This is a genomic window from Flavobacterium sp. F52 (assembly GCF_000278705.1).
Taxonomy (GTDB): domain Bacteria; phylum Bacteroidota; class Bacteroidia; order Flavobacteriales; family Flavobacteriaceae; genus Flavobacterium; species Flavobacterium anhuiense.
The window spans coordinates 173015-223271 of sequence record NZ_AKZQ01000042.1 but is presented as its reverse complement, the minus strand read 5'-3'; the positions used below and the strand labels follow the sequence as shown (position 1 = coordinate 223271).

39 protein-coding genes (1 of these 39 only partly in view) are annotated in these 50257 nt (G+C 35.5%); 21 read left to right on the top strand and 18 right to left on the bottom strand.

What is annotated here, in order from left to right:
• Positions 1-208 precede the first annotated feature (208 nt).
• The 10 genes from FF52_RS22595 to ctlX all read left to right on the top strand — a co-directional run bounded on the left by FF52_RS22595 (position 209) and on the right by ctlX (position 13661).
• Positions 209-892 carry an SDR family NAD(P)-dependent oxidoreductase gene (locus FF52_RS22595; protein ID WP_008469235.1) on the top strand — a complete coding sequence of 228 codons (684 nt, stop codon included), beginning with the start codon at positions 209-211 and terminating at the stop codon, positions 890-892.
• Positions 893-901: 9 nt separating this feature from the next.
• Positions 902-2317, top strand: a complete 1416-nt coding sequence (locus FF52_RS22590; RefSeq protein ID WP_008469234.1) for an SDR family oxidoreductase — start codon at positions 902-904, stop codon at positions 2315-2317.
• A 575-nt stretch (positions 2318-2892) separates the two neighbouring features.
• A complete protein-coding gene (locus tag FF52_RS22585; protein WP_008469233.1) occupies positions 2893-5895 on the top strand; it encodes a SusC/RagA family TonB-linked outer membrane protein in 3003 nt (1000 codons plus the stop codon).
• 11 nt (positions 5896-5906) lie between these two features.
• The gene (locus tag FF52_RS22580) at positions 5907-7256 is read left to right on the top strand and encodes a RagB/SusD family nutrient uptake outer membrane protein (protein ID WP_035692245.1); all 1350 of its coding nucleotides are present in this window, start codon (positions 5907-5909) and stop codon (positions 7254-7256) included.
• 93 nt (positions 7257-7349) lie between these two features.
• Positions 7350-8300 carry an isoaspartyl peptidase/L-asparaginase family protein gene (locus FF52_RS22575; RefSeq protein WP_008469231.1) on the top strand — a complete coding sequence of 317 codons (951 nt, stop codon included), beginning with the start codon at positions 7350-7352 and terminating at the stop codon, positions 8298-8300.
• 15 nt (positions 8301-8315) lie between these two features.
• Complete coding sequence (locus tag FF52_RS22570; RefSeq protein WP_008469229.1) at positions 8316-9176, top strand: cyanophycinase; 861 nt, start codon at positions 8316-8318, stop codon at positions 9174-9176.
• Between the two features lie 5 nt (positions 9177-9181).
• The gene (locus FF52_RS22565) at positions 9182-10570 is read left to right on the top strand and encodes a YfcC family protein (RefSeq protein WP_008469228.1); all 1389 of its coding nucleotides are present in this window, start codon (positions 9182-9184) and stop codon (positions 10568-10570) included.
• 12 nt (positions 10571-10582) lie between these two features.
• The gene (locus FF52_RS22560) at positions 10583-11635 is read left to right on the top strand and encodes a cyanophycinase (RefSeq protein WP_008469227.1); all 1053 of its coding nucleotides are present in this window, start codon (positions 10583-10585) and stop codon (positions 11633-11635) included.
• 88 nt (positions 11636-11723) lie between these two features.
• The gene (locus tag FF52_RS22555) at positions 11724-12638 is read left to right on the top strand and encodes a dimethylarginine dimethylaminohydrolase family protein (RefSeq protein ID WP_008469226.1); all 915 of its coding nucleotides are present in this window, start codon (positions 11724-11726) and stop codon (positions 12636-12638) included.
• A 75-nt stretch (positions 12639-12713) separates the two neighbouring features.
• A complete protein-coding gene (ctlX, locus tag FF52_RS22550) occupies positions 12714-13661 on the top strand; it encodes a citrulline utilization hydrolase CtlX (RefSeq protein WP_008469225.1) in 948 nt (315 codons plus the stop codon).
• Between the two features lie 216 nt (positions 13662-13877).
• Here ctlX and FF52_RS23280 read toward each other — a convergent pair whose 3' ends face one another.
• Positions 13878-15800 (bottom strand): RICIN domain-containing protein, encoded by a 1923-nt coding sequence (locus tag FF52_RS23280; protein WP_008469224.1) that lies wholly within the window; start codon positions 15798-15800, stop codon positions 13878-13880.
• Between the two features lie 503 nt (positions 15801-16303).
• On the opposite strand from FF52_RS23280, the gene FF52_RS22540 reads away from it, so the two are divergent.
• Both FF52_RS22540 and FF52_RS22535 read left to right on the top strand, forming a co-directional pair.
• Complete coding sequence (locus FF52_RS22540) at positions 16304-17605, top strand: sensor histidine kinase (RefSeq protein WP_035692274.1); 1302 nt, start codon at positions 16304-16306, stop codon at positions 17603-17605.
• A gap of 4 nt (positions 17606-17609) precedes the next feature.
• Positions 17610-18038 carry a response regulator gene (locus tag FF52_RS22535; RefSeq protein ID WP_008469222.1) on the top strand — a complete coding sequence of 143 codons (429 nt, stop codon included), beginning with the start codon at positions 17610-17612 and terminating at the stop codon, positions 18036-18038.
• A gap of 107 nt (positions 18039-18145) precedes the next feature.
• Here FF52_RS22535 and chrA read toward each other — a convergent pair whose 3' ends face one another.
• The 11 genes from chrA to FF52_RS22480 form a co-directional block, all read right to left on the bottom strand.
• A complete protein-coding gene (chrA, locus tag FF52_RS22530; RefSeq protein ID WP_008469220.1) occupies positions 18146-19276 on the bottom strand; it encodes a chromate efflux transporter in 1131 nt (376 codons plus the stop codon).
• Positions 19266-19700, bottom strand: coding sequence for a DoxX family protein (locus tag FF52_RS22525; protein WP_035692241.1), 435 nt, complete (start codon positions 19698-19700; stop codon positions 19266-19268). The genes chrA and FF52_RS22525 overlap by 11 nt, the downstream gene beginning before the upstream one ends.
• 269 nt (positions 19701-19969) lie before the next feature.
• A complete protein-coding gene (locus FF52_RS22520; RefSeq protein WP_008469218.1) occupies positions 19970-21145 on the bottom strand; it encodes a chromate transporter in 1176 nt (391 codons plus the stop codon).
• Positions 21146-21156: 11 nt separating this feature from the next.
• Positions 21157-21654: a hypothetical protein gene (locus FF52_RS22515; RefSeq protein WP_008469217.1), complete on the bottom strand. Its 498-nt coding sequence runs from the start codon at positions 21652-21654 to the stop codon at positions 21157-21159.
• A 281-nt stretch (positions 21655-21935) separates the two neighbouring features.
• Complete coding sequence (locus FF52_RS22510; RefSeq protein WP_008469216.1) at positions 21936-22514, bottom strand: DUF4833 domain-containing protein; 579 nt, start codon at positions 22512-22514, stop codon at positions 21936-21938.
• Positions 22515-22537: 23 nt separating this feature from the next.
• Entirely contained in the window at positions 22538-22963 is a 426-nt protein-coding gene (locus FF52_RS22505; protein WP_008469215.1) for a GtrA family protein, read from the bottom strand.
• Position 22964: 1 nt separating this feature from the next.
• On the bottom strand, positions 22965-23651 hold the full coding sequence (locus FF52_RS22500; RefSeq protein WP_008469214.1) for a CDP-alcohol phosphatidyltransferase family protein: 687 nt from the start codon (positions 23649-23651) through the stop codon (positions 22965-22967).
• A gap of 153 nt (positions 23652-23804) precedes the next feature.
• Entirely contained in the window at positions 23805-24611 is an 807-nt protein-coding gene (locus FF52_RS22495; RefSeq protein WP_008469212.1) for a phytanoyl-CoA dioxygenase family protein, read from the bottom strand.
• Positions 24612-24840: 229 nt separating this feature from the next.
• Positions 24841-25629: an SDR family NAD(P)-dependent oxidoreductase gene (locus FF52_RS22490; protein ID WP_008469210.1), complete on the bottom strand. Its 789-nt coding sequence runs from the start codon at positions 25627-25629 to the stop codon at positions 24841-24843.
• A 280-nt stretch (positions 25630-25909) separates the two neighbouring features.
• The gene (locus FF52_RS22485; RefSeq protein WP_008469208.1) at positions 25910-27340 is read right to left on the bottom strand and encodes a hypothetical protein; all 1431 of its coding nucleotides are present in this window, start codon (positions 27338-27340) and stop codon (positions 25910-25912) included.
• A gap of 23 nt (positions 27341-27363) precedes the next feature.
• Positions 27364-31947, bottom strand: coding sequence for a molybdopterin cofactor-binding domain-containing protein (locus FF52_RS22480; protein ID WP_008469207.1), 4584 nt, complete (start codon positions 31945-31947; stop codon positions 27364-27366).
• Between the two features lie 532 nt (positions 31948-32479).
• Between FF52_RS22480 and FF52_RS23705 the strand changes: the two genes are divergently transcribed.
• From FF52_RS23705 to FF52_RS22455, 5 genes are all read left to right on the top strand, one after another.
• Positions 32480-32647 (top strand): hypothetical protein, encoded by a 168-nt coding sequence (locus tag FF52_RS23705; RefSeq protein WP_008469206.1) that lies wholly within the window; start codon positions 32480-32482, stop codon positions 32645-32647.
• On the top strand, positions 32616-33179 hold the full coding sequence (locus FF52_RS22475; RefSeq protein ID WP_236940355.1) for a PRC-barrel domain-containing protein: 564 nt from the start codon (positions 32616-32618) through the stop codon (positions 33177-33179). Before FF52_RS23705 ends, FF52_RS22475 begins: the two co-directional genes overlap by 32 nt.
• A 236-nt stretch (positions 33180-33415) precedes the next feature.
• Positions 33416-34066 (top strand): outer membrane beta-barrel protein, encoded by a 651-nt coding sequence (locus FF52_RS22470; protein WP_008469204.1) that lies wholly within the window; start codon positions 33416-33418, stop codon positions 34064-34066.
• 301 nt (positions 34067-34367) lie between these two features.
• On the top strand, positions 34368-35792 hold the full coding sequence (locus FF52_RS22460; RefSeq protein WP_008469201.1) for an amino acid permease: 1425 nt from the start codon (positions 34368-34370) through the stop codon (positions 35790-35792).
• 116 nt (positions 35793-35908) lie between these two features.
• The gene (locus tag FF52_RS22455) at positions 35909-36628 is read left to right on the top strand and encodes a hypothetical protein (RefSeq protein ID WP_008469200.1); all 720 of its coding nucleotides are present in this window, start codon (positions 35909-35911) and stop codon (positions 36626-36628) included.
• A gap of 93 nt (positions 36629-36721) precedes the next feature.
• On the opposite strand, the gene FF52_RS22450 is transcribed toward FF52_RS22455, so the two are convergent.
• The 6 genes from FF52_RS22450 to FF52_RS22425 form a co-directional block, all read right to left on the bottom strand.
• The gene (locus FF52_RS22450) at positions 36722-38668 is read right to left on the bottom strand and encodes a RagB/SusD family nutrient uptake outer membrane protein (protein WP_237718570.1); all 1947 of its coding nucleotides are present in this window, start codon (positions 38666-38668) and stop codon (positions 36722-36724) included.
• 71 nt (positions 38669-38739) lie between these two features.
• Entirely contained in the window at positions 38740-42108 is a 3369-nt protein-coding gene (locus FF52_RS22445; RefSeq protein WP_008469198.1) for a SusC/RagA family TonB-linked outer membrane protein, read from the bottom strand.
• 337 nt (positions 42109-42445) lie between these two features.
• A complete protein-coding gene (locus FF52_RS22440) occupies positions 42446-43438 on the bottom strand; it encodes a hypothetical protein (RefSeq protein ID WP_008469197.1) in 993 nt (330 codons plus the stop codon).
• A gap of 10 nt (positions 43439-43448) precedes the next feature.
• On the bottom strand, positions 43449-43742 hold the full coding sequence (locus FF52_RS22435) for a hypothetical protein (protein WP_008469196.1): 294 nt from the start codon (positions 43740-43742) through the stop codon (positions 43449-43451).
• Between the two features lie 35 nt (positions 43743-43777).
• Positions 43778-44440, bottom strand: a complete 663-nt coding sequence (locus FF52_RS22430; protein ID WP_008469194.1) for a hypothetical protein — start codon at positions 44438-44440, stop codon at positions 43778-43780.
• 9 nt (positions 44441-44449) lie between these two features.
• Positions 44450-44842, bottom strand: coding sequence for a hypothetical protein (locus FF52_RS22425; RefSeq protein WP_008469193.1), 393 nt, complete (start codon positions 44840-44842; stop codon positions 44450-44452).
• A gap of 330 nt (positions 44843-45172) precedes the next feature.
• On the opposite strand from FF52_RS22425, the gene FF52_RS22420 reads away from it, so the two are divergent.
• The 4 genes from FF52_RS22420 to FF52_RS23805 all read left to right on the top strand — a co-directional run.
• Positions 45173-45919 carry a LytR/AlgR family response regulator transcription factor gene (locus tag FF52_RS22420; RefSeq protein ID WP_008469192.1) on the top strand — a complete coding sequence of 249 codons (747 nt, stop codon included), beginning with the start codon at positions 45173-45175 and terminating at the stop codon, positions 45917-45919.
• Positions 45919-47841 (top strand): histidine kinase, encoded by a 1923-nt coding sequence (locus tag FF52_RS22415; RefSeq protein WP_008469191.1) that lies wholly within the window; start codon positions 45919-45921, stop codon positions 47839-47841. Before FF52_RS22420 ends, FF52_RS22415 begins: the two co-directional genes overlap by 1 nt.
• A 127-nt stretch (positions 47842-47968) precedes the next feature.
• Complete coding sequence (locus FF52_RS22410; protein WP_008469190.1) at positions 47969-49237, top strand: hypothetical protein; 1269 nt, start codon at positions 47969-47971, stop codon at positions 49235-49237.
• Between the two features lie 75 nt (positions 49238-49312).
• Positions 49313-50257 carry the 5' portion of a hypothetical protein gene (locus FF52_RS23805; RefSeq protein WP_052017614.1) on the top strand. 477 nt of this gene lie beyond the right edge of the window, so only the first 945 of its 1422 coding nucleotides appear in the window; its start codon is at positions 49313-49315; the stop codon falls past the right edge of the window.

Below are 50257 nucleotides of genomic sequence, written 5' to 3'. Positions count from 1 at the left end.
AGATGTTTGGGCAGTTTTTTTTTACTTGTTATTAATCTTTACGAATGTAATTATTGTTTCTGCTCATACCTATTAGTTTTATTTTGTTCAATATTTTTTGATAAAAATTAAACAATTCTTACCTTTAATCTATAAATCAAGCCTTTATTTAAACTGAGGTATAAAACATGAAGTTTTTAATAGTGACCCTAATATAAAAATGGTGTTTATGGAAAAAATACTTGTAATAGGAGGAAGCGGAGGAATTGGAGAAGCAATAGTATTGGAGCAATTGGGAACGAAGCAAGTTTATAACATTAGCAGAACTGCTCCTAATATTTCACATCCTAACTTAATTCATTTTACGGCAGACATTTTAAAGGACGCGCTTCCAGAAATTGAGAAAATTGATGCTATTGTTTACTGTCCAGGTTCTATAAATCTGAAACCTATTCTGAGTTTAAGCATTGATGATTTCAGAAATGATTTCGAAATCAATGTTATTGGTGCTGTGAAAGTAATACAGCATTATCTGCCAGCCTTAAAAAAAGGGACAAATCCGTCTGTGGTCCTTTTCAGCACAGTTGCAGTAAAACTTGGAATCCCTTATCATGCTAGTGTTGCTGCAGCAAAGGGTGGAGTAGAAGGTCTTGTTAAATCACTAGGTGCAGAGCTCGCTCCCGCAATCCGTATTAACGCTATTGCGCCTACTATTACAGAAACTCCATTGTCAGCTTCAATCCTCAGAAATGATCGTATGAAAGAAAACATGTCTGAGCGTCATCCTTTAAAAAGATATTTACAGCCTAAAGAAGTGGCTAAAATGGCACATTATCTTATTTCAAATGCGGCAGGATCTATTTCGGGACAAATTTTTCAAATGGATTGTGGCTTGGTCAGCTTTAAAATTTAATATGTCATCATGAAAATTCTATTAACCGGCTCAACAGGATATATTGGCAAAAGAATTCTGCCCTTACTACTTGAAGAGGGGCATGAGGTAATCTGCTGTGTACGGGACAAGAACAGATTTTTTTATCCTGAAAAGTATTCAGCAAACGTTAGACTTCTTGAGGTTGATTTTTTGCAATATAAAAGTGTAGAAACTATTCCTAATGATATTGATGCCGCGTATTACCTTATTCATTCCATGTCTAGCGCTGACAATTATGATGAGCTTGAAAGAATTTCTGCAAGTAATTTCAAAAAAAAGATAAATGATACAAGCGCTAGGCAAATTATTTATTTAAGCGGAATTGTCAATGATAAATCCTTATCTAAACACTTGGCTTCTAGAAAGACGGTAGAAGAAATCCTAAAAAGTGGTAAAACTCCAACAACAACCTTGAGAGCAGGAATTATAGTAGGTTCAGGCAGTGCATCTTTTGAAATTATACGGGATTTGGTCCATAAACTGCCTGTAATGATTACACCAAAATGGCTTAATACTAAATGCCAGCCTATTGCCATTGCCGATGTTTTAGAATTTTTAATGAAATCACTGCTAAACCCTAAAACATACAACGCGAGTTTTGATATTGGCGGGCCAGATATTCTTACATACAAGGAAATGTTGCTAGAATTTGCAAAGATTAAAAAACTCAAAAGATTTATTTATACACTGCCAGTAATGACGCCAAAGTTGTCTTCCTATTGGTTATATTTCATTACTTCCACTTCTTTTAAACTGGCTTCGGCATTAGTGAGTAGTATGAGAGTAGAAGTGGTTTGCAGGGACAATAGAATCAATGAGTTGTTGGATATAAAACCTATGAGTTACCGTCATGCGTTACAAAAAGCAATTGTAAAAATTGACCAAGATGAAGTAGCTTCGAGCTGGAAAGATGCGCAAATAAGCGGACAGTTTAAAGGAAGTATCTCATATTATTTAAAGGTTCCTAAAAAAGATTGTTTTATCGATAGAAGAAAAAGAAAAATTATAAACAGAGACTATACTATTGCTAAAATTTGGTCTATAGGAGGAGAAACCGGATGGTATTATGGTGATTGGCTTTGGGGTTTGAGGGGATTTATTGATAAGCTTTTTGGAGGTGTTGGAGTTCGACGAGGAAGAACGAATAAACATGATATACATGCAGGAGATGCTCTTGATTTTTGGCGTGTGGTGTATGCTAATAAGGAAGAAGGAAAATTAATTCTCTATGCAGAGATGAAACTTCCGGGAGAAGCATGGCTTGAATTCAAAATTTTTAATAATACATTATATCAGGCAGCAACTTTTAAGCCATCAGGAATTCTCGGAAGGCTGTACTGGTATGCTGTGCTGCCTTTTCATGGTTTTATTTTTAACGGCATGATCAATAAATTGATAAATTGACTTAATAACTTTGATATTTGTTATTGTTAAAGGCTATTGGAAAAGAACTTCTTACTTCTGTAATTATTTATAAATTCTTTTTGTTTTATTTGGTTAAACTCTTAAAATTATGCGGAAAAGTCAACTTAAAAACTAAAAGTATGGATAAAGTTTAATTAAAAATATGATTTTTATTTTTTAATTCAATTTTTTTTCTAATTTTATCATCAAATAATACCACTCTATTTTGATTGCAGGAAAAGCAAATACAGTCACAAAATCAAAATCTCTTACTCTAAGAGGTCTTCAGCCTATCTTTAACTGTTGAAGAATTGATATGCAAACACTATTCTTAAGTGTTTAGTATCATTATTGTATTTTTTATTTTCTCAACCAAACCTAATCAAATGAATTTTACCAATTTATTATATCGTTGTATTGATTGCAAATCACTTTATCTAAAAGGTTTGCAGCCAATATTTAATTGTTAAAAAGTTTCACTTCTCAGTTTACAGATTTTTATGCCAAAACTCTTCATTTTCATGAATAGTCGTGGTGTTTCTATTGTCAATTTTATTAAATTTTAAACTAAGAAAATGAAACTAACCAATAAAATAAAACTGATTATTGTGTTGTTGTCATGTATTACAACATATGCACAAAAAACTATAAAAGGAACTGTTACAGACAAACAATCCAATATACCCATGGTAGGCGTCAATGTTATTATTCCTAATTCAAAAGCAAGTACAATTACAGATTTTGATGGAAAATTTCAACTTCAAATACCTGAAAACAGCACTTCGATAGAATTTTCCTATATTGGATATCAAACCCAAAAAGTTACGATAGACGAAAAATCCAATTATACTATTTCTATGACTTCCGGTCAAGGCCAAAGCCTAGATGAAGTAGTAATTATTGGTTATGGAACGCAATCTAAAAAAGATGTGAGTTCTAGTATACAATCTATAAAAACCAAAGATTTGCCTCAGGGAACTTCTTCAAGTTTTGAAAACAGTTTGCAAGGACAGACTCCTGGGGTGAATATAAGTTCGTCATCGGCTACACCAGGAAGTGCTGTGAGCGTTAATATTCGTGGTGTTTCTTCTATATCAGCGAGCAGCCAGCCTTTGTATATCATAGACGGAATTCCAATCGTGTCTAGAAATAATTCGGCACTAAATGCAAATATACAGCCAGTTAATCCATTAGCAGATTTGAGCCCAAATGATATTGAATCTTTTACAGTTTTAAAAGATGCTGCCGCAGCCGCTATTTATGGATCAAGAGGTGCTAACGGAGTAATCTTAATTACCACAAAAAGAGGTAAAACAGGTAAAAGTATTGTAGATGTTAATTATTACACTTCTTTTGCTGAAATTTCGAAATATCCAAAAATGGTTGACAGCGAGAAGTTTAAAAAGTTTTTTAACACCGCTGCAGAATTTGACGGACTAGGTTCTGATTATTTTGATTGGATCGATACTTCAAAAGGAATCAATACCAATATCTACGATGAAATCTTTAGAGTTGGCGTAACGCAAAATTTAGATCTTAGCGTTAAAGGAGGAAGTGAAAAAACAAGCTATTACTTAAGCGGAAACTATTATAATCAGGAAGGAATCCAGATAGGGCAAGGCTTTAAGAGATTAAGTGCCCGTATGAATCTGGATCATAATATTAATGAAAAATTCAAAGTAGGAAATACTTTTTTTATAACTCGTAGCAATCATCAGAGAACAATTGGCGAAAATGATGAATATGGAGTGGTAATCAATGCGCAAGGCTGGGATCCTACAGAACCCATTTATGATGAAAATGGGAAGTATACCAATCCTTTTAAATACAACACTTGGTGGCCGCTTGAAAATCCTGTGCAAATTGCGAACGAATATAAAAACACTTCTCAATCTACACGTTTACAGGGTTCAGCATATGTTGAATGGAAAATTATTCCAGATTTAAAATTTAAATCTTCTTTTTCATTAGAATATTCCAACTTGGTTGAAGATTCTTATGTTCCCTCTGGAACAAATAAATCGAAAACAGGTGAGGGAATTTATGCCACTTATGAAGAAACAAATTGGCTTGTTGAAAATACTTTAAACTACACTAAACAATTTGGCGAAAAGCATAATTTCGGAGCTATTTTAGGATGGACAATACAAGAAAATGAAACTCGTTTTTCTGACCAATCTGGTGTCGGATACGCTACTAACACTACATCTAGTATTTCGGCTGCAAGTACTATTATTGCTAGTACTTCGGGTAAAAACCAATACGGTTTACAATCTTTTTTTGGAAGAGCAAATTATGTTTATGATGACAAATATATAGCATCATTTACTTTGAGAGCTGATGGTTCTTCTCGCTTTGGAGAGAATAATCAATACGGTTATTTTCCTTCAGGATCAGTGGCTTGGAGAATTAATAAAGAGAAATTCTTTAAAATTGAAAGCGTATCTGATCTTAAAATTAGGGCGAGTTATGGACTTACAGGAAACCAAGAAATTGGTTCAAATTGGAGAGGAACTTATACTCTAAACGCTAATTATAACGGAGTTCCGGGAATAGCACCTAACCGATTAGAAAATCCGGACTTGGGTTGGGAAAAAACAAAGCAACTTGATATAGGTTTAGATTTTGGATTGTTTAAAAACCGAATCACTTTAACGGCCGATTATTTTAACAAGCAAACAGATGATCTTTTATTGCAAGCAAAAGTTTCGGGACTTACTGGTTTCAATTCTGTTTATCAAAATGTTGGAGCTATAGAAAATAAAGGTTTTGAATTTGGAATTAATGCAGCCGTCTTTGATGGAGATGATTTTAAATGGAATACGGGAGTTAATTTAACACTGCTTGACAACAAGATTAAAAAATTGATTAATGACGGCGAAGAAGTGGGCAGAAATCATATTTTGAAGGAAGGGCAAGAAGTAAGTACTCTATATTTAATTAAATTTTTGGGTGTGGATCCACAAACCGGAGACGCAAAATTTGATGACATAAATAAAGATGGAATAATCGATTTCTCTGACAGACAAATGGTTGGAGGCGCATTGCCAACTTATTTTGGCGGATGGAGCAACAATTTCAGCTACAAAGGATTTACTTTGACGGCAAACTTTGTGTTCTCTGGAGGAAACAAAATATTCAATCAAAGCCGTCATGTTTACGATAATTATGGGTATACAAAAAGCGGCATCCCATATTCTAATATTAGCGAAAGAGTATATGATAATTATTGGAGAACGCCAGGGCAAATTACTGATGTGCCAAGGCCTTCTACAAAAGATGGACAGATGCAGCGCTTTAGCACGCAATTTTTGGAAGATGGAGATTATATCAGATTGAAAACTTTAAGTCTTGCTTATAAGCTGCCTTCTAATGTGATTCGCAAAATTGGTTTGAATAGTCTTTCTCTTTATATCCAAGCTCAAAACGTATTTACTATAACTGATTATTTAGGTTTCGATCCTGAAGTTTCTACAAATACTTCAAGTCAGGAAGATTTGAATATTCTGCAAGGGGAGGATTTTGGAACTTTAGGTCAGGCACGCACTTTTACATTAGGATTAAGTACAACATTTTAAAATTTGAAATCATGAAAAATAAAAAGATATATGTATTCTTGTCTATGTTACTTGCTTTTACAGTTTTAGGATGTGATGATGTACTGGACACAAAATTAGATGATGAAATTCCGGCGGCAACTGCCATAACTGATAATATTTCATTAAAAGCCGCCGCTGTAGGACTGTATGATGTGATGCAAAGCGGAACATACTACGGAGGTGAATTTATATTGGCTCAGGAATTAACGGGAGGCAATGCAGATGCGACCGGTTTTCAAGAGCGTTTTACCCAGTTGGACAACGCTATTGTACCACCATCAAATGCTTATATTCAAAGCAATTGGGTAAATGTTTATACACTTGTAAATGCCAGCAACTTGATTTTGCAGAAAATGGAAGAGCTTGAGCTGAAAGATGACAATTCTAAAGGAACTGCACTTTTTTGCAGAGCACTAGGACATTTTGATGCGTTGCGCCAATTCGGGCAGTTTACAGATCCAAACTCAAAATATGGTGTTCCAATTTCAACTAAATATTTGGATGCAAAATCTGCTAAAGAAATTTCCAGATCTACTGTTGCTCAGTCTTATCAGCAAATTATTTCAGACTTAAAAGATGCCATTGCAATTTTGAAATATGACAGCAATAGATTTTTTATTACAAAAGCTGCTGCTGAAGCTTTGCTTGCAAGGGTTTATCTCTATCAAGGCGATTATGATAATGCCATATTGTATGCCAGTAAAGTAATTAGCAATAGTACGTATAAATTAAATACAAAATTTAATGATATTTATGATGTTGAAGGTTCGTCTGAAGCTATCCTAGAGTTACAGTTTTTAGGTATTGACGGTAATAGTTTGACCGAATTTTTATCAGTTTCACCTCCAGAACTTTCTGCTGATTACAATAGTTTTTTCAAACCAATGGACGACGACAACGATCCAAGAAGTTATAAATATTACGATTCGGGAAAGGAAGTTTTTTGTGATAAATATGGAACTCGTGACAGCGAAATAGACGGAAATGCCATTATCATTAAACTTTCAGAAATCTATCTGATTCGGGCAGAAGCTTTGGCAAAGAAAACCCCTCAAGATTTAACTTCGGCTTTGGCTGATTTAAATGTGGTACGCCAAAGAGCTTTACCGAGTAAGCCTTACACTTTAGCCCAAATTCCAAATCTAGATGCTTTTGTTACTATTTTGATTGAAGAAAACAAAAGGGACTTAGGTTTTGAAGGACACCAATGGTTTACTATCGTTCGATTAGGCAGAGCAACTTCAATTTTGAATATTCCTGCTTTCAGAACAACTTATCCAATACCGCAAAACGAAATTACAATTGCCCAAGGCAAGTTAGAACAAAATCCAGGATACTAAAAAAATCCCCCAGGAAGCTGCTAATGCGGGATTCATTTACAAAAAATGTATGTCGCTTAGCAGTCTTCTTTAAATTCAAAAAAAGAAAAAGAAATGACAAATAAAACGCCGTTTGCACTTTGTATACACGGAGGTGCGGGTGTGATAACTCCCGAGAATCTATCACCAACAGATAAAAAAATGATAAAAGAGGATCTTATTCTTGCTCTTAATGCAGGAGAAGAGATCTTAGCAAAAGGCGGTAATGCCGTTGATGCGGTCGCTGCTGCCGTAGTAGCTTTAGAGAATAGCATTCATTTTAATGCGGGAAAGGGAGCCGTTTATTCTCGAGAAGGCAAACATCTATTAGAAGCTTCAATAATGGATGGCGCTACGTTAGAGGCTGGATCGGTAGCAAACAGTATGAAAATTAAAAATCCCGTTTTATTCGCCAAAAGTTTATTAGGATATAAAGACCTTATCATGATTTCTGGTGAAGCTGCCGATAATTTGGCAGAACAAACTAATCACGAATTAGTAGAAAACCATTACTTTGATACTGATTTTAGAAAAGAACAATTTTTGGAGGCAAAAAAAATCTCTGAAACAGCAACTTTTCTCGATCATACCAACTTAAAGATGGGAACTGTTGGCGCAGTTGCTATTGATAGAAATGGCAATATAGCCGCAGCGACTTCGACAGGAGGAATGACTAATAAATTGGATGGACGAATTGGCGACTCCGCGATTATTGGAGCCGGGACTTATGCCAATAATAAGACTTGCGGCGTCTCTTGCACTGGTGTTGGAGAATATTTTATTAGAGCCACAGTATCTTCCATGGTTTCAAATTTAATGGAATTTGGAAAAATGTCTCTAGAGCAGGCAACCGGAGTAACGATAAAAGGCCATTTGACAAAGCTGGGTGGAGAAGGAGGGCTTATTGCAATTGACAAAGACGGAAATATTAATTTTTCATATAATTCTCAAGGAATGTACCGTGGATTTGTGTGTGAAAAAAAGAAAGAAAAAAAAGTATATATCTGGGATAACGAAGAAGTATAACACTAAAATCATATCATGAAATCTATTCCGTTTTTTGTAATCTTGTGTTTACTACTGTTGTGTTCTTGCCAATCAAAGCTTAACAATGTTGAAGAGCTTAAAGCTAAAGGAAAGCTATTCATAATTGGTGGCGGAAAAAAATCTGATAAATTGGTTTCTGAATTGATTGCAGTTAGTAATCTAAATAAAGAAAACTTTATGGTGATACTTCCAATGGCTAGCGAAGAACCCGATTCGGCAGTTTATTATACGGCAAAACAATTTATTGGATTAGGTATAAATTCAAACAAGATAAAGGCTTTTAATTTTAATCGAATCAGCCAGCCAAAAATACAGATTGATTCTCTAAAAAAAGCTAGCCTAATTTATATTACTGGTGGAGATCAAAATTTGTTTATGAAATCAGTTTTGAATACCCCTGTTTATAAAGCCATTCATACTGCCTATCAAAATGGGGCAACCATAGCAGGAACAAGTGCTGGCGCAGCAGTAATGAGCACAAAAATGATTTCAGGAAATGAATTGAAGCACCCAACTTATACTGGAGAATTCCATAGCATCGAAGTAAAAAATTTTGAATTAGCAACGGGATTGGGTTTGCTGCCAAATGCCATTATCGATCAACATTTCATTTACCGAATGCGAATGAACCGTTTATTGTCGGTTGCTATGGAAAATCCAGATTATTTAGGAATCGGCATTGATGAATCGACCGCTATAGTGGTACAAGGTGACGATGCAAGAGTTACTGGAGATTCGCAAGTGGTCATTATAAGAAAAACAAACAAAACAAATATCCAAGTCAAAAACGGACTATTAGGAAGTAAAGATATTAGATTAGAAATCCTTCTGCCGGGAGAGAAATTTAAATTATAAAAAAAATGAAAATATTAGAAAAATTCCCAGATACAATTACTATAATTCTAGTAATTACACTTCTCTTTATAGGTCTGACATGGATAATTCCGTCAGGAGAATTCGATCGTACGATTGAAAACGGAACGGAGAAAATTATTGCAGGTTCTTACAAGTCTGTACAAGCATCTCCTCAAGGAATCAAAGCTTTTTTGGAAGCTCCGATTAAAGGATTTATTTCGGCATCTCAAATTATTGCTTTTGTCTTTCTGGTGGGAGGAGCGTTTTCTATTATAAACATGACGGGCGCCATAAACGCAGGACTTTTTAATGTAATTGAGTTTAGTCATAAAAGGCCAAAACATAAAATTTTTATTGTTCCATTTTTAATTGTATTATTTTCTTTTGCAGGAGCTACTTTTGGAATGAGCGAAGAGATTTTAATCTTTATTCTGATTACCGTACCCATGGCAAAAGCAATGGGTTATGATGCAATTGTTGGAGCGGCAATTCCAATTGTAGGAACTGGCGTTGGTTTTGGAGGTGCCTTTAGCAATCCATTTACTATTGGCATTGCACAAGGTATAGCACAAATTCCAATTTTTAGCGGAATGGAATATAGGATTTTTGTCTGGTTTATTTTAACAACATGTGCTTGCTTCGTAATTACGCATTATGCAATAAAAATTGGAAAAGATCCTAAGAAAAGCCTATTGTTTGGCATTGCCGATGAAAAAGAGAATAGCAATCTTGAGACATCTGACTTTAAATTAGACACCGCTAGGAAAATAATTTTATATGCACTTTTTGCAACCATTCTCATTTTAATTTACGGGGTGAGCAATTATAATTGGTACATAAACGAAATCGCTGCTTTGTTTTTGGCCTTAGCTATTTTTGTCTCCATTGTTTACAGAATGTCAATATCAAAAGCGATAGATGCTTTTGTATTGGGAGCTAAAGACATGATGACTGCGGCATTGGTAATAGGACTGGCCAAAGGACTTCTAATTATTACACAAGAAGGCAAAATTATTGACACGATACTTAATTCTATTGTATCAATAACCCAAAACACGCCAAAGGCTGTATCTGCTGAATGCATCTTTTTTTTCCAATCATTTTTAAACTTTTTCATTCCTTCAGGATCGGGACAAGCTTCTTTGACCATGCCCATTATAATTCCGATTTGTGATGCCTCAGAAATAAGCCGACAAATGGCAGTGCTGACTTTTCAATTAGGAGACGGCTTTACTAATCTTATTATTCCAACAAGCGGAGTTACAATGGGAGCGCTTTCTTTGGCTAAAATACCTTATAGCAAGTGGTTTAAATGGATGCTGCCTCGAATGGTGGTATTTTTAATAGCATCAATGCTGCTGATTCTTCCCCCTTTATATTTATTCAATTGGTAAAATCAGACTAAAATGAAAACAATAGCAATAACTTTTCTGTTTATTTTGAGCGCTTGCTCTTCTGAAAACAATACGGAAAATTCGGATCCAAAAACACCAGAAGCAAAAAACTATGTGTCTTACTTTACAGGAAATAAAGTAGATAAAATTACAGCCCCAAAGGGAGGAATTTGCTTGATGGGGGGAGCAACCGAAAACGATCAGGCAATGAAATGGTTTTTAAATAGGGCAGATGGCGGAGATGTTTTAATATTACGCACCTCTGGAACTGATGGCTATAATTCGTATTTGTATACCTCTTTAGGAATCGCTATTAATTCTGTTGAAACTATTGTTTTTAAAAATACCAAAGCGAGTTCTGATGCATATATAATAGAAAAAATAAATAATGCAGAAGCAATTTGGTTTGCAGGAGGAGATCAGTGGGAATATATTTCGTATTGGAGAAACACGCCAATTTCTGAAGCTATCAATAAAGCAATAATCAATAGAAAAGTTGTCGTGGGCGGAACCAGTGCTGGTATGGCGATTCAGGGAGGATTTTATTTTTCGGCTCAAAATGGCACGATCACTTCTCAAGAAGCATTGTTAAATCCTTTTGATACTAAAGTCACAATATCCAACGAGTCTTTTTTAGATAATGCAATTTTAAAAGATGTCATTACCGATACCCATTATGATAATCCCGATAGAAAAGGAAGACATATTGCTTTTTTAGCCCGAATTATAAATGATTATAAAGCTCAAGGAAAAGGAATAGCTTGCGATGAATACACTTCCGTTTGTATAGACGAAAAAGGAATTGCAAGAGTCTTTGGAAATTATCCTTCTAAAGATGATGTTGCCTATTTTATAATGCCAAATACAGAAATTCCAAACAACAAGCCAGAAATTTGCAAGCCAAACAATCCATTGGAATGGAATCTGAATAAGGTTGCCATTAGCGTTTACGAGGTTAAAGGAACTAGTGCTGGAACTAATACATTTAATTTAAATAATTGGATTGATGGAACTGGAGGCACATGGAAAAAATGGTTCGTAGAAAATGGCAAACTCAATGAATAAGGGAAACGCAATAGAATAATTAACTCTCAAAAATAAAATACCAATATAATACAAGATGTACCATTATCTTCAAAAATATAATAGATTCTTGCTGCGGTTAAATGTAAAGAACGAAACGTCTCGACTTCGTGCTGTAGTTTTGGGTTCAGCTGTCAGCAATGGTCCAACTCCATCTATAGAAGAGGCCTATGACCCTAAATCCTTGGAACATATTAAGGCAGGAACTTATCCTGTGGAAAAGGATATGGTTGCTGAAATGAAGGCTTTTAATGCCGTTTTTAAAAAATATGGCGTAAAAGTGTATCGCCCAGAAACGATTGAAAATTACAATCAGATTTTTGCCCGTGATATTGGATTTGTCATTGATGATGTTTTTGTAAAATCTAACATTTTGCCTGACAGAGAACGCGAACTGGACGCGATTCAATATGTAATTGATCAGATTGATCCATTAAAAATTGTTCGTCCGCCAGCAGAAGTTCATATAGAAGGCGGCGATGTTATGCTTTGGAAAGACCATATTTTTATAGGAACTTATAAAGGGAGCGATTATAAAGATTACATAACTGCAAGAACCAATATGCATGGCGTAAATTATATCAAATCTCTGTTTCCTCATAAAATTGTAAAAGAGTTTGATTTAGTAAAATCTAAGTTAGAAGCAAGAGACAACGCTTTGCATTTAGACTGCTGTTTTCAGCCAGTAGGAAAAGATAAAGGGATTATCTATAAAAGAGGTTTCCGCGAAGAGGCAGATTATTTGTATTTGGTTGAACTTTTCGGAAAAGAAAACTTATTTCATATCGAAAGAGAAGAAATGTACAATATGTTTTCGAATGTATTTTCAATAGATGAAGATGTGGTGGTCTCTGAGAAGAATTTTACGAGATTGAACAATTGGCTTCGTGAAAATGGTTTTACAGTTGAGGAAATTCCTTATTCAGAAATTTCAAAACAAGAAGGTCTGTTGAGATGTTCAACTTTGCCATTAATTAGGGATTAAATAATTGTTTCAAGTTTCAGGTTTCAAGTTTTTCCAGAATTTGACACTTGAAATTTAAAACAAAAAAATATAAAAATGAAACAGACAACAAATGCAATCCTAATGATTAGACCCGTAGCATTCAGAATGAATGAACAGACGGCAGTGAATAATTATTACCAGAAAGTATTGAATGGACTTTTGCCAGATACTGTTAATGCTAAAGCGCAGCAGGAGTTTGATGCTTTTGTAGAAAAGCTAAGGGCTGTTGGTGTCGATGTAACTGTTGTTGATGACATTATAGAAACCGATACTCCAGATAGTATTTTTCCAAACAATTGGGTTTCATTTCATGAGCATGGTGATGTAGTATTGTATCCTATGTTTGCAGAAAACCGTCGTCTGGAACGTCGTGATGATATCTTGGATATTTTGGAAAAAAAAGGCTTCGAGATTTCTAATATTATTTATTATAACGCGGCAGAAGAAGAAGGCATTTTCTTAGAAGGAACCGGAAGTTTACTTTTAGATCGTGCCAACGCAAAAGCATATTGTGCTTTGTCGCCTCGCGCAGATGAAGAATTGGTTATTAAATTCTGCCAAAACTTTGATTATACACCAGTAATTTTTAAAGCTTTTCAAACTGTAAATGGAAAGCGGAAACTGATTTATCATACTAATGTGATGATGTGCTTAGGCGAAACTTTTGCAGTTATTTGCGCAGATTCTATTGATGATGAAAAAGAGCGCAAAATGGTTTTGGATAATCTAAAAGAAGATAAGAAAGAGATTATTTTAATTACAGAAGATCAGGTAAATAATTTTGCAGGAAATATGCTGGAAGTGAGAGGGAAAGATGATAAGAGATATATTGTAATGAGTGCTTCAGCACATCAAAGCTTGACTCCGAAACAAATTGCCCAATTAGAAAATCATGCAGAAATTTTAAGTTCAAGTTTAGATACGATTGAAGCTTGCGGAGGCGGAAGTGCTAGATGTATGATGGCTGAAGTTTTCCTGCCAAGAATTCACAGCATTGCTTAGCGTTACTTTGAATGGAATGAGATAAATAAAGATGGAAAATATGAGAGGAAGTGCCTGTGGATATGGGGCGCAGAGATTTGCTAGTATACGTTAATTAATCAGTGTTTTTATTTTCATGATGCCAGCAGAAGAAAAGAAAAAGCCACTGTTTTAAATGAAGATCTAAAACAGTGGCTTGGTATTTATATGATTGGTAGAACTATAAAAGTTCTGTCTTTACTCAACGACTATCTTTTTGGATGCAGCAGATGAATCTTGAAGAACCCTTGCTACATATATGCCTTTGCGAAGTTTTGTTCTAATAGTTTGACTAGCATTGGTTTTCAGATTTTTTGCTTCATAAACCAGTTCGCCGCCAATTGAGTATATGGCTAGAGAATACTCTTTATCTGACTCTGAAGTAAAATGGATATTAAACTCTCCACCTTTTGACGGATTTGGATATATCTGTACGCCAGCATCTATTTCTATAATGTCTGCTGAAATATTCTGTGCAACAGCACTTTTTGAAGTCGTTCCTATTTTATTGAATTTAAATAGTTGGCATGAAGTCCCATAATATTCCCAAAGTTGGAGATTTGCTGTTCCATCCATATTGCAGTTGGATGTGTCCCAGCCTTTTGTGGTGTCAACTGCTGATTTTATGCTGTAATAGCCGTTGCCAACATCGGTTACCAGCCATTTTTGGGCATCATTAGTATAATTGTCCCAAAGTCTTATTGATTTCCCATTTGTTGGATCTGCACTTTCAAGATCTATTACACGTCCAGTTGAGCTTGCATTGGATTTAAAACGCCAATACCCGTTTCCAGCATCAATGGCAATCCACTGCTGTGCTGTTGTGCCCAATCGGTCCCAAGGTCGGATGGCAGTGCCATTTGCATTCGTTCCATACATAAGGTCTACCACTTTATTTGAATTTGTTTTAAATTCAATTTCATAGACGCCATTGTTTACTAGAGTAGTGCAGGTTTGCGACGGAATGTTGCTGTTTGCATATTCAGAGAACCATTGTTTGACTGGCGCAGCGCACGCCTCCCAGTTATTGTTGAAAGCAGTTGTAACATTGTAGGGATCTGCATTGGTTATAAGCCCCTCGGGTGCCAGTAGATTCCAACTGCAATTTCCTGTGGCATCGATTCTGCCCTTAAGATTAAGTCCGAAACCGCTTGTTGTTCCAGTTCCCCATGTCTCTGCTCCAGTAGGCGACCAATCGGTTTCTGTTATCATAATTGGCGCTATATTAGCAATCGGTTGCACATTGGCATTCCAAGCATTATTGAAGCTGGTTGTATTTTCAGCATTTGCTCCCCAATACCCTGGATAGACATGTACAGCATAGCCAATATTGCCACCTGTTATCAAATGGTTTGGATATCCCTGATAATGGGATTGGTATCCTGTTCCCGGTATCCAGCAGACATTATTTGCACCATTAGACCTAATTCTATTCACAATATCTTGAAAGAAGTTCTTCAATGCGGCAAAGTGCTCATCATCTGTTGCGCCCCAGTTTCCATTTGTTCCTAGTATTTCTATAGGTTCATTGGCAATTTCGAACATAACATTGTCTACATTTTTTAAGTTGGGATGACTCGATAGATATTGCCAAACAGTTCTTAAATAATTATGGTAGCTGTCTCCATAGGCAATTCGATTGGGACATACTCCAGGAGGGCGAAGCACAACATAAAGGCCTCTGCTTCTGGCGTGGTTGATTAGAGGAATTATGACTTGGTTTACATAAGTAACCAGTCTATTATAATCAAAGCACGAGATGTTATTTTCTCCAGCTGTGCATCCTGGTGTGTTAGTCCAGTAGGGATCGATATGGAGTCTTATGTAATTTAATTTCCATCCATTTGCTGTGTTTGTGAGCGCATCCATAACGGCATTATTGTAATTCAGACATCCCTGAACATTATAATTATCCCAGCGACATTGGCCATAAGAACAGCCATTGAACCAGGGACTGGGAGTTATGGCTACCCCGTGCAGCAATACATTTTTTCCGCAGGGATCTTTTAGATTCTTGCCATCAACATGTAGAGGAGGCAACGGCATTCCAGGCCATGCATATAATTCCATCAGAGGAATAATCGCCAGAAATAGAAAAATCACTTTTTTTACTCTTTTCATAACTTTAATTGGTTTAATTAGTTAGTAAATTAACCTACAAATTCTTGTAAGTTTTTCATTGCTAATTTAATAATAAAAGAAATTAAAAAACAACCGATTGCGTAATTTTTTAACATGAATTTAAGATTTCAGTATTTAGAGCAGGTAAAAGGGAAATTAAGTATTGCAATAGTTTATGTTTTTATTTTGGGTGATGTGAAAATTTTGTTGAGGGAGGATATTGATGGTATCATTTTCCTATTTTTTGCAATGCTCTTATTACAATTGTCTTAAAAATTTTGTATTTTAGTTCAAGCCCAGTTCCAAATCTTGAAGACATGCTGAACTTATGCAAATGTTCGGCAGCTTGAAAATCATCTCGAAGAAAAGTATCTCAGAATTGTAGTAACAGTTTTTTAGATAGCCACAGAACGTTTGATGGCCTGATGCTTTTAGAATGCTAAAATTGGGATTTATTTTTACAGTATAGATCGTTTTAACCTTAAATAGCTTAAGAGATGCAAATGAAGCAAAAAGACGAAAACCTAGACCAATCAGCCCATATTGCTGAATTTTTATCAGCTATTAAAACCAAATCAGACCGTTTAGCCAATTATTTTATTTTCACCTTTTTTGCTTTTGGCTTGTTTCTGGCTACTTTTTATGATACCTGGCAGATAGCAGTTGGAGTGGGTGGCCTATTATTGGTGGCCTATTTTTCTGCAAAAATGGTTCTTGTTGATTCAGACTTCTACCAGTATGTTTTAAGTGCTGTTTTAGGAATCTTTATGGCCCAATTTATCTATCAAATGCATGGCCTGTTTGAAATGCACTTTACGGCATTTCTTTCCAGCGCCATATTGATTACATATCAGAAATGGAAATTACAGATTCCTCTTCTAATCATCGTGATAGTGCATCACGCCCTGTTTGCCTATATGCAGTACTCAGGGGTAGGCGGCATTTATTTTACGCAGTTTGATCATATGTCGCTGCAGACCTTTATATTCCATATTGTTCTTGTGGCGGCTATTTTCTCAGTTTGCGGACTGTGGGCCTACCAGTTTAAGAAATACAGCGAAATGCATATCGATCTTATTTTCAAGAAAAAAGAAATTGAAAATATGGAACTTAAAAGAGCCAATTATGAATTGGACCACTTTGTGTATAGTGCTTCCCACGACCTAAGAGCACCACTAAATTCCATGCTGGGGCTGATTGAAATTGCAAAAGATGAGACAGAAGAAGAGCATACTTTGGAATATTTAGAAGCTTTGAAAGGCAATGCAGAAAGGCTGGACACCTTTATCTGTGATATTTTAGACTATTCGCGTAATCTCCGCACTGATGTAAGCAATGACTCGATTAGTTACAAAGAGCTTTTGAATGACATAGAGCAGAATCTAAAATTCATGGGCGATAATAGCCGCAGCGTTGATTTTATCACCGCTATTAGAGGGGACAGCCCTGTTTTTTCTGATAAAAGCAGGCTTAACAATATTCTAAATAATCTCATTTCAAATGCAATTCGTTATCAAGATACCGAAAAGAAAAATCCTTTTGTTAAAATTGAAATTGACATTTTGGAAGATGAAACGCATATTGTAATTAGTGATAACGGAATAGGCATTCCAGAAGAATCCCAGCCTAAAATATATGATATGTTTTATCGCGCATCTAACAAGGCGGTAGGATCAGGGCTTGGGCTCTATATTGCAAAGGAGGCTCTCAACAAACTTGGAGGCCAGATAAAGGTAACTTCCAAAGTGGGAGAGGGAACCGCTTTTTATATTCAAATCCCAAACAGACAGATTATAAAAATATAAAGTGATGGAAGCAGCTTCTCAAAAAACATTTTACAAAAAGGTTCTTGTTGTCGATGACAATCCGACAGACCGATTTATTGCAAAAAAAATGATTGAAAAATGCAGTTTTGCCCAAGAAACTATTCTGTGTGAATCTGCTCAGCAGGCATTGGAATATCTGAGAGCATTGGAAGATGAGCCTGATGCTTTACCGAATTTTATTTTTCTAGATATCAGCATGCCGGGCATGGATGGATACGAGTTTCTGGAGCAGTATGCCACTTTTCCAGAGGTGATTAAAGCCAAATGTATAATTTTAATGCTAACCACTTCTCTGCATCCCGATGACATTGAGCGCGCCCAAAGCAATCCTCTGGTCATCCGGTTTATAAACAAGCCTATAAGCAGAGATAAGCTCGAAATGATTTCCAATGATTTTCCTGCGGAAAATTAGGTGGGGTTTTGCTATTAGACAGAATAGTAGTGAGGAAGCTGGTTAGAAAGTGGATTATTTTACGTTTTTTTGATGTGTATTAGCAATCAAAATTTTTGCATTATGTGCTAAACATAAGTCAGAATGTAGCCCAGCAATGCGCCTCCCAAAACTACTAAGGCAGTATTTAATTTTTTTAAGGTAAAAACTGTAATACCGCTAACGCTTGCAATTAAAACTGTTCGCCAATCAGTAACAGTTTCTTCGGCCATAGATATGCACAAAGCGGCTATTATTGCTATAGAAGCAGCATTTACTGCATCAATAAAAACAGATAATCCTTTTGCCCCTCGTAATCGTTTCATTATAAAGTTAAGCAGTACAACGAAAATAAAAGATGGCAGAAAAATTGCAACAGTCGATATCACTGCTCCTGAAAGGCCATTTATTTGATAGCCGATAAAAGTTACAGAAGAAAATACAGGACCGGGTGTAAATTGGCCTACAGCAATGGCATCCATTAATTCCTGCTTTGTAAGTAGACCCTTGGCTGTTAATTCAGCATCCAAAAATGCAAACAGCACATATCCGCTTCCGTAGAGAATAGCACCTATTTTTAGAAACGTTAAAAAGAGTTTAGAATTTACTGCTGTCCAAAATCCGGTTTGAGGCAAAGACATTAAAGCAAGTGGGGCAAAGCTGCCAAGTCCGTCAATTCTCATTTTTTGAATATAAAATACAGCCATAGCCAGAAGTCCCGATCCGAATAGCAGATAAATTTCATTAGCTCCGAAGATAGTAGCTGTAAGGACAGCTATTGCAATCAAACCTAAAAATATAGATTTTACCGACTTTACAGCTAATGGTGAGACTGCTCCAATAATAATGGCTATAATAGCTGGTTTGATGCCATAAATGAACGGCTGTACTTCAGGGAGCTGTCCATAAAGACTGTATAGGTGTGCCAGAATCCCAGTTATCAATACGGCTGGCATGATAAAACAGCACCCGGCAGTTAGCAAACCCTTCCAGCCTCCTTTGACATAACCTATATGAATAGCCATTTCGGTGCTGTTCGGTCCAGGAATAAGGTTGGTAGCTCCAAGCAGATCCAGAAAATGCTGTTCATCTAGCCATTTGTATTTCGAGACCACTTCTTTGTGCATCATGGCTATGTGCGCAGCAGGTCCGCCAAAGCCAATTGTTCCCAGCTTTAGGAATACCCGTGCAATTTCTTTAAGGGTTGCATTATGCTCCATTTTTCATTAAAGTTTTGTCAGCTGACCAATTGCCAGCACCTTTAATAATAAGAAAAATGCTTCCCAGTAGCATTGCCCAATCTGTGCGGCTCTCGTGCATCATTTCCCAAAAGCCATCTTGGGCAAGAATTTTGAATTTGGTAGTGACTATAGCTGCAACCATTATTACTAAAAGAGGAATGCCTGCCAATCTTGTGATAAATCCAATCAAAATTAGTATTCCACAGATTATTTCTAAGCCAGCAACAAGGTTTCCTAAGAATTCAGCAGAAGGCAGTCCCATTTTTTGGAAACGGCCTACGCCGCGAAGAGCGGGAAACAGAAATTTTTGAATGCCTTCTGAAAGAAATACCGTACCGACCATGAGACGGATAAGTAACGTAGTTTTTGAGTCGTCCGTCTTAATTATATTATGAAATTTCATGCTTATATGGGCTTAAGGATTTTTTGGACTAGTAATGTTTCAGCTCATAAATCTAAAAAATATATTCAGATTAAGATCTATTTTTTTAAAGGTTAAATGGCATAAAACTTTGATCTCTTAATAAGTCCTCTATCTGGTATTTTAAATCTGGATGAATGAGGTATTTCGTTGCTAATAGAGACAAGGAGCGTCGTATTTTTCTTTTTTAGATTTGTGAGCAATAGTTAGCTTGAATCTCTTGGGAGAGGGAAGTAACGAAGCTGTTAGCCCTATACGATGACTAATTTAATGATTAGACCCAAGACAGCCGCCACCACAATAATATAAGGTTCCTGAATTTTCTTTATATAAAGCAGCGCAAAAATGGTGACAATAGCGATGATAGCCGTTGGAATGTCTATTATGCTCCTTTTGGCTATTACAATTACAGATCCGACAAGTGCGCCTACCACAGCGGCCGTAATGCCTTCTACAAATGCTTTAACAGGCTTGTTCTGAGCAATCTTCTTAAACGATGGAGCCATCGCGATAGTAAAGAGATAGCAAGGAAGAAAGGTCGCTAGTGCAGCTACCAGTGCTCCCAAAAAACCATTGACGAGATAACCTATAAATCCTACAGTTATTACTACAGGGCCTGGCGTGATCATGGCAACAGCAACAGAGTCCAGAAACTGCTGTTCTGTAAGCCATTGATTTTCGGTCACAACTCCTGAATGAAGAAAGGGAACTATCGCAAGGCCGCTTCCGAAGACAAAGGTGCCGGCTTCAGCAAAAAAGACCGCTATTTTAGTGAGAGTTGAACTTTCATAGCTCCAAAATATAGCGAGAAAAGTAATTAAAGAAAAAGAGTTTGCAGTCTTTATATTCCACCATTTAGGACGCGCATAAACAATCATGTATAGAAGTCCTGCTGCTATAAAAAGAAACACTTGTTCTTTTTCTGTGACATAAGTGATAAGAACGGCAAGAATAAAAAATAGCCATAATAGCCATTTGGATTTTATTGCTTCAAGATTTGGTTTTCCTATAGATTTTAAAGTAAGTTTATACGAACTCAAAGCTATTATTCCGATAACAGCTGCGCCTACACCGTAAAATACAGCCTGAATCCAAGAAAGGCCACCATATATCTGATAAATAATCCCTAATAGCAGTACCATTAAGAAAGAGGGCAGTACAAAGGCAAATCCAATTAATGTTGCACCCAAAAAGCGATAATGCACAAATCCTAGATAAATGCCAAGCTGCGCTGCAAGAGGTCCAGGCGCTAGCTGTGCCAAGGCAAGTCCTTCTCGGTATTCTTCTTCAGTTATCCATTTTCGGTTTTCCACCAAATCTTTGTGCATATAGCCAACCAAAGCAACAGGACCTCCGAATCCGATTGTGCCGAGCTTTAAGAAATATAGAAACAGCTCTTTTAATGTGTATTTGGGATTTTCGTTCATAAACCTAAATTTTAAAATGCAATTCCAAATTGAAAGCCTGCTGTAAAGGAAGCTGGATGATCGTTGCCAAAGCGTACAGGGAGAGGTATAGCGGCAAAGTAGCTGCAATTGGCGCTTTTTATTATTGTTTTATTTATAACAGGTGTAAAGCCATATCTCCCCGAGGACTCAAAAGCGGCTCTTCCTGCAAATGTAAATCCGTTTCCTAAAGCAACCAGAATTCCAGGATGGAACAATAAATTGGTTACTTTATCAGTTCCCTGATCATCTTTAATATTCGGAACTACCTCAAAAGAAAATCCGATTTTCTCGTTTTTCCAAATATTGATTCCCGTTGGGAAACCCACAGCATAATAATCTCTGAAGTTTACAGCAGTTTGATCTTCACTTACAGTTACTATTGGATGCAAAATGCCAAAATATCCTGTAATCTTAGGATAAACAGTTTGAGAAAAAGAGGTGTGGCTGAATACTGATAAAATTAATAGAAGCTGAAATCTGAAAGACATTGGTTTTGGTTTTTATAAGTTATGAAAACAAAATTATCATCATTGAAGTTCTCTTAATAGAATGCTTTTTACGTTTTGTATATGGATTACTTTTTTTGATCTTTTTTTACTCAGACGGATTTGACAGGACGATTCTGTTGGATTTTAAAAGTTTAAACAGTAAGATATTGTTTGCAGTGTAACCCAAACAAGAAACAATATGTTAGAATACTATTACTGGAAAATAATGAAAGTTGATTGGCAGCGCTTATCTTCTGGTTCCAAAGTTTTAATTTTAGAATTTATTTTAATAATATTCTTTCAGTAATTATTTTATTTGAGGAAGCATCAATTCCCGTAACCTCTGCATACTTAACATTTGGTAGCCAGAACGAGCCTCCTTCAATTCGTACAAATATTTTTTCTACCTGTATTTTTTTGCGGTTCACATTTACAAATGCATGATATTTTTGATCTGAATCTATTTTCTTCAAGGTGAGGGGAAGTTTTTTATAGGCTGCAAACTGAAGCTCAAACTCTTCATTATTTAAAATCTTACTTTCGATTCCATAAGCAAATCTGCGCTGGATATAATTGAAGTCTTTTCGTTCTCCCTTTTCAGCATATCGAATCCAATACCCTTTTACGGGATTGCTTTTGTTTATTTTTCCGTTTTCTAGATAGTTTATGGCATAAACAGCAGTGTTTGTATTGGGATCTCGCTGAATGTAAAACAGCATATCATCTATATTTTTAGGTGTTGGAAAATGTAATGGCGATGGATTTTCAGACTGCGCCCATAGTTTTTCAGAGGCCATGTTTATTAAGATCGCTATAGCGATTACTGATTTTGAAAAATATTTAAACGTCAATTTGTCCATAACACAACATTTATACGTTAATTTTATTCGGTTGCACTCTGTTTTTCGTTTACCCGAAAAACCCAATATTTAATTAGTGGGTAATTAAAACCATACGATACAAAACTATCAGTGATTATTCTTCCGATTCGATAATCGATTTGAAATGTTTTCTGCAGAATGAGCGTGCCAAATGATTTTAAGGAAATGCTACCCAATACAACCAGCGCAAATTTGAAAAGCTGGTTATTGATACAGCTGCTATAGCCAGAGTGATTTTTAAATACCCAAAATCTATTGATGCTGAAATTGATAATTGCGCCAACACTTCCTGAAATTAAAATAGAGAAGGTGAAATGCAGCTTAAATATTTCGGTCAATAAAATCATTAAGCCATAATCCGTAAGACCGCCTAAAAATGCAGCAACTTGCGCCCGCAGAAAAGTGAAAATTGATTTTTTCTTAAACATCTCAGTCTTGGCTTCTGTCTTTTAAATCGCCTAGCTTTAAAAGTTTAAAGCTGTCTATGGTATTGATTACAAATAAAATAATGGTAATAAAGCCAGCCAAGTAAGCAATTGATCCATGAGCAAAGACTTCTGCAATTAAAATTAGAGCAATTATAAACCTGAGTTCTGTTGGACCGACAAGACCGGAATCTATGCTGTATTGGTTTGTGATTTTGTACCGTAGCTGGCTGATGATCATAGACCAGCCATATAATGCAACAAAAGCAAAAGCTATGATTTGCGTACCGTTTTCAGCATAGATGTAGTAGCCAAAGCCTATAAGCACGATACCAATCCAATCGACGATGATATCGAGTGCAAAACCATACCAGCGGCGCGGAATATTTCTGTAATATGCCAATCTTCCATCTAAAGAATCTCCTAACCAATTTATAGCCAATCCGATAATACCCAAAAGTAGATATTGATCTGTTGAATAAGCACCCAAAACAAAAGCTAAAAAGACTAACCCAGAACCAAGCGCACCAATTAAAGTGAGCAGGTTAGGCGAAATGAATCTTGGCACCTTCGGAAGCAAAAATACAATGGTCAGCTGCTCCGCTCTTTTTAAGATATTAGTCCGTTTGCGGTCTGAAAATGTTCTTTTAACAATGGCATTATTTCCTTCATGCTGCGTTTCCTTTCCCATTAATAACCCAATATTAGTAAACCTGACAGTATACCCAATTCCAGTTTTATAATTTTTACTTTTATCTTTCTTTGGACATTTTTTAAAAAATCGGAAGTTCTTTTTAGTTTACCTGATCTGACCAGATAACTAAATGCAATAACAAACAGCATATTACTTAACAATTCCCGCAAAACGTTGATAGAAAACCGTTGGGCTGTTCTCATTTTTAGGAGCATATTTTCCTGCTATAATGGGAATATAAATAACTCTTCTTCTGCTTTCTTCGCCTCGGATAGATGATTCCGCAACTCTGTGCCACAAACGCCCGTCGTGGATGGTTAAATCTCCAGCTTCTGGAATTATTGAAACTTCGTCTGGATCTTCTTTATGGTCTAAAAAGTATTTTTTGCGAAAAAGCATTTGGTAAATACTCTGTTTGTGCGTACCTGGAATGATTTTAAGACCACCGTTTTCAGGTTTTAAAGAGCTTAAATGAATGCCCACATTTAACATGGGATTTAATTTTGTACCATAAAAAATATCCCTCAAGCCATCTGTATGCCAGCCCATCTTGGTAAACTTGCTTTCAGGTCCATTGATATAATGATTGAAAACCATTCCATCTTTTTCTTCAGTGCCTAATCTTGCGCCATCGCCTGCCAATTGCAACAAGCTATTAAATCTTGGATCAAGTAGAAGGCCACTTAATGTTTGATGGTGCTGATTGATAAAGGCAAAGCGCTGCACAATAGGAGAGCCGTCTAAATCTTTACCATATTTAATTGGAACGCCGTTTACTTTTTGAAGATCATTGTCAATCCATTTTTGTTCTACTTCTTTTGAAGCATCAATGATTGATGAAACGGTTTCTGGGGTTATAAAATTTTTGAAATGGATAAAACCATATTGGTTAAAAAAGTTGATTTGTTCAGCAGTTAATTGATTAGCTAGGGTAAATGTTTTATATGAAGAGACCATGATAAATATATTTAATAAATGAAAAATAGTGTTTGAAATTTTATCTAAAAGTTTAGCAACAGCTACAACAGCAACAACAACACATTCGCGTGTTTGCGTGCATTTGGCTTTTAGGAAAATTAAACATATTTCTTTTACTAGACATATTCTATCGAATTAGTAGAGATTTAATGCGAAGATAATATAATTTTTCTTTTACAATGATTTTTTTTTATTTTTTTTGAAAAAATTAAATTTTATAAATCCCAGCTGCTGTTTTTTCGATAAATGCTTTCGGTAGTATACGGTTAGCATAAACAGAAATGATATTTGTAAAACCAGGAATAACTTCTGATTTTTTTCCGAACATGGCTTTTACTGCCATTTTTGCCACTTTATCAGGCTGCATATTAAACTTTTCAGCCATTTTGTTTAAAGCGCTTAAACCCGCTCTTGCAGCAAAGCCTGTATCGACAGGGCCTGGACTGAAACAGGTTACTGATATTGAAGTTTTAGCAAGTTCGAAACGAAGAGCACGAGTAAAGGACAAGATAAATGCTTTTGTGGCAGAATAAATTGCAAGTGTTGGTACAGCTTGATACGCAGCCGTACTGCATATGTTTAAAATGTAGGCTTGTTTTTCTTTTGAAAGGATAGGCATCAATAAATGCGACAGTTCTACCACTGCATTCATGTTAAGCTGCATCATGCCAAGCTGATCGCTGAGAGGAGAATGGCTAAAATCGCCCCATACACCATAACCAGCGTTGTTTACTAAAATACCAACGGGATAATTATTCATTTTTATCCAATCAACTACTTTCAGGGATGCCTCTTTTATCGAAAGATCAATAGGAAAGATAGGAGCAATAGTGCCGTATTTTGCATGAAGATCATCAGATAGCGTCTTTAATTCCTCACCACTTCTTGCAACAAGCAGTAACGGATAGCCCTGTTTGGCCAACTCGTAAGCAATAGATTTTCCAATTCCTTTGCTTGCACCAGTTATTAAGGCATATGCTTTTGTTTCTTCGCTCATTCTATTAATTTAATTATCAAATATAAAGATTAATTTTTAACCAGGTCGGTATAATTAAATAGTTTGATTATGTTTATGAGCCTGTCAAATGTGTTTTTTTTGATCTATAGAATAAATGTTATTGTTGTAAAGATGAACTTTTAAAATTGATAGGATTTCATTTGAGACACTAAATCAGCACAGCCAAATAGCGGGAAAATATTTTAAGTGAATGTACACAGTTATTAAATCTTACCTGCCATAAAATAGGACAGGTAAGATTTAATTTTGGAGTGTGAAATTATTTGTTAGGTGCAATATCTCCACGGCGTATAGGCACATGAACAGCTTTGTATTGTGATGCAAATTTTCCGTTTTCTGAAGCAGCCTTAGCAGTAAAGAAATTTTCTAAGGCAATAGCGACTTGGAAAGAGAAATCTGTTGAATATACATTCGGGTCCATAGAAGTTCCGCATTCTATATTCTGAAACCACTCCATCCATACTTTACCTCCTCCTCCAACAGGTGGGTTTACGCCTCCGTCTGGAGCAGCATTAGGCGGTACAAGAGATGTCACTGCAGGATATTGAGCTGCATTATGGCATGACATGCATGAAACTGTATTAAGATCAGCAGGACCGTCTAATCTTCCGTTCCATCCAAGATGCTGAGGAGGCAGATTTGGACTTTCGAAAATTACCGTTTCTTTCAAATCCTTGTTTACTTCAGTCTTAATTGGCGGATAAGGTGAAGTTTTATTAATCTTGTTTTCAGGATCATTCCCCCATGTAAGCCCAACAGGCACAAGATTCATCAATTTGTTTTTCTTGTTTAGCTTACCATTGTAGCAGAAAGTTCCAAATACCCATCCAGTTCCTTGAGGATTGCTAGGGCTTCTGTCTGCTCTAGGATCACGCACAGAAATATCCATTTGCAGAAGGTGCACATCAGAAACTACTCTTTTGTCTGATTTCCAGAAATTTTCGGTTATATAAGCTTTCCAAGTAAGGGGATTTACAAGATAATCTACGAAATCTGTACCTTTTGGAGCATCGGTAAAAAGCAGTTTGATAAAAACAGTCCCTGTTGGGAAACCGCCATTGTCATAACGTTTATCCAATACTTTTATATTAGGATTTTGAGGAGATTTCCACATTTTACCCATAGCATAACCTGCTTTATCATTGATCAAGGTAATGGCGTAAACCGAGTAGTCTCCCTCAATTCCTTTGAGTCCTGGTCCTAACTGTAGAGGTCCCAGAGGCGCTTCTTTAATTAAACCATGAAAACCTTCTGTACCTCCGTTTGGCGGGTAAGCATTTGGTCCTTCAACACTTGGATGAAGCCATGGAATATGGTACCAGTTGCGCACTTTGTTTTTGTATGGATCCCATTCCTCTGTATTTCCCTCAAAACCATAGTCACGTACAGCTTCTATATATTTTAAAGGTTCTTTCTTAAAATCAATATCCAGAAATTTAGGCATTTCCTTTGGAAATTCAGTTGGGAAATCTGTTTTTAGACGAAAAATAGGATGGTCAGAATATTTTTCTCGATATTCTTGAGGGCTTACCATGTAACCGAAGTCGGGAAAACCATCTTCTTCATAATTTTTCTGTTCCAGTGCAGCGAGGGCTAGATTCTTTTTTTCTGCAACAGGTTCTTCACGTTTTTTGTCGCAGGAAGCAAACAAAATTGAAATTGCTATAATAAGCGGTCTTAATTGTTTCATAAATTGAAGATTGGGTTAATAGTTTATGTATTGGCTAAATTGTTTTCAGTAATCTCACAAGCCCTGCGCACTTCCTGTACAGTAGCAGGGGCATCTAGTCGAAATAGTGGAGATAGTCCACGCTCTACTCTTGAGGCTCTTATAGCATCTTTTATGGCAAAGAAGACACTGTTGGCTAGCACTAAAGGAGGTTCGCCGACTTCTTTGGCAGAAAATATCTGGTTAGGATCTTCAGGTATGCTTTGAACAGACTTTTCATCCTTTGGGAAAAGATAGGTGTTCATTTCTAACGGAATTGTAGTTATAGCAGGAATTTTGTAACGCCATGTATTGGTTGAATTTAATCTTCCGATGTCTGGACCGTCTGTTTCTGATACTAATTTTTCAGTTAATAAATATCCGATTCCCTGAACAAAAGCGCCTTCAATCTGTCCTATGTCAATAGCAGGATTCATACTCCATCCCATATCATAAATAATATCAGAGCTGATGATTTTTACTTCACCAGTAAGGATATCTACTTCGGTTACAGAACAGGCAACAGAATAGGTGAAGCCCACAAAGGAATCAACACCTCCGCCAAGCGAAGCATCTTTTATACGTTCTATGCCTGGAATATTTGGCTGGTCTTTTTCAGTTTTAAATGTCATGGCAGGGATCTGTATTTCGCCACCTTTTATTTTAGCATTAAAAGTAGCAATAAGATTTACCCTTTGAGAGGCGGCCAAACTGATTAGGTTTTGCCATATCATAGATTTATTTCCCTGTTTTGGGTCAATTTTTTTGGCCCAGCCTTTATTTTCACCTGCGCCGTAATTCCAAAAATCTATATTTTTATTTTTGCACCATTCTTCGCCATTTTCATTTAGCATCTGATAGCCAAATTCCATAAGCCTAGATCGCATTTCCTCGCAGGTTTGTTTGACGGCTTCGCATGAATAAGGAGTTCCTGTAGAACCTCCCGTACTTGTTGGATTCGGAGTGATGCTTGTATTTACATTGTCAATAAAAATCATCTCCATCGGAATACCTAAGACATAGGAAGCTACCTGCTGTGCTTGAGTAACTAAGCCTTGTCCAATTTCAACACCTCCCTGATGGATTACTACGGTTCCGTCGGCTGGATTAATGGCCACAACAGCAGCTGATTGTTCCAGCATAAGCAGATTATATCCTGACCCATATTTTACAGGAATCATAGAAATACCTCTTTTAAACCATTTGTTTTCTTTATTGAATTTTTGGACATCTGCATATTTAGCTTCAAAATTTGAAACTTCTTTAGCGTATGCCCATACCTGTTTCATATAGCAGTAAGTAAGCGCCTGACCAAATGGAGTCACATCACCACGGTCGTAAAGATTTTTTTCACGCAGATCTTCAGGTCTCATGCCAATAGAAACAGCGGCATCATCAATAGCATTTTCTACAATATTTTTTCCTTGTACATCTCCAAAGGCACGCATCGCTGTGCTAGGAGCGGTATTGGTTCTGCATACATCAATCTGGCTTTCGAAATTTTTAATTTTATAAGCATTATCTGTGCGCAGTTGGATGCAATTGGATACGATGAAGGAACAGTCATAGAAAGCACCGCCGTCTCCCCACATTTTAAGCTGGAAACCGTGAAGAATTCCTTTGTTTTCAGGTTTATATTCACCAGTATCTACGGCAATTTCGTATTCACCATAATATGCGTGGCGTTTTCCTATCATGGCAGTATCTTCGTCACGTGGCATGGCTATTCTGACAGGCTTTTTCACCGCTTTCGCAGCAACCGCAGCAGGTCCAGCCACAAAGCGCGTTTGTTCGGTTTTTCCTCCAAATCCTCCTCCAACGGGCGGAACATTTATTTCTACTTGGTGATGGTACATGGCTAATGCCGAGGCAACCGTATCATGCATTCCGCCTGGACTTTGTACAGATGGCTGCACTTTTATTCGGCCTTCGTCTACAGGAGTTGCAATACAGGCTTGCGGTTCCATATAAAAATGAGCTTGTCCACCACAAAGCTGTGAAGAAGTAACCACCGTACACGGGATATTGTCTACATTCTCTTTCCTTTCGGTTATGGATTGTTCACGTATTAGAGTTTCAATTTTAGTGGGCTGTTCTTTCACCCAATCAAACTGGCTTCCTGGTCGCGTTATCTTCCAGATATGAGATATAAACGGGGTTGAAGTAGGCGCATCGGGAAAGATGCTTTCTTTTTTTATTGCTTCAAGAAAATCGAAGATAGGTTCACTCCATTTTCCTGTCCAAGGAGTTCCAGGTTTTGTATATTGAACATATTTTTCAGAAACCTCCGCGGCAATTCTGATTGCTTCCTGTTCGTTTGAGGCAAGTACCATAGCAATAGATTGACCAACATAACTCACTAATTCTTCTGCAAAAAGCGGCTGGTCATTTCCCATTCCCTGATAATTACGGCCTCCGTTTTTAACGTTTTCATGAGTAATAATATCGCTAAAAGCAGGAAACTCCTTTTTAAGATGTACTCGTAATTCTTCAATTTCGACTTTTTTGCCATTCACTGCGAAAGAATAATTCATTAGGGCTTTTCGGCTTTGTACAAATGCTCCGTTTAAAGTTTGAGGAGGCACTGGAAGCTCATGTGTGTAATGAATCTGTCCTGAAGTTTGGTACATGGCCGTAACTTTGATATAAGGCTGTGCCACTGGCGCTTTGTAATCTTGTGTTTTATATTTTTGAACGCCATCACTTGCAGGCCATTTGTTCCATTTGTTTTCTGCCGAAGAAATCAGGTTTTCTGGAATTTTAGCTCCTTTAGCAACTAAAGCGTTAATGATTGATTTGTAAAAAAAGGATACGGCTAATTGTGTTCGGTATTCCTTCGTGAAATCTTCATTCGGAACTTCTTTCATGCGTTCGTCCTGAAGATCTAGTTCTTTTCGCACTTCTTTTGCCAGAATTGCTGAAAGTGTAGCAGCGTCTTTAAGCTCTAGCTTTTTATTTATCATCGCTTTTTCAGTTTCTGTTGCTCTCCACGGATAAGGAGCAATACCTCCAAGTGCAATTACTGCCGACTCCGTAATATACTGATCGCTAATTTTGAAGCTGGTCGTAGCATTGACAATACTGTGAGCGTTTACTTCACGAAGTGCCACTTTTTGAGCAAATACATTAGCATGAGAGTCTTTTAACGGAATTTCATATGAACTAAGAACAATAGTATCAGCAAGTTTTGAATCTGTTTTTATTGCTTCTAAAAGTTCTTCTGCCGTTTTTGCATACGCTTTAAACTGGCCATTTTTCTCTAATTGGAAATAGCTGATTTTTACATTTAAAGCAAACAAGACAGTGAAAAGGTCTGACGGAAATGGTTCGCCTGTGCCTTTTGGAATATGTTTTAGAACTAGCATCGTGTTTCCGCCAATTGTGGCAGCATTACGTACTATTCGCCCAGCGGTTCTGCGAGCCATATAGTCTAATGCTTCAAGTGCTGTAACATCCGATTGGGATTTCTTTTTAATGTCTTGCCCAGTTTCAATGTACTTAGAAAGTATTTCAATAAAGCTGCTATAAGTGGTGCTGGCTGATAGCAGAATGTGATCTTCAGTTATTTTATTTCTCTCGTTTAATTCGGGAATGAAGCGAATATCAGCGTAAAAAGTACTTGGCAGATACTCGTTTTTATAAATTCCGTAAGAGGTATTTGCATGTACCAATCTAACGTCGTGGTTTTCTTTTAAAATTTCTGCGAGTTCCTGTAGTGTAGTCGGAGCAGCCCATCGATTGGTTGAAACACCTATAGCCGAATTTTGGGCTTCTTTTGGGAAAGGTATTTCTAATTTGCCTGGTAATTGAGCTTTACCCACAGGATCAAGCATGCAGGGCATCCTCTTTTCCTCATCATCCTTACTCCAATCAGAAGCAAAAGTTTTCATTCCCGTAAGGATTGATCGATATCCTGTGCATCGGCATAAATTACCGTCAAAGGCTTGTTCGATTTCTTTTTTGGTTGCTTTTTTGTTATTAATTATGAATTCTGACATATTCATCACAAATCCTACGCTACAGTAACCACATTGGCTGCCGTTATTAAGCGCCAATTGATATGCGACTGGGTTTATTCCTGTATGCGTCTCTTCAGATGGAAAATCAGAAATATTCTTTATAAGTTTTATGTCAGCAGCACTGGATCCATCTTTAGTGGCTCGGGCAACTTTTTTTAGAACAGCAAGATGTTTTTCTTCAGCTTGTTTTTCAGCCTCTTCTAATACAGGAGAATAATCTTCGCCTAACGGAGCAGGCATGCGTGTTGAGCTGGTTTTTTGGACAAAATGCTCTGGATCGGGCTTACGGGCTGCTCCTGTTCCTTCGATAGTGGTAATAGAAAGTCCTCCTATAGAACATACTGGTCTAAGGCAGGAGTTTATTGCCAGATGGTTGGGTTTCTTTTCCTGATTATCCCATTCTGACAAGATAACTGTACATCCGCCACAGCCCCCTTGTCCACATGGTTTCTTTGGTCCGCAGAGCGCTACTTCGGGAGATCTTAAATAATCAATTAAAAGTAAATCGGGAGAAGGATTTTCTATAATCGTTGGTTTCCCATTTAAAAAGAAATTTACCGTGTTTTTCATAGTAGCTGAAGAATTGATTTGTTTTTTGATTTTTCTAACTTAAAAAATGAAATAAATCCACATGGAATTCACCAGTAGCTGAACTGGAAATCTTGCATACAGATGTTTTGGCGCAGAGTTTTTTGATGCTATTGAATATTCATGCCTTTTATAGCAGCATTTCAATAGGATAGGAGTATAGAAATGGGGATTTAATAATAGTTTATTTCAGAAGAATATAACAATAGCTTTTGTTTAGAAACATTTGGAGCAGGAATATTATCTGTAAATATTCGATTATTAAATCATAACAAATGTAAGATGACGTTTGAAATTGCCATCAGGTAGTAATACGTGTTTTTTAAGAGAAACCCTATAAAATGATTTTTTAGATTATAAATCAACATCTAATGCAAAGAGAAAATTTAAAGTTTTTCAATCTACTGGGAATTCTATAACATCTGCTTGAAATTAAATACTTTATGATTTTTTACGGTTTGTAACTTTATGATGAAGTTAAAAAAAATGAATATCAATAATAAATATTAAAGTTATGGCAGAAATTAAAATTGAAAAGAAGAAGCCTATCTGGCCATGGATTATAGCCCTGCTTTTGATTGGTGCGATTGTATATTACGTCTTTTTAAGGGACGATCAGATGCAGGATCCGAATAGAACAGAAATCGAAAATGTTACTCCAGCGGATACCATTGGAAATTAATTATAAAAGCAACAAAAACATGGAAAATAAAGACAGAAATTTATACAGGCTTGATGAGCTTTCCGACTATAAAGTAGCTTCTGACTATTCTGATGTCAGGGGATGGAAGATAGTTGATGCGGACAATCGTACAATAGGAACTATTGACAATCTATGGGTGAACAAAGATATGCAGCGTGTGGTGTATCTAGATGTAAAAGCCGATAAAACCTTAATTGAGGACAGCCAGCGAGAGGTGCATGAAAATATAGCAGATGGAAATGAAAAGGAATTTATGTACCGTGACGGAGACAGCCATTTGATCATACCAATTGGTTCGGTGAATATTAATAAAGATACGAAGACTGTTATGGCAAGTGGAATCGGATATGACACATTCAGAAGAACAGGCCGTTTCAATACTCAGCAGCGATTTGACCGAAATTACGAAAGGGCAGTGCTAAGGTCGTACTATCCTGATAATGATCCAAGTGTAGGGTATGACGCCGATGACGATACTTTTTACAGTCGTAAGGAATTTGGAGATCGTTAGATAGTAATTACAACCTGAAGGCTTTAAAACGAGATTGATTTATGAAGAGGTAATGGCAAGACCAGATGTCTAGGATGTCTGGTCTTTTTTGTGCGTGATTTTTTTAGAAATGACCAATAAGTTGGTTTCATTTTATAATTTGAAACATGTTTGGTCTTGTATTTTAGCTGAAAATCAATTCTGTAAGATAACTTTGAAAAGAAATTAGCCATGAACAAATTAAAAAATTAGAAATTATGAAAAAGTATCATTTATTAGTTACCTTGTTTTTCTTTTCACTGGTGCTTTCAGCGCAAAGCAGCCAATCATTTCTGCTTAACCTCTATGGAGGGTATACCTTTTCCGATAGAGTAGATTTCGATTCATCTTACGGAAAGGTGGAAGATGGTTTTGAGTGGGGAGCAGGTCTGGAATATTTTATAATGGATAATGCTTCAATCGAGTTGAAGTATAACAGGCTCGATACACACATGCCTTTGTATACAAAAGTGCCTTTAAACAATGGTGCTATTGCTCCTGGAACCCAAGTTAATGCGGGCGATGATAAAGGCGCTATCAATTACATACTGGCAGATTATACGTATTATTTTGGCTCAAGCTCCCAGAAAGCGCTTCCTTTTCTTGGTGCAGGTTTAGGGGTGTCAATTCTTGAAACGCCAAAAAGCGGCAACGGGACTTATTTTGCTTGGGAGATTAAAGGCGGTGTGAAAATAAAAACCGATTCGCCGGTATCGATTAATCTTCATGCCTATTTGCAGTCTATGTCAGCAGCTGTTGGATATGATTACTATTGGGATTACTACTGGGGTCCAGTAGCAGTCACTGATTATGCATCAACATTTCAATTTGGTCTTGGCGCTTCGCTAAGCTACGATTTCAGTAAATAATAGTCAGCATAAAAACATTTTAACAAAAGCCTTGGGAACTTCCAAGGCTTTTGTTTTTGCGCTAAATATGATTGTTAATCATGAAGACAGATATTTTGATATCTGTCTTTTTTTTGATTTTAATTCTTTTTCCGAATCCTGTATTGCAGTTTGCTTAAAACAAAAAAAAGAAGTTTCAAAATTTCTTAGAATTGATAGGCGTGATACAATTTTGAGTATAGCTTTGTACGATTCCTTTTTTAACCTATCTTCGCTTTTTATAGATTTCTGAAAAACATTTAACTCCTTTAAAACCTAATTTGTGGAAAAAAATCATGAAGCCGCAGAAGAGAATCAGCTTAAACGTGGGCTGACTAACCGTCACATTCAGTTAATTGCTTTAGGCGGATCAATAGGAACAGGCCTTTTTTTGGGCATTGGTCCAGCGGCTGTATTAGCAGGGCCATCTGTTATCTTAGGATATGCTATTGCTGGAATTATAGCCTTTTTTATTATGAGACAACTTGGTGAAATGGTTGTTGAAGAACCTGTTTCAGGAAGCTTTAGCTATTTTGCCTATAAATATTGTGGTTCTTTTGCAGGTTTTGCATCAGGTTGGAATTATTGGATTTTATACATCTTAGTTAGCATGGCTGAACTTACAGCCATCGGGGTTTATGTGCAGTTTTGGTGGCCTGAAATTCCGCTGTGGGCATCCAGTTTATTTTTCTTTCTGGTTATTAATGCTTTGAATTTTGCCTCGGTAAAAGTGTACGGAGAAACCGAATTTTGGTTTTCTATTATAAAAGTTGTTGCAATTATTGCTATGATACTTTTTGGAACGTACTTGCTCGTAAGTGGAACAGGAGGAGAGCAGGCTACGATTCATAATTTGTATAACGATGGAGGATTCTTTCCAAAAGGCATTTTTGAAAAAACTTCAAATGGCAGTTTTCAAGGTTTATTAGCTGCAATGGCATTAATTATGTTCTCCTTTGGAGGTTTAGAATTAATTGGAATTACTGCAGCTGAGGCAGAAAATCCAGAAAAAAACATTCCAAAAGCGACCAATCAGGTTATCTATAGAATTCTTATATTTTATGTTGGGGCTTTGGTAATTTTGTTTGCTTTGTCACCTTGGAAACAAATCACTACAGATAGCAGTCCGTTTGTTATGGTTTTTCAAAATCTAAACGGAATGGAATTTGAGTTGTTTGGCAACAAAATATATTTTACAAGCCTTATTGCTAATGTGCTTAATTTGATTGTATTAACTGCCGCTTTGTCTGTGTATAATAGTAGTGTATACAGCAATTCACGTATGTTGTTTGGTTTAGCAGATCAGGGCAGTGCTCCTAAATTTTTGAAGAAGCTAAACAAACATTCAGTGCCAATTAATGCGATTTTAATTTCTTCGTGTTTTGCGGCTATCTGTATTTTAATAAACAAAGTAATGCCAGAAGAAGCTTTTGGCATTTTAATGTCTTTGGTCGTTTCTTGTTTAGTGATTAACTGGGTTATGATATCATATACCCATCTACAATTTAGACGTGCAAAAGACAAGGAAAACACAAAAACTAAGTTTGCATCGATATTTTATCCGATAAGCAATTACATCTGTTTTATTTTTTTGTTGGGTATTTTATTTATCATGTGGATGACGGATATGAAGTTATCTGTAGAATTAATTCCAATTTGGCTGGGTATTCTTTTTGTATTTTATAAAGTTTATAAAACTAAAAAATAAGTAGATTAAATATATTCTATTTCATCAGAAATGGAATTATTATCCTTTTTAGTATAAAATTTATCTTCATGAGCAGAAGTTAGGCATAATTCAATTTTTTTAGTATTTCAAACTTAATGGTTTACAGTAAAGAAAACTTTCCAAAAATGTGCTCTGAGCGCAATACTGTCGTTACCGTAGTAATTTATATACTGTTTGCACTTTTATGCATCGCAATGATTGCTTTATTTGTTGGAATTCCATTAGCTCTCCAATTGGAGCATAATAGCCCTTTGTCTAAAGGAGAAATGATTTTCAATCTTATCTATTTCCCTTTGCTGCTTTGGGGCAGTTGGTTACTGTATAAAAATTACCTCCATAAAAAGCAAAAAAAAGTCATTTTGATTTCTGTAGATCAAGATGGTCTTCATCATCAACAAGCTGATGGTTCGGTTCACAGTGTTTTATATAAAGAACTCGAGAAGAGCAAAGAGGATTACGTAAGTGATATTGATCGGAAAGTTGGAACAAAATATTCGCCAGGATATATTTTTGGTTTTAAGAACGGAGTCAAAGTTCCTATTCATTTTTCAACAGCTGAAAATGGATTGTCTTATGTTCCGAAAAATAAATATCAGCTAATTGCTCATTTTCTGCAAGGTGCTGTTTTATTTTGCCCACATATAAAAATTTCGCCTGCTGTTTATGCTGATAGTTTTATTAATCCCAAAACTTTTGAATTTGATAAAAAAGCTCAAAGATTGACATACTTTATAGCTTTTGTACTAGTTATAATTATTCTGCTTGCAATTGATTTGTTTATAAAATATACCAAAGGCTTTTCGATGCTATTTTAATGTAAATGCGCAGGCAAAAATCACAATTCATTTAAAATAAAAACGAGTTAAATGAACTTTAACTCGTTTCTATCTTCTAATCTTTTATAAAAATTAAATTTTGCTTTCGTCGGCAACGGCATCTTGCCATTTATCCCAAACTTTTACTCCTGCATCATAACCATCATAACCAAAATTTTGGCTTAACTGACCTTTAATATTCGGCTCTATAGCCAGTCTATATGGAATTGGCCAGTAATTATTACGCTTGTCCATAGAATAAAACTTTACGCCTGGTTTAAGAGAAATTCCAGCTGGATATTTGTTGTAAAGCGTGTAATGTACAATGCGCTGCCACCAGTAGCTTCCGCCAGTTGCATCTTTTCCTGATTGTTTATCCCAAGTATCTTTGCTATACGTATTTCCCCATTCATCTGCTTTTCCGCTTAGAGCCAAACAGTGCGAAATACGTTTTAATTCTACATTTCTCCATTCTTCCATATAAAGTTCTCTTCCTCTTTCTGCGCAGATATCACCAATCGTTACTGTAGTATACATTTGCGAAGCTTTTGCTCTAGCTCTTACCACATTTACGTCCTGAGCCGCTCCAGAAACATTGCCTTGATAAAAACGTGCTTCAGCGCGCAATAAATAGGTTTCGGCTAAACGATAGATATACATGTGTGCACTTGCTCCTGCAGTAGCTCCTTGAAAATCATTTGCTGCTGGATTTGCTTCGGCCACGACATCATGATAAAAGATTTTATAATGTGGGAAATCAAACCAGTCACGAATAGAATCTTGTGCTAACAATTTTCCAGATGCATCCCTCATTCTGAAATTTTGACCTGCCCATGTCGCGCTTCCGCCAGCTCCAGATGCATATTTAAGATCTTCCATATTTACCCAGTTACCGACAGTACTGTTATGCCTAAGATCGATTTTGTCCTCAACGCCATTCACAACCCACATTGGATGTTGTGAGTAATAAGAACCGCTGATTGTACCAATTCCACGTCCAATTGCTCTTTGATAATCATACTTTGCATTATAATTTGTTTTATCAGTCAACGGAAAACGAGGTGCTGCAGTTTTTCCGTCGGGAGTAATTAAATTGGCATCATTCCAGTTTGGACCAAAAATTCTCATGGATGAAAAGGCTAAAAACGATTGCGCACCTCCATTTGGAGCCACCAATATGGCCTCAGTATTAGCGCTAATCACTTTGTTTTCTGGTCTATGTAAATCCCAAATCACATTTCTTGTAATGGGCCATGCGGTAGGATTTCCTCCTGGATCAAAAATTCCTAAATTGCCTTGCACCAATGCATAGCCTGACTGGTTAATCAAAATATTAGCTTGCGCTTCAGCTTCAGCAAATTTGCCTGATGCTAAATAACATTTAATCAACAGCTGACGGCAAGCGCCTTTGCTTACCATTCCAACATATCCAATTTTAGCTTGTTCTGGAACCCATTCTACAGCTTTTTCCATATCTGCTGTAATCATTTCTATGATGGCTTCTTTTTTAGTAGAATAATAACTCTGTTTTGGAACTTCTAAAATTTTAGTAATCAACGGGATGTCTCCAAATTGATATACCAAATTAAGATAACGATAAGATCTGTGGAAATATGCTTGACCAATATATTTTCGTTTAACTTCCTCTGATAAACTTGTTACTTTATCAATATAGGTTAATACAGTATTTGCATTTTTAATTCCTGTATACGCTTCTGTCCACATGAACCCAAGATAAATATGTTCTCCACCAGCATCTCTTCTAAAATCTCCAGTAGGAACAATAGTATTAGCATAATCGGCAATATTGCTACCCGTGTCTGTTTTTCCATATTGGGCCATATCAGAGAAAAGATACTCGGTACCAATTGGCACGCTAACACCAGAATAACCAAAGTGGATATAATTATTACGCAGCTGCTTATCGCAAAGTGCTAAAGTTGCCTGTAACCCAGCTTCTGTAGAGAATGTAGTTTCAGGTTCATAGAACGAAAGCGGATCTGCTTCCAGAAAATCTTTTGAACAAGAGCTAGAAAGCACTGCCAATGCTAAAAAAAGGGCACTAGCCTTGAAATGCTATTTTTTATATATTTTTTCATTGTTGTATAATTTTAAAGTTGGAAATTAAAACCTAAATTAAACTGTCTCGTAGCCAATCCTCCTGTTTCTGGATCTCCAAAATATTTCCATTCTTTAGAAGCAGCCCATGTCGCTACGTTTTGAACTGAAGCATATATTTTTATACTCTTAATATGCACTTTATCCATAAGATCTTTAGGAAGCGTGTAGGCAAGCGAAATATTATCTAGACGAATAAAACTACGGTCATACAATCTTCCCGGTGCAACTGGAGTTCCGGCAGGCCCTTTAGCATCAAGACGTGCCCAGTCATTAGTTGGGTTATCTAATGTCCAATATGGATTCACGTATGGGTTAAAATTGAATTTATATAAACTCGCATCGTTGAAAGTATTCATATAATTTGAATTCAGCGATTTGCCCCCCATATTAGCATACATACTAATACCTAAATCCCAATTTTTATAAATCTTAAAATCATTACGCAACATCCATTGTACTGGTGGATTTGAGTTTCCTAAAAACTGTTTGTCTTTTTCATTATAAACTGCTTTTTTGTATGGTTTACCATCTGAGTCTACCGCATCGATATCATCTGCTGTATAACTGTTAGCTACTTTTGGATCTCCAGGGCGCTGTCCGTATTTTTGAGCTTCTTTCCATTCATCTTTCTGCCAGATTCCAGTTACTCTATAATCCCAGATTTGGAAGATTGGTCTTCCAATAAACCATCCATTAGCAGAATCATTTCCTTCTTTTTTCCCGATTACATTTCCATTATCATCTTTAATATCTACCATGTTTCCATATAATGAGACAATTTTGTTTTCGTTGTAAGATATTCCAAATGAAGTACGCCATTCAAAATTTGGTTTTTTCATGTTTAGTGTGTTAAGGCTCAATTCAAAACCTTGATTTTGAACTTCTCCAAGGTTGGTAGCAATTGTTGAAAATCCAGTAAAACCTGGCAAAGATTGGCTCATAATCATATCATGAGTAGATGCTTTGTAAAAATCTAATGTAGCAGTGATTCGATCACGCAAGAATCCTAAATCAAGCCCAATATTTGTTGAGGTAGTTTTTTCCCATTCCAAGTTTGGATTTGCCATACGGTCAAGTGCTAAATACTTTATTTCAAGTGCTTTTCCAGAAGCATCTAAATAGCCCATAGTTCCAGTATTGACTAAGTTTGCCAAAGAAACATACGGATCTGCAAGCGATCTATTTCCGTTTTTACCCCAAGACAAACGAAGTTTACCAGTGCTCATAGGTTCCCAGTTAAACCATTTCTCATTTTTAAAGTTCCAAGCAACACCAAAAGAAGGGAAAACTGCGTAAGGATTTGAAGCCCCAAATGCCGAATATCCATCACGACGTACCGTTGCTGTCAGCATATAACGATTATCAAACGAATAGAAAAGTCTCGCCATTAATGCATTTGCGGTTTCATGTGTATCGTTTGATCTAAGTGCACTATTCGCCATTGTTGCTGTATTAACAAGGTGAAAACCTAATGCATCTGATGGCTGAATATTATAGGCATCCATTCCGTCTGACCAAAAACGGCGTTCTTCTGCTTCCTGAACAAAAGTGGCAATAATGTGATGTTTTTGTGCAATCGTATAATCCCATGTAATGGTATTATTCAAGTTGTAATCAAATCTTGTTGAGTTATTTCTATTTACCCCTGTGGTAGCTGCAGGCCAGTTTGGATTCTGCGTTGATCTAAAATAACGATCGTGAAAAAACTGGTAACGAGGAGCAATATTGAATGCATAGGTGATACCTAAAGGCAAAGTTACTTTAGCATTGAAAATAGTATTCAATGTTGTATATCCTGTCTCTTTATCAATAAATTGACGCTCGTAGTAATAGTTATAATTTTGTCCAGAAACATTTTTTCCCATAGGCTGTCTCTCATAATTGCCATTTGCATCGATGAAGGTTCCAAACGGACTTGTTCTCATCATATTATTATCTCCAGCATTTGTACCTAAAGAAGGCGTAACATCTCCATCTGATCGATCTTGAAAATTAACGTTTACTCCAAGGTCAAGCCAATCTGTAACTTTAGCGTCAACTTTCATGTTGGAGCGAGCGGCTTTATAATCGTTCCCAACAATAGCTCCTTCTGATTTTAAATAACCAAAAGAAACATAATAATTTACTCTGTCAGCTGCACCTGAAATACTTAAATTGTTATCATGATTAATCCCTGTTCTAAAAGAACTATTGCTCCAGTCATGTGTTTTATTAGCTAAGAAATTTGCCATTAGTGATGGATCAAAATTCAATCCTAAACGTGCTCCCCAAACTTCTTTACTGCTTTTTCCATTTGTTTGAGAGGCTGGCTGATAAGCTAACCATTGCGCTTCAGTAATGCCCCATTTACTCAAATCATTTGGATTTGAAAAATACCCTGGTTTTCCATTAGCCACTGTTCCGGCAATAAATGCTTCGTATTGTCCTGTTGCTGTGTTGACACCATAGGTTTGAGCAGTTTCCCAATCTTCACGGTATTTTAAGTAGCCTTCTGGAGAATACACTTTGCGATAAGCACTTTTATTGCTAATCGTTGTGTTGGTAGAAAAACTTACCATAGGCTTACCTGTTTTTCCTTTTTTGGTTGAAATAAGAATAACCCCCGCCGCTGCTCTCGATCCGTAAACAGATGCTGCCGAAGCATCTTTTAGAATATCAAGTTGGGCAATATCGTCAGGGTTGATTTCTGATAGCTCACCATAAAACTGCATTCCGTCTAAGATAATAAGAGGTGAATTATGACCACCCGCTGTATATACAGAAGTCTGCCCTCGAATTTGTATATTCCCGCCTCCTTTTGCAGAAGGATCATAACCTACTCGCACACCAGGAGTTCCTCTTAAGATATCCTGAACGGTCTGCGGATTTTGGTTAACTAATCTATCAGGAGAAACTTGAACAACTGCTCCTGTTAAATCTTTTTTCTTCATTTTACCGTATCCTACAACTACAACTTCCTCCAACGAAGCCGTTGTCCTTTGCATTTTTACATTTACGATAGTTTTTCCTTTTACAGAAACTTCAGTATTGGTATACCCCAAAAAAGAGAATACTAATACAGCATTTTCATTTTCTACTTTTAAAGAAAATTTTCCGTCAAAATCTGTTAGGGCAGCATTTTTACTTCCTTTTTCCAAAATGGTAACACCTGGAAGTGGCATACCATTTTCATCATTGACCTGTCCAGTGATGTTTTTTTGTTGTTGAACATTTTGCGATTTCGCCGCACCTTTAGAACTAAGGGTATATCCGTGGACTTGCGATAGAGAAAACAAAATGCAGAATAGCATCAATTTTGTTTTCAAACTAAATCCAGATACCCCATTAGGACCCATTTTAATCCTGATAAAATTTGTCATTTTGGTTGGTAATTTGGTTAATTGAATAGTTAGTTTTGGAAATTGCTTATGACACCTGTCAAGTGGAGGTCTTCAGTAACTTCGTGTGCAAAATTGACTAATAATGATTTTTAGAAGGAGAAATAAAATACATTTTTGGGTGCAATAAAGTCCTGAAAATATATTTTCATGGTTTTTTTAGCCATAAAAAATATTTTCTGTAAAAAAAATATTAAAAAAATGAGAATAAGATGTTTACTGCACAAACAGAAGTTTAAAAAGTGCAGTTGGTGTTTGATTTTCTTAAAATACGTTTAGGAAACCCAATTAGTTTAAAAAGAAGCTTTTGAATAAAAAGTTAGGGTTTATAAGGATATAAATCTTTTAATGGAATGATGATGCCATTTTTAGACATTTCACATTCGGCGTAAGCGTTTTTGTATACCTTAAAAGTGAATTTTATATCGCTTGAAGAAACCCCTTCATTTAATTTTCTGAAAGCACTTAAAACTTCAATAGGAGACAATTCATATTGAATATTATATTTCTTTTTCTTTTTATCCTCCCAATAGATATAAAATATTTTTGGAATGCTGCGAATTGCAGCAGCATCTGCATTTTCTGAAAGTTCTGTTCTGTCGTCTTTAAATGAATATGCATAAAAACTTGCTAACACATCATGTTCTTCCATTTCAACTTTTGAAGACCATTTGTATTGATTTTGAAGTAAATCAGCATAATCGGTTATATTTTCAATGCTTTCAAAACGATTGTATTTTTCGCCTAAAGATTCTTCATAAACTAGCATATCCAACTTTCCTGCGATTTCTTTAGCCATAAATGTTTCTAAAAGCTGAGGTTCTGTATTTTCTTTAGGAATTATTTTCAAAAGGATTTTGCCTTTAGGCTGCACTTCTAAAATTAAAATAGGAACCACATCTTTTTCGGTAACCAAATTTTTCATTTTTTTATAAGGAACCAGAGTTTGAAGCTGATAAAATTTGCGTTCGTCTACAGAGAAATATTTTAGTTTAAGAGAATCGGGTAAAAGCTCCTCCTGCCAGATTTTGAAAAAAATAGAATTGTCACTTTTAGCGCTGGTTACTCGTTTTGATTCAGAATCGATTTCACTTTTAGAATCGTTGAAAGTATTATAAAAAGTGGCATCTATAATTTGAATGATATTTGAATTTTCTGCTGTTGGATTTTCTAAACTGCTATGAATTTCAGCATTCCAAAACATTTTGTCTTGCTCTTTATTTTTAAATCTTGTGGCAAAATAAAGGGCGATTACGGCAACCAGAATTACAGCCAAGAAAATGTTGATATAATCGAGTTTTGTATTATTCATGGTCGTTCTATTAATGTTGATATGCTTTTGCTAAAGCTCCTAAATATGATAACACTGCAAATACCATAATTGAAACAATTACTAGAAATATAGAAAAGCATTTGAATTCTTTTTTATACGGAATATTGGTGAAAAATATCGAAATTAAAACTGAAATTGCAGGAACTGTAAAGCAGAATAATGGCATAAGTGCGCCTCTATAGGCAGAAGAGTTTGATATTAAATTTATATAATCCATATAATAATACAGCACGATTTCTATGCAGAACAATAAAATAACGGTTAGGAATGGATTGTTTCTCATGTATAAATGATTTGGATTTCTAAATATAATAAATGTTATTTTTCATTCTCATTAATTTGCGAATAGATTTTGCCTTTCCAAAACAGCGGTTTATCTGGGTTTTCGGGATGTTCAAAAATAAAGTCAAATTTTGCTTTTAGAATTCCATTATGCCATAAATCCCTGTCAATTGTAATAACACCTTTTTTGCAAGCATATATTTGCTTTCCTATTGAAACCGAAATGCTATTTAACTCGATTTCAGGAATACATTTATCCTTTGTTATTTTCAGAATCAAACTGCTATGAGTTGCGATATTTTTATTGGTAAAACAATAAATCGTATCTCTACTGATTCTTTTAACGCTTATAAAATTTGCACCTGCCCATTCATAAATGTTGGTTTTAGATTTAATCGAATGAAATAGGTGAGTGGTATCTACAAGCTGATAGAATTTTGCCAAAGAATCTTTATAAATTTTTCCATTCTCATCTTTCATCCTCTCTGTTTCCGTCGGACAAAGTCCATCACAGCTTAATTGCCCAAAATCATTTTGATAAACTCCTTCTGGATATTCCCAATTTTTTGCAAATGAAAAATCGCCTGATAGGTTTTTCTGCCAATCGATTTTAATTTCTAAGTTTTTATTCTTTTCAATTGACGAACTGCCAGATAAAAAGATGAATATTAAAAAAATATATGTAAAAAACTTTATCATTGGAGATTATTATTTGGATTTTATAAATGTGAGATACTTTTCACCGCATTGCGTAAAATGCACATATTCGTTCATTGCATTTCCGTACTTCTGAATTTGTATTGTATCGGTATCATATATGCCGCCAATTTTTCCAAAGTTTAAATAAAGAGTATCATCTTCATTATGTTTTCCAACCTTACCTTTTGAAATGATTTTATTCCTATCGAAAATTAAAAATGAATATTCTCCAGCGTTCTTTTCGATTTTAATTTTAAACCTAGAGTTTTCGCAAGATGTCAAAACATGAATTCCAGCAATTTCCTGATTGGCATCGGAATATGAAACCAAAGATTGCTGTTTTTGTAAAACATGTACAAAAAGAAAAAAGCTCGAAAGAAGAATAAATTTTTTATAAATCATGATTCTTAAATAAAATAGTAAACGGATAGTACAAAAATGAAAATAAAAGATTTACTGATTTTAGCTAATATAAATTCGTTGAAATTCTGAGGAGATTTGCAATGTTCTTTTTTAAATGTGCACTCAAATTACTTTTTGTGTGTGCTTGGACTAAAGGAAAAATCACTTACAGAGAAATAAAAAAATATATCGAAAGTATAGCATTTAAAACATTGAAATAAAAAATTATATATTCGTACTGCAAATTTTGATCTTTGTAAAGAGACAGTTTCCTACCGCTTTTTTTATCTGGTTTAAAATTTCAATTTGTAAAACTGTTATTTCCTAAATATGAACAAAATACGAACCTTAATAATAGAAGACGAACCAGCAATTAGAAAAGAGTTGCAATGGTTAGTCTCGCAAGAAGATTCTCTAAAACTTGAAGCGATGGCAGGTTCAGTAAACGAATCAGTACAAATCTTAAAAAATACAGAAATCGATTTGATTTTGATGGATATTCAGCTTACAGATGGTACGGCTTTCGATATTTTGAATCAAATAGAAGTGAATTCTTTTCATATTATTTTTATTACCGCTTACAATCATTTTGCAATAAAAGCCATTAAGTATGGTGCGTTGGACTATCTTTTAAAGCCTATAGATAATGATGAATTTGTAGCAGCGATACAAAAAATCAAAAAGGTAAAACAGACCGATTATTTGAATCAGATTAATCTTGTGAAGGAATATAGTTCAAGAACGATCGATATGAGTTCCAGAATTTGCATCACATCTTTAGACTGTATGCAAATTGTTCGTCTCAATGACATTGTACATTTGTCTGGCGAAGGATCTTATACTCAAATTCATTTGGAAAACAAGAAAGTAGTAACGGCTTCTAAACCCTTAAAGTATTACGAAGATATTCTTCCTGAGGACTTTTTCATAAAAACCCATCAGTCTTATATTGTCAACAAAGATTTTATAGATAAGTATATGAAAACAGGCATCCTTGTCATGAAAAATAACTCCGAAATTCCTGTAGCGACTCGCAGAAAAGAGTTTGTGATAAATCATTTAAATCCTTTGAGATAATGAAAAAAACATTACTTTTTTTGCTGCTGACTGTTATTTCTTGTCAGCATAAATCTGAAAAAGTGTCGATTCATCCAGAAAAAATGCTGGAATCATTGCAGGTAATCAGCGATAGTTTAGATCAAAATCCAGAAGCAGATAAACTGGCTTTCTGGTCAGGCAAACTCAAAGAAAAAGATTTCTCAAAAACAGGTTCGGCTTTAGCATTCATACATTACAATCTGGCAAAAAACCTAGTAAAAAAAGACATTGACAGTGTCAAACAGCATATCAATTTTGCTTTAGGTTTGGTAGAAAAAGAAAAAGAATTCAATGCGCTAAAATTTACGATTTATAATGGAGCGGGTTTAATTTCAGAACTTGAAGGAAAGTTTTATCAGTCGGTTTATTATTTCAATAAATCTGCGGCAATCATTATGAATGACGATTCGCTAAAGTGCAAACCAATGGCAAAAGTTATCTGTTTGCTAAATGCAGCTCAGGATAATAATAAAATCAGCCAATATCAAAAATCAATCGAACAGAATCAGCTGGCCTTAAAAATTTTAAAAGGATTGCCTGAGGATAATTACAAATATAATTTTAGGGCTTATTCGCAATTGTTTACCGCCTGTGAAGAAAGCAATATTTATAAGCCAGATTCGCTTCTTTTTTACATTAAAAAACTCAAACAGATTTCATCAAAAACAAATGAGCCGATGCAGGTTAGATTTACTAATGAGCATATGGCACATTATTATTTGCTAAACAATCAGTACGATAAGGCGATACATCATTACAATTTGGTTAGAGGATATGATGAAGAAGGTTTATTGGCAAGTCCTGAGAGTCCTGTCATGATTAAAAATCTGTATACGACTATTGCCAACCTAATCGATCTGTATGTTCATACCAAACGTTTTCCTGAGGCAGAAAACTTAATTAAACAAGCTGATAAGATTGAAAGCCAGCATTTGCAGCTGTTGTCTTATTATGAAAAATGTCTGAACAAAAAAGCCAAAATGCATTATTATTTTGCGAAAGGAAATAAAGAAAAAGCTCTAGAAGAAGCAGATGAGATATTGGCGCTTAAAGATAACATTCTCAGGAATTCGGGTATTCAGGCTACAGAAGAAATGGCTACGATTTATGAACTTCAGGCCAAAGACAGGTCTATTCATGGATTAAATAAGGCTATTGATAATACAGAGAATCGTCTTGAACGAAATCAATTACTGTTGCTTATTGTGGGGTTATTATCATTATTGGCCATTTCGTGGATATTTTTGCTTTATTTTTTCCAAAGGCAGAAAAGGCAAAAGCAGGAAAAAGAGAAAATTTTATTGCAGCAGCAATTGCTGAGAACGCAAATGGAACCGCATTTTATTTTTAATACTTTGTCTGCACTGCAAAGTTTTATCAGATTTGACGAAAAAGAAAAATCTATAAAATATTTAAGTCAGTTTAGCCGATTGTTGAGAAGCAGTTTAGAATTAAGCCGTAAAAATTATGTGCCTCTCGACCAAGAAATCGAAGCAATAGAAAACTATCTGAGTTTGCAGCAGATGCGCTTTGAATATACGTTTACCTACAACATAATCGTACCCGATACGGATACTTCTGCTTTATTGATACCTCCAATGCTGATTCAGCCCTTTGTCGAAAACGCTATTATTCATGGAATAGGAAATCTTTCTGATAAAGGATTGATAACACTGGAAATCGCCGTGGAAGAAAATCAGATCGTGGTGAAAATTACAGATAACGGAAAAGGTTATCAGGATAAATCGAATGTTGATTCCGATCATCAGTCTTTATCGGGGACTATAGCCCGAGAACGTTTGGAGATTTTGGCTAGAGAAAACAAAATCAAAACCAATATAGAAATTACTTCCAATGACAACGGAACTATAGTTTTACTGACACTTCCTCTTAAAAACTAAAGACGCCCGTACGGATTTATTAAAAATCTTTACGAATATTCAATTACAGCATACGGATTTATATCAGTTCAAATCCGTATGCTTATATTTTTCAAATTTGTCTTAAAAAAGATAAAACAATAAGAATTTGAAAGCTAAAAGCAATTTAATCGGCGCGGTGCTCTGTTTACTTTTATTGACCGCATGTTCTAAAAAAATACTAACTGATAATCCCGAACCCGAGGCAATGCTTTATGAAATTAACCATAAAGACGATGTGAGTTTGGTATTCTTCGACCACAATCAGGGAAGTGGTTTAGAAAAGCATTTAAATATCTACCAAAGATTTGCTGAAGCTTTTGACACCATCCAGGATGTGCATGTGTTTCATGTCAAGGAAGATTGCGTAATCGAGTTTAGGAATTATGGCTACTATTATTTCAATAACCAAGATTACAAGCTAAAATCGGGAATGATATTGTCCAATGGTGTCGATAAGCCGATTCTTGTAACCAATCCGGATAAGTATATTGAAACCTACGAATCGTATTTTAAAGTTCCCTTTAATGACAAAGTGTATTATAGCAAATTGCGAAAAGCAGAAATCGCGGAAAGGCAGAAAGAATCAGAAAAAGAATTAAAATCAAAATTTAAAGTGGATCAAAACTATGCTCATAATTTGATACAAAATTCAAATGTTTCTTATTATCCCAAACCAAATGCTTTTTTTAAATGTTCTAAGGGAAAGGTAACTGCAAAAGCGTATAAAGACAGTTCCAAAACTGCAAAAAGTTTTATGCAGTTAGAAACGCTGTATGATAAAAACGGACAAATTAAACAATACTCGACCATTATTAATGGCGTTTTGTATTCCGACGATCTGTATTATAGAAATTCATATCATTTGATTGACAGTATAGTGCGAAGAAATGAAAAGGGAGAAAAATCTAAGGATGTTTTTAAATATGGCAAAAAACAGTTCAGCATCATTTCAGTTGATGAAAAAAATGTGATGATTGCCAAAGTGTTTCATTTGAATGACAAATTTCAGTGTGCAAAGAGTGAAACAGTAAATGGGAGCGGAGATGTGGTTGCGATCAGTTTCTTTGAATATGACGATTTGGGAAGAATTGTAAAAGAGGTTAATGCAACGCAGAAACTGGTTTATGAATATAAAAATCAGCAGGAAGATTTTTATTCTAAAATGAAAATTTACAGTATAAAGGACAATGCATTACTTTCTGAGAATATACGATATTCCGAGGGTAACAAGGATATTTTTATATCGAAAGAAAAAGATAAGATTTTATCGAAAACAGTTTCGTTAAATGATTCTAATGGCTGTGCTAGAATGATTTACAATTACAACTCTAATAATGAATTAAGTGAAGTGTATGAATATTCATATGAGAATTAATTCTTTAATTTGAATAGTAAATTATATTCAAGTAAATATTTCAAAAAAAATATGCGTGTTATATTAATCTTTTTTATGTTTTTATCATCTGCGGTTAGATGTATTTCGCAGGAATCTCAGATTTATTCTCCATCTAAAAAAGAAAAACTTTCTACAGAAGCATACGAAGTTTTTAGAGCCAATAAGTTTTTGAATTTTAAAGATAAATACAGTCTAATCGAAAATATTGAAGGTTCTGTTTATAAGAAAACCAATTTGAATACATTTTTCCAGTATAAGAAAGATTGGGAAAAAATTCAGAAAGAGGATACAGCTTCTTATGCTAAAAAAGACAATGCAAAATATGCGTATAAAAACAATACGATGATTGAAACCTATTTGGAATTTGGAAGTTACAATGTTCGAAAAGAAATAAAAACGGTTTATAATCCGAAAAGTTTTGTCCTACTATTTGAGAAAAAATATTTTGTGGGAGAAAACTACAATCGTACTGAAAGCATTGTTAATGAATACGATAATCAAAACAGGGTAATTAAAATTATAAAACGAACTGAGTACAGCAAAAAAGAAAATAATGAAGAATCGATAATTACGGCTAAATACGAAAATAATACCGTGATTATTTCAAGTAAAAATGGAACTGTTGTCTGTGAATTAATCAGTAATAAAAATCTTTTGGAGCAAGAATCTTTATTAGCGTTGCCATTTGATTATTATAAATATATGGAAGAATGTTATTTGGAAGAAAATGCAAAATGCAATGAAAAGTATCCGCGAGTAAAAGAAAACGAATTAAAATCAATAACGAATATCATTCATTCAAAAATCAATAAAAACAATCCTAATGTTGTTTATAAAATAGATAATGGAGGATTGCCATTTCAGACTTATCTTGTAAATATTCGAGATGAAAAAGAGGATTATTTCTTAGATCATTTGATTCTAAATGTAAAAGGTAAAGAACTGATTTCGAAACAGCTTATTGCGATTGAAGCAGACGGTGAAGTTCCAGAAGATGCC

Coding starts and splice junctions, on each gene's coding strand:
- FF52_RS22595 (WP_008469235.1), top strand. CDS start 209: ATGGAAAAAATACTTGTAATAGGAGGAAGCGGAGGAATTGGAGAAGCA.
- FF52_RS22590 (WP_008469234.1), top strand. CDS start 902: ATGAAAATTCTATTAACCGGCTCAACAGGATATATTGGCAAAAGAATT.
- FF52_RS22585 (WP_008469233.1), top strand. CDS start 2,893: ATGAAACTAACCAATAAAATAAAACTGATTATTGTGTTGTTGTCATGT.
- FF52_RS22580 (WP_035692245.1), top strand. CDS start 5,907: ATGAAAAATAAAAAGATATATGTATTCTTGTCTATGTTACTTGCTTTT.
- FF52_RS22575 (WP_008469231.1), top strand. CDS start 7,350: ATGACAAATAAAACGCCGTTTGCACTTTGTATACACGGAGGTGCGGGT.
- FF52_RS22570 (WP_008469229.1), top strand. CDS start 8,316: ATGAAATCTATTCCGTTTTTTGTAATCTTGTGTTTACTACTGTTGTGT.
- FF52_RS22565 (WP_008469228.1), top strand. CDS start 9,182: ATGAAAATATTAGAAAAATTCCCAGATACAATTACTATAATTCTAGTA.
- FF52_RS22560 (WP_008469227.1), top strand. CDS start 10,583: ATGAAAACAATAGCAATAACTTTTCTGTTTATTTTGAGCGCTTGCTCT.
- ctlX (WP_008469225.1), top strand. CDS start 12,714: ATGAAACAGACAACAAATGCAATCCTAATGATTAGACCCGTAGCATTC.
- FF52_RS23280 (WP_008469224.1), bottom strand. CDS start 15,800: ATGAAAAGAGTAAAAAAAGTGATTTTTCTATTTCTGGCGATTATTCCT.
- FF52_RS22540 (WP_035692274.1), top strand. CDS start 16,304: ATGAAGCAAAAAGACGAAAACCTAGACCAATCAGCCCATATTGCTGAA.
- FF52_RS22535 (WP_008469222.1), top strand. CDS start 17,610: ATGGAAGCAGCTTCTCAAAAAACATTTTACAAAAAGGTTCTTGTTGTC.
- chrA (WP_008469220.1), bottom strand. CDS start 19,276: ATGGAGCATAATGCAACCCTTAAAGAAATTGCACGGGTATTCCTAAAG.
- FF52_RS22525 (WP_035692241.1), bottom strand. CDS start 19,700: ATGAAATTTCATAATATAATTAAGACGGACGACTCAAAAACTACGTTA.
- FF52_RS22520 (WP_008469218.1), bottom strand. CDS start 21,145: ATGAACGAAAATCCCAAATACACATTAAAAGAGCTGTTTCTATATTTC.
- FF52_RS22515 (WP_008469217.1), bottom strand. CDS start 21,654: ATGTCTTTCAGATTTCAGCTTCTATTAATTTTATCAGTATTCAGCCAC.
- FF52_RS22510 (WP_008469216.1), bottom strand. CDS start 22,514: ATGGACAAATTGACGTTTAAATATTTTTCAAAATCAGTAATCGCTATA.
- FF52_RS22505 (WP_008469215.1), bottom strand. CDS start 22,963: ATGTTTAAGAAAAAATCAATTTTCACTTTTCTGCGGGCGCAAGTTGCT.
- FF52_RS22500 (WP_008469214.1), bottom strand. CDS start 23,651: ATGGGAAAGGAAACGCAGCATGAAGGAAATAATGCCATTGTTAAAAGA.
- FF52_RS22495 (WP_008469212.1), bottom strand. CDS start 24,611: ATGGTCTCTTCATATAAAACATTTACCCTAGCTAATCAATTAACTGCT.
- FF52_RS22490 (WP_008469210.1), bottom strand. CDS start 25,629: ATGAGCGAAGAAACAAAAGCATATGCCTTAATAACTGGTGCAAGCAAA.
- FF52_RS22485 (WP_008469208.1), bottom strand. CDS start 27,340: ATGAAACAATTAAGACCGCTTATTATAGCAATTTCAATTTTGTTTGCT.
- FF52_RS22480 (WP_008469207.1), bottom strand. CDS start 31,947: ATGAAAAACACGGTAAATTTCTTTTTAAATGGGAAACCAACGATTATA.
- FF52_RS23705 (WP_008469206.1), top strand. CDS start 32,480: ATGGCAGAAATTAAAATTGAAAAGAAGAAGCCTATCTGGCCATGGATT.
- FF52_RS22475 (WP_236940355.1), top strand. CDS start 32,616: ATGTTACTCCAGCGGATACCATTGGAAATTAATTATAAAAGCAACAAA.
- FF52_RS22470 (WP_008469204.1), top strand. CDS start 33,416: ATGAAAAAGTATCATTTATTAGTTACCTTGTTTTTCTTTTCACTGGTG.
- FF52_RS22455 (WP_008469200.1), top strand. CDS start 35,909: ATGGTTTACAGTAAAGAAAACTTTCCAAAAATGTGCTCTGAGCGCAAT.
- FF52_RS22445 (WP_008469198.1), bottom strand. CDS start 42,108: ATGACAAATTTTATCAGGATTAAAATGGGTCCTAATGGGGTATCTGGA.
- FF52_RS22440 (WP_008469197.1), bottom strand. CDS start 43,438: ATGAATAATACAAAACTCGATTATATCAACATTTTCTTGGCTGTAATT.
- FF52_RS22435 (WP_008469196.1), bottom strand. CDS start 43,742: ATGAGAAACAATCCATTCCTAACCGTTATTTTATTGTTCTGCATAGAA.
- FF52_RS22430 (WP_008469194.1), bottom strand. CDS start 44,440: ATGATAAAGTTTTTTACATATATTTTTTTAATATTCATCTTTTTATCT.
- FF52_RS22425 (WP_008469193.1), bottom strand. CDS start 44,842: ATGATTTATAAAAAATTTATTCTTCTTTCGAGCTTTTTTCTTTTTGTA.
- FF52_RS22420 (WP_008469192.1), top strand. CDS start 45,173: ATGAACAAAATACGAACCTTAATAATAGAAGACGAACCAGCAATTAGA.
- FF52_RS22415 (WP_008469191.1), top strand. CDS start 45,919: ATGAAAAAAACATTACTTTTTTTGCTGCTGACTGTTATTTCTTGTCAG.